This window comes from Chryseobacterium sp. ISL-6 (genome assembly GCF_018613715.1).
GTDB classification, from domain to species: domain Bacteria; phylum Bacteroidota; class Bacteroidia; order Flavobacteriales; family Weeksellaceae; genus Chryseobacterium; species Chryseobacterium paludis.
In genome coordinates, this window is sequence record NZ_JAGGPT010000001.1 from 1,094,336 (window position 1) to 1,139,259 (window position 44,924).

General features: G+C 34.3%; 42 protein-coding genes (1 of these 42 cut by a window edge). 10 read left to right on the top strand and 32 right to left on the bottom strand.

What is annotated here, in order from left to right; translation table 11 throughout:
• Positions 1 to 1,147, top strand: the 3' portion of a protein-coding gene (locus J7E44_RS04790) for an NUMOD4 domain-containing protein (protein ID WP_214826092.1). The gene continues 32 nt to the left of window position 1, outside the view; the window shows 1,147 of its 1,179 coding nt (coding positions 33-1,179); the start codon falls outside the window, past its left edge; it ends in the stop codon at positions 1,145 to 1,147.
• 37 nt (positions 1,148 to 1,184) lie between these two features.
• On the opposite strand, the gene J7E44_RS24180 is transcribed toward J7E44_RS04790, so the two are convergent.
• From J7E44_RS24180 to J7E44_RS04830, 9 genes are all read right to left on the bottom strand, one after another.
• Positions 1,185 to 1,394 (bottom strand): GNAT family protein, encoded by a 210-nt coding sequence (locus J7E44_RS24180; RefSeq protein WP_214826094.1) that lies wholly within the window; start codon positions 1,392 to 1,394, stop codon positions 1,185 to 1,187.
• Positions 1,376 to 1,597 (bottom strand): hypothetical protein, encoded by a 222-nt coding sequence (locus J7E44_RS04800; RefSeq protein WP_214826096.1) that lies wholly within the window; start codon positions 1,595 to 1,597, stop codon positions 1,376 to 1,378. The genes J7E44_RS24180 and J7E44_RS04800 overlap by 19 nt, the downstream gene beginning before the upstream one ends.
• Positions 1,598 to 1,729: 132 nt before the next feature.
• Positions 1,730 to 2,497, bottom strand: a complete 768-nt coding sequence (locus J7E44_RS04805; protein WP_214826098.1) for a 4-hydroxy-tetrahydrodipicolinate reductase — start codon at positions 2,495 to 2,497, stop codon at positions 1,730 to 1,732.
• A gap of 255 nt (positions 2,498 to 2,752) precedes the next feature.
• Entirely contained in the window at positions 2,753 to 3,931 is a 1,179-nt protein-coding gene (locus J7E44_RS04810) for a serine hydrolase domain-containing protein (protein WP_214826099.1), read from the bottom strand.
• Positions 3,932 to 4,178: 247 nt separating this feature from the next.
• The gene (locus J7E44_RS04815; protein WP_214826100.1) at positions 4,179 to 4,856 is read right to left on the bottom strand and encodes a CPBP family intramembrane glutamic endopeptidase; all 678 of its coding nucleotides are present in this window, start codon (positions 4,854 to 4,856) and stop codon (positions 4,179 to 4,181) included.
• 339 nt (positions 4,857 to 5,195) lie between these two features.
• Positions 5,196 to 5,375 carry a T9SS type A sorting domain-containing protein gene (locus J7E44_RS24185; protein ID WP_353050444.1) on the bottom strand — a complete coding sequence of 60 codons (180 nt, stop codon included), beginning with the start codon at positions 5,373 to 5,375 and terminating at the stop codon, positions 5,196 to 5,198.
• 407 nt (positions 5,376 to 5,782) lie between these two features.
• Complete coding sequence (locus tag J7E44_RS04820) at positions 5,783 to 6,235, bottom strand: hypothetical protein (protein WP_214826101.1); 453 nt, start codon at positions 6,233 to 6,235, stop codon at positions 5,783 to 5,785.
• A 9-nt stretch (positions 6,236 to 6,244) separates the two neighbouring features.
• On the bottom strand, positions 6,245 to 12,769 hold the full coding sequence (locus tag J7E44_RS04825) for an RHS repeat-associated core domain-containing protein (protein WP_214826102.1): 6,525 nt from the start codon (positions 12,767 to 12,769) through the stop codon (positions 6,245 to 6,247).
• Between the two features lie 6 nt (positions 12,770 to 12,775).
• Positions 12,776 to 13,243, bottom strand: coding sequence for a T9SS type A sorting domain-containing protein (locus tag J7E44_RS04830; protein ID WP_214826103.1), 468 nt, complete (start codon positions 13,241 to 13,243; stop codon positions 12,776 to 12,778).
• A gap of 921 nt (positions 13,244 to 14,164) precedes the next feature.
• On the opposite strand from J7E44_RS04830, the gene J7E44_RS04835 reads away from it, so the two are divergent.
• From J7E44_RS04835 to J7E44_RS04850, 5 genes are all read left to right on the top strand, one after another.
• Positions 14,165 to 15,409 (top strand): NAD(P)/FAD-dependent oxidoreductase, encoded by a 1,245-nt coding sequence (locus tag J7E44_RS04835; RefSeq protein WP_214826104.1) that lies wholly within the window; start codon positions 14,165 to 14,167, stop codon positions 15,407 to 15,409.
• 2 nt (positions 15,410 to 15,411) lie between these two features.
• On the top strand, positions 15,412 to 15,687 hold the full coding sequence (locus J7E44_RS04840; protein ID WP_214826106.1) for a UBP-type zinc finger domain-containing protein: 276 nt from the start codon (positions 15,412 to 15,414) through the stop codon (positions 15,685 to 15,687).
• Positions 15,688 to 16,655: 968 nt separating this feature from the next.
• Positions 16,656 to 17,612 carry an NAD(P)/FAD-dependent oxidoreductase gene (locus tag J7E44_RS04845; RefSeq protein ID WP_353050442.1) on the top strand — a complete coding sequence of 319 codons (957 nt, stop codon included), beginning with the start codon at positions 16,656 to 16,658 and terminating at the stop codon, positions 17,610 to 17,612.
• Positions 17,613 to 17,704: 92 nt separating this feature from the next.
• Positions 17,705 to 17,923: a hypothetical protein gene (locus J7E44_RS24190; protein ID WP_353050443.1), complete on the top strand. Its 219-nt coding sequence runs from the start codon at positions 17,705 to 17,707 to the stop codon at positions 17,921 to 17,923.
• Positions 17,924 to 17,948: 25 nt separating this feature from the next.
• The gene (locus J7E44_RS04850; protein WP_214826109.1) at positions 17,949 to 18,410 is read left to right on the top strand and encodes a PA2169 family four-helix-bundle protein; all 462 of its coding nucleotides are present in this window, start codon (positions 17,949 to 17,951) and stop codon (positions 18,408 to 18,410) included.
• A 173-nt stretch (positions 18,411 to 18,583) separates the two neighbouring features.
• Here J7E44_RS04850 and J7E44_RS04855 read toward each other — a convergent pair whose 3' ends face one another.
• The 16 genes from J7E44_RS04855 to J7E44_RS04925 form a co-directional block, all read right to left on the bottom strand.
• Complete coding sequence (locus J7E44_RS04855; protein WP_214826111.1) at positions 18,584 to 20,053, bottom strand: alpha-amylase; 1,470 nt, start codon at positions 20,051 to 20,053, stop codon at positions 18,584 to 18,586.
• A 36-nt stretch (positions 20,054 to 20,089) separates the two neighbouring features.
• Positions 20,090 to 20,509: a low affinity iron permease family protein gene (locus J7E44_RS04860; protein WP_214826112.1), complete on the bottom strand. Its 420-nt coding sequence runs from the start codon at positions 20,507 to 20,509 to the stop codon at positions 20,090 to 20,092.
• 68 nt (positions 20,510 to 20,577) lie between these two features.
• Positions 20,578 to 21,237, bottom strand: coding sequence for a DUF6766 family protein (locus tag J7E44_RS04865; RefSeq protein ID WP_214826115.1), 660 nt, complete (start codon positions 21,235 to 21,237; stop codon positions 20,578 to 20,580).
• Between the two features lie 11 nt (positions 21,238 to 21,248).
• Positions 21,249 to 22,760, bottom strand: a complete 1,512-nt coding sequence (locus tag J7E44_RS04870) for an FAD-dependent oxidoreductase (RefSeq protein WP_214826117.1) — start codon at positions 22,758 to 22,760, stop codon at positions 21,249 to 21,251.
• A 2-nt stretch (positions 22,761 to 22,762) separates the two neighbouring features.
• Positions 22,763 to 22,894, bottom strand: coding sequence for a hypothetical protein (locus J7E44_RS24065; RefSeq protein WP_285439698.1), 132 nt, complete (start codon positions 22,892 to 22,894; stop codon positions 22,763 to 22,765).
• 23 nt (positions 22,895 to 22,917) lie between these two features.
• Positions 22,918 to 23,670, bottom strand: coding sequence for an SDR family oxidoreductase (locus J7E44_RS04875; RefSeq protein WP_214826119.1), 753 nt, complete (start codon positions 23,668 to 23,670; stop codon positions 22,918 to 22,920).
• A 9-nt stretch (positions 23,671 to 23,679) separates the two neighbouring features.
• Entirely contained in the window at positions 23,680 to 24,477 is a 798-nt protein-coding gene (locus J7E44_RS04880) for an SDR family NAD(P)-dependent oxidoreductase (protein ID WP_214826121.1), read from the bottom strand.
• Between the two features lie 5 nt (positions 24,478 to 24,482).
• Positions 24,483 to 24,983 carry a CinA family protein gene (locus J7E44_RS04885; protein ID WP_214826123.1) on the bottom strand — a complete coding sequence of 167 codons (501 nt, stop codon included), beginning with the start codon at positions 24,981 to 24,983 and terminating at the stop codon, positions 24,483 to 24,485.
• 38 nt (positions 24,984 to 25,021) lie between these two features.
• Positions 25,022 to 26,191, bottom strand: a complete 1,170-nt coding sequence (locus tag J7E44_RS04890) for a zinc-dependent alcohol dehydrogenase (protein ID WP_214826125.1) — start codon at positions 26,189 to 26,191, stop codon at positions 25,022 to 25,024.
• Between the two features lie 47 nt (positions 26,192 to 26,238).
• A complete protein-coding gene (locus tag J7E44_RS04895; protein ID WP_214826127.1) occupies positions 26,239 to 28,374 on the bottom strand; it encodes a catalase in 2,136 nt (711 codons plus the stop codon).
• Between the two features lie 37 nt (positions 28,375 to 28,411).
• Complete coding sequence (locus J7E44_RS04900) at positions 28,412 to 28,798, bottom strand: hypothetical protein (protein ID WP_214826129.1); 387 nt, start codon at positions 28,796 to 28,798, stop codon at positions 28,412 to 28,414.
• A complete protein-coding gene (locus J7E44_RS04905; protein WP_214826131.1) occupies positions 28,795 to 29,097 on the bottom strand; it encodes a hypothetical protein in 303 nt (100 codons plus the stop codon). The genes J7E44_RS04900 and J7E44_RS04905 overlap by 4 nt, the downstream gene beginning before the upstream one ends.
• A gap of 80 nt (positions 29,098 to 29,177) precedes the next feature.
• The gene (locus J7E44_RS04910; protein WP_214826133.1) at positions 29,178 to 29,783 is read right to left on the bottom strand and encodes a YciE/YciF ferroxidase family protein; all 606 of its coding nucleotides are present in this window, start codon (positions 29,781 to 29,783) and stop codon (positions 29,178 to 29,180) included.
• 69 nt (positions 29,784 to 29,852) lie between these two features.
• Positions 29,853 to 30,698, bottom strand: a complete 846-nt coding sequence (locus J7E44_RS04915) for a KGG domain-containing protein (RefSeq protein WP_214826135.1) — start codon at positions 30,696 to 30,698, stop codon at positions 29,853 to 29,855.
• A 253-nt stretch (positions 30,699 to 30,951) separates the two neighbouring features.
• Positions 30,952 to 31,548, bottom strand: coding sequence for a Crp/Fnr family transcriptional regulator (locus J7E44_RS04920; protein WP_214826137.1), 597 nt, complete (start codon positions 31,546 to 31,548; stop codon positions 30,952 to 30,954).
• A 664-nt stretch (positions 31,549 to 32,212) separates the two neighbouring features.
• A complete protein-coding gene (locus tag J7E44_RS04925) occupies positions 32,213 to 32,809 on the bottom strand; it encodes a Crp/Fnr family transcriptional regulator (RefSeq protein WP_214826139.1) in 597 nt (198 codons plus the stop codon).
• 506 nt (positions 32,810 to 33,315) lie between these two features.
• Here J7E44_RS04925 and J7E44_RS04930 point away from each other — a divergent pair.
• A complete protein-coding gene (locus tag J7E44_RS04930) occupies positions 33,316 to 34,107 on the top strand; it encodes a cyanophycinase (protein ID WP_214826141.1) in 792 nt (263 codons plus the stop codon).
• Between the two features lie 57 nt (positions 34,108 to 34,164).
• Positions 34,165 to 35,001 (top strand): cyanophycinase, encoded by an 837-nt coding sequence (locus J7E44_RS04935; protein ID WP_214826143.1) that lies wholly within the window; start codon positions 34,165 to 34,167, stop codon positions 34,999 to 35,001.
• A gap of 176 nt (positions 35,002 to 35,177) precedes the next feature.
• On the opposite strand, the gene J7E44_RS04940 is transcribed toward J7E44_RS04935, so the two are convergent.
• Positions 35,178 to 35,777, bottom strand: coding sequence for a Crp/Fnr family transcriptional regulator (locus J7E44_RS04940; RefSeq protein ID WP_214826145.1), 600 nt, complete (start codon positions 35,775 to 35,777; stop codon positions 35,178 to 35,180).
• A gap of 174 nt (positions 35,778 to 35,951) precedes the next feature.
• On the opposite strand from J7E44_RS04940, the gene J7E44_RS04945 reads away from it, so the two are divergent.
• Entirely contained in the window at positions 35,952 to 36,533 is a 582-nt protein-coding gene (locus J7E44_RS04945) for a YciE/YciF ferroxidase family protein (RefSeq protein WP_214826147.1), read from the top strand.
• Positions 36,534 to 37,471: 938 nt separating this feature from the next.
• On the opposite strand, the gene J7E44_RS04950 is transcribed toward J7E44_RS04945, so the two are convergent.
• Together J7E44_RS04950 and J7E44_RS04955 are read right to left on the bottom strand one after the other, a co-directional pair.
• Positions 37,472 to 38,626, bottom strand: coding sequence for a cation:proton antiporter domain-containing protein (locus J7E44_RS04950; protein WP_214826149.1), 1,155 nt, complete (start codon positions 38,624 to 38,626; stop codon positions 37,472 to 37,474).
• A 182-nt stretch (positions 38,627 to 38,808) separates the two neighbouring features.
• The gene (locus tag J7E44_RS04955) at positions 38,809 to 39,258 is read right to left on the bottom strand and encodes an Hsp20/alpha crystallin family protein (RefSeq protein WP_214826151.1); all 450 of its coding nucleotides are present in this window, start codon (positions 39,256 to 39,258) and stop codon (positions 38,809 to 38,811) included.
• Between the two features lie 966 nt (positions 39,259 to 40,224).
• Here J7E44_RS04955 and chrA point away from each other — a divergent pair.
• On the top strand, positions 40,225 to 41,568 hold the full coding sequence (chrA, locus tag J7E44_RS04960) for a chromate efflux transporter (protein WP_214826153.1): 1,344 nt from the start codon (positions 40,225 to 40,227) through the stop codon (positions 41,566 to 41,568).
• Between the two features lie 123 nt (positions 41,569 to 41,691).
• Here chrA and J7E44_RS04965 read toward each other — a convergent pair whose 3' ends face one another.
• From J7E44_RS04965 to J7E44_RS04975, 4 genes are all read right to left on the bottom strand, one after another.
• Entirely contained in the window at positions 41,692 to 42,327 is a 636-nt protein-coding gene (locus J7E44_RS04965; RefSeq protein WP_214826155.1) for a DUF4142 domain-containing protein, read from the bottom strand.
• Positions 42,328 to 42,550: 223 nt separating this feature from the next.
• Positions 42,551 to 42,682, bottom strand: coding sequence for a hypothetical protein (locus J7E44_RS24070; protein ID WP_285439700.1), 132 nt, complete (start codon positions 42,680 to 42,682; stop codon positions 42,551 to 42,553).
• 817 nt (positions 42,683 to 43,499) lie between these two features.
• Positions 43,500 to 43,787 carry a helix-turn-helix domain-containing protein gene (locus tag J7E44_RS04970; protein WP_214826157.1) on the bottom strand — a complete coding sequence of 96 codons (288 nt, stop codon included), beginning with the start codon at positions 43,785 to 43,787 and terminating at the stop codon, positions 43,500 to 43,502.
• A 160-nt stretch (positions 43,788 to 43,947) separates the two neighbouring features.
• Positions 43,948 to 44,778, bottom strand: coding sequence for an RteC domain-containing protein (locus J7E44_RS04975; RefSeq protein ID WP_214826159.1), 831 nt, complete (start codon positions 44,776 to 44,778; stop codon positions 43,948 to 43,950).
• Between the last annotated feature and the right edge of the window lie 146 nt (positions 44,779 to 44,924).

Here is a 44,924-nt window from a genome sequence, read left to right on the forward strand (position 1 = left end):
CATAAAAGAAGTTATTTACAATACTTCTTTAGAAAACCTTCCAGGAGAGGAATGGAAGTCGATTGAAAATTTTGAGAACTATGCGGTTTCCAGCTATGGGCGGGTGAAAAGTCTTGAGCATTGGATTACATCACTAAACGGTAGGAAATGGAAAGCACCTGAACGTATGATGAAGTTACAATTCATGAAATTTTTCAATAAATATCCTGATGATCAGTTTTATAATGTCATCTGTGTATTATCATCAAAAGGGAAAAAAAACAGAAAGTCCGTCCCCCGGTTGGTTTATTATTATTTTGTTGAAAAATTTGATCTAAATGACAGTCACTTTATTATTTCATTTAAAGACGATAATAGATTTAATTTAAACGCTAAGAATTTAGAGAAGCTCTCCTTTAATAAGACGCGTTTTAAAGAATCCCACAAGGACAGCGCTAAAAACAGTAAAACCTATTATAAGAGACCTGTGAACCAGTACACAACAGAAGGTGATCTGGTAACTACATTTGAAAACATTGACGCAGCAAGCAATACCCTTGGTATTGGTCGCAGAAATATTCAAGCAGTAGTAAACAAAGAGCGCCTGACTGCAGGAGGATTCCGATGGTTCTTTAAAGATTTTAGCCCTAAAAAAGAAGATTTTAAAATTTCTAAAGAAAATAAATCAATTACAAGTAAAGTGTTTAACAAGCCTCTTTGGGAAAAGCTGGGCAAACCTCCAATTGATGAGAACGACCCTCCCGCATGCATGAACCTGTCACTTGATAACCTCCCTGATGAACATTGGAAACCGATACCTGGCCTTGAAAACGGGTATGTCATTTCAAACAAAGGAAGGGTAAAACGACTTAGTGGCTGGACGACAAGCAAAAATAAAAGTTTTTGGAAAGAACAAATTATGTCTCTTAATATAAGAATTAAGGCTGGTAGAAATAAACCTTATTTTTATATTCGTGTAAATCACAAAGAGCATATGACAATGCTAATGATTTCAAGGTTACTTTATTACTGTTTTGTTGAAAAATTTGACATGAATGATAAAAACCTCATCATGGTTAATCAAAGTGAACCGTTGTGGAATCTCGATATCACGAAACTTAGATTACGCCCGAGAATTTCAGGGTCAAAAGAAAAAGAAAACATATAATACAAAAGCCTTCTGAAAGATCAAATACCAGGACGAATTAAACTGGGTAATATTTTCTATATTCTACTATATTAAGAAATGATGAAGCGCTTTTGTTTTTCTGATATTTTTTATAAGGAACAAAACCTAATTTTTCTGGTATTTTTTTACTGGCTATATTTTCTTCATCAACTGGATAAAATATATATTTGAAAGTAAAATTATTCTCTAAAAATTCAATAAGGTTTATTATAATTTCTGTACCCAACCCAATAGCTGCATACCTTGTTTTATCCAGAGACCAAGTTCTATAGATTCTGCGGTTATATTATGAATCCCACAACAACCTACAAACTGATTATTTGAGCCCAGAGCGACCATTACTAAGTCAGTATTTTTTTCTAATCCCTTTTTTGATTCTTGCACGAAAGAAAGAATGTCATTTCGATCTCCCGTCGGATTAAAAGGCATATAATGGCTGATTAGTTTTTAGTTCAATTTATATGAAAATAGGACCCAATACAATGTATTCAGTTGAATAATTGAGTATACCTGGCTTCAGAAAAGGTTAATAAAAAAAATTACATTCCTTAACCCAAGTAATTAAGACAGGAAGTTGGCCTGATTGAAAAAGTAAGGACGCAGAATGTCCTCAAAATTATAAAAGCCCTTGGCTTTGTTTTTAATATTTTCCGCAACAAAGAGTGCTCCACTTCCAAATGCTTCCCTGGAAATAGATTCATGAACCAGTCTTACCGTCTGATAAGGGAAACCGAAAATGACTTCATGCTTTCCTACAATACCTCCTGCTCTGACGGAGTTGATACTTTCTGTGTCAAGTTCAAGAGTTTCGGCAATCTTGACCGCAGTTCCGGAAACACCTGATTTGGCTTTAAAGTGCTCTTCTATGACCTCAATATCTACATTTGGTGCAATATTTTTCAATAATGATGCTGCAAACAAAAGATAATTGACCCCCAAAGTAATGTTCGGAGACCAAAATACAGTTGTTGTTTTTGCAAGATCTTTTAACACTGTAATTTCTTCATTGTCATAATGAGATATGGCAGAAATTATTTTAATTCCTTTTTCAGCCGCTTCTTTTCCATATTGATGAATACTTCCTGAATCTGAAAAATCAATGATAATATCCACAGGATGCTTTTCTAGCAAATCATTAATATCTGTATTTTCTGCTGAGTAAATCAAGCTGAGATCATCAGTATCGACTCCTAGAAATTCTTTGGCAGAGGATTTCTCCATAGCTTTACTGCTTCTTAAAACCCATTCAAGAGAAAAAACCGTGTTGAGTAGTATTACATTAGCTACCGCTTTTCCAGCTTTTCCAAATCCTATTAGACCAATTTTCATAAGGTATTTCTTTGAAGTTAGAATAATGAGAGAAATTAAAAAATAAGAAGGAGAACCCTCTTTATTTCTCTAAAGTTTGAATGATAAATTATTATCTGAATGAAAGATACAAAAAAAATAAGAAATTGAGTTTTCCAAAGAAATATGGGATTATCAAAAAAAAGGAATAAAATGCATTACAATATATGCTGCCGAGACCCAAAAAAAAATCTTATAATTTTAAAATTAGTCCTACCTTATTATTTCTAAATCAATCTATTTTTGCATTCCCTTCATCCTTTTGGCCCAGCTCTGGTAGATAGGAAACCAAACTTGATCTCCATTAGAACCATTGCAAAGTATGACAATACCGTTCTTTGTTGGTAAATCTAAAAACATGCCCGCGCTCCAGCCTTCATTTTCTCCTGTATGTCCAATTGTTCTTAGTCCTTCATAATTCATAAAACGGTACCCCAGACCACTTTCGCCCTGATCAGATAAAGGTAAAACAGGTTGCTCCATTAATGCCAAAGTTTCTGGTTTCAAAACCTTATTTAATTGCCGTGGATCGGCCATAAGGGATAATTCAGCAAAATGAGCCAAGTCCACAACTGTTGTCTGTAACCCTGCTGCGGCCTGTTCTGTAAAAATACGGTTCTTTATTGGTCTCCCTGAAGTATCATAGGCGGTTGCAGAAGTTTGTGTCATTTTTTCGGTCCATTCAAAATCTGTATGTTTCAAGCCTAAAGGCTGGAAGACATTCTTTTTCATATAATCTGCAAACTTTTCTTTTGTCTTTTCTTCAAGAAGTAACTGTGCCAGGGTGTAACCACCACCTGAATATTCCCATTTCGTTCCGGGTTCACTTATTAGAGTGACCCATTCACCATTCCTTTTTGTTTTTCCTGAAAGGGATTCTTCTAAGCTCAGGAGTTGGGTTCCTTGTTCCGCACCTCCGTAGCCATGTACCGAAAGACCTGCTGTATGACTAAGCATACGTCGTAATGTAACTTTTGACACATCGTACTGGGATTCAGGCAATTTCCATCGGGTTAGATATTGATCAACAGGCTCATCCAATTTTATATATCCTTTTTCGGTTAGCTGTAGGAATCCCCATGCAGAAAATACTTTTGAAATTGAACCGATATTAAAAATAGTTTCCTTAGTAACAGGTTTTCTACTCTTCACCTCAGCAAATCCCATACATTGTATCCATTTGACTCTTCCGTTTTCAATAACTGCGACTGCTACACCAGGTACATTGTTCTTTTTCATGGCCTCCAATCCCAGCTTCTGAATTTCAGTATATAGCGAATCTCCTTGGTTAGTTACCCTTAATTCCTTAGAACATCCTATACCATATTTCATGGTGGTGCAGGAAAAAAGAAACAGTGGAATCACAATTAATAAAAACCTAAAGTTTTTGTCGCTAATTTTTGTATTGTTATTCATTGATCTTTTTTAATATTTTGTTGATTTATAAATCTCACGTTGTTTGGAACTAAAATGTCACTAATCTCCATTTCCTTTCTTGCTTTCGAAAAGTTGTCAAACGACTCGGATTTAGATATCCTCTTCCGTTCATGTCTGTAGGCATAGCAGCAGTAAAACCCCCATTACCCTCCAGTGTCTGAGCATATTTATAAAATTAAGTAATAAACCTTTTGTTTACTACTTAATTTTCATAATTTATTCATTTTTATTCTTTAGCAAACCTTTTTACATACCAGTATGTCAATAGTGGTAATGCGAAAATTTGAAAAAGGAATGTACATAAAGATATTAATCCCTCCAGATGGTTATCGTTAGCTTTAATCATTAACTGTGGACCAATTGGCCCATTCGAAAACACTAAGATATTCACGAGATTCCAGCCAAGATGGATCGCTATTGGTAAATAAAGAGATCTTGTCGTCTTAAAAGCAAATGCGAGAGCCCATCCAAAACTACCAGTCATAACCAGGATGATAAGCATTTGAATCGGGTTTCCAAAACTACCATATGAAAACCAATGGTAAACACCAAATGCAATTGCTGATAATATACATGCCCATTTAGTCCCAAGCCTATTTATTGCAATATAGAGTAATGCTCCTCTAAAAATCAATTCCTCAAAAAGAACTGACTTTAATATCCACCATAGACTGTTAAGAATCATCTGTGTGGATATTTTCTGGTTGCAAATCCAAAAATTATTGGCCCAATACACGTTTATGATATGATAAACTGAGCAAACCAAACTGGCCATCACAAGTCCTATAAAGAAATCTTTCAGCCTTTTCTTTGTTAACTCTAGTCCTAGGACTGTAAGCTGTTTTTTTTCCATTAACCATAGCAAAAGCCACGATAAGAACAATATGATAATAATGCCAATCATAGTAAAAGCTTTTTTCTTTTTTCAAATATTAAATATAACTCAAGTATCTGAAAATAAAAAGTGTATATAATTATCAATGGATTGCATAAATAAGTCAAAAATTGAAATTCCTTTTATTTTTTGTTTTCAATGTTTTCCTCAAAACAATAAATTATTTATTTTAAAGCCTGAGCAAAAAAAAATGATTCTTTAATTACAAAATATATGTTTCTTGAACCTATAAATTAAACATGGCTATTTTTTGATGATCTTAAATGTTTCAATTGCCCCTTCGCTTAAGACAACACTGCCCAGATATACGCCAGTGGACAGTATGGATAAATCGATTTTGAAATCTTTCTAGTCAATTGATGTTTTACTGATTATTAATTTTCCACTGATATCGTATATTAATAATGATTTTATTATTTTTTCGCTAGATATGGTAAAATTATCCTGTACTGGATTTGGATAAAAATTAAAACTATTAGTTTTAGTTTTATTACTCGTGGCAGGAATTAAATTATTCAATTCAACCACCCATCCTGCAGCGAATATTGGAGGGGTGGTGTTGTCAAACCCACAAATATACTTATCATCATCTGATATGCCCATTCCTGTACCAGAGAAATAAAGATGATAGCCATAACCCTTATTTTTACATCCTGTTAAACCGTAAAGGTCAAAAGATCTTATTATCGATATCCCGACTACCTTATTGCTCTTTTGTAAAAGAATTTGACATGAATGATAAAATATTGGTCACAGTTAATGAAAATGAACCACTATGGAATCTCGATGTATATAAGCTTAAATTAAAAGCCAGAATTTCTTTATTTAAAGAAAAAGACAAATGAAAAAACCCTCTTGAATTTTAATCAAGAGGGTTTCATTAATTTATTTTGATAAATCTGCCTTATTTTAAAGAAGATGACACTCAAGTACTTCTAGTTTTGATAATAAAGCCAATCTGTTTTATAATCGCTACACCCACTAAATAAATAGGTGTCAAAGGCTAATTTAAATCTATACTTTTTCTTTTCTTTGAAAGCCTTTGAAATTCTTCCGGGAACAATTGGAATTCGGTATTCCTTAGACTCTGCACTTTTAAGACATGTCATTTTCCCTAAACATTTCTCAATGTTTAAACAGTTCGCTCCATCAAAACTATATTTTGTATCCAGATATTGTTTTGATTCATCATTGTAAACCTGTATATCTGTGGGTCTGGCCCATATAGCAGAATATTGCTTGGGAACTTTTATTTTTTTGCCTTCTATGTTTTTGATGACAAACACTATTTCTCCATTTTCCGAAAGTGAGTTGTTAGAAAATGAGAGTTTACAAGCCTGCTGCGCAGATACAAAACTTACAAAAAGAACCAAAATAAACTTATACATAATAAATTTTTATTTAAAAAAACGTGAATTTGCAAAATCATTGTACTGAGATTGGTACGCTCTAATAAGTGCTGGATTTGCTGTCATATAATTATAGAATTGCTTGGCTTTATTCCAATATCCTTCCATATTAGAAAATGATGCCTTCGGTAGTTTATCATTAAATAAGGTATCATGATATGCAAGAAACTCTCTAACTTCATAAATACTTAAATTTCCTGCAAGGCCCATTACCCCTCGTTGGTAAACATGAATAAATTCGTGATGAACAACTCTTATAAAAACGGCCACAGAACTTTTAAAAACGTGGGTAGCAATGGTTACTTCCTGGGTCTCAAATGCCTCTCCCCCCGTTAGTCCCGAGAACTCATCACTTTTTACATACTCCATGGTATATTTACCTTTAATATTAGCATCCAGGTTATATTTAGAGTTCACTAAATCAAATGCACCTTGGTAATTCTTCGCTTTTACTAACTGCCTGAATTCTTTTCTTGTTTGCTTATCAATCAACAAATTATCAGAAATTTTATGCATTGTATGATTGAATAAAGCCACGATACCGCCAATCTTAACGCCATCCCAGAAATTCCCTCCTGAAAGAGCAGAACCTACACCTCCTGAAAGCATTCCAAATGCCACCGTACCTGCACCGCTATAGGCAGCATCTCCAGCCACTTTTCCATATCCGTAAGATACAAAACTTGCCAAAAATGCACTTGCAGCAGCTGAGAAAAAGTTACCTCCCTGCATAAAACTCAGTGTTCCCTGTACACCCGCGTGGACGAGCCCTTTTAGGGCTTCATTTCCTACACTCGCCGTAGCGGTTGAAAAAACATCCCCGATAACAGTTGTTATCCCGGCACTTATCAAACTCATCACAATGGTAGAATACAAGTTCAGAATATTAAATTTTGCACCGGTTATCAAAGTAATGGCTGTATAGGAAACAACAGCAAAAACAAGTGCTTTCACAATAGGGATCGCTAAAAACTGCCAGAATTCCCCACTCGTATCATTAAACATCAGTGGATTATTGAGAACATATCCGTATTTATTATAATTCTGGGTATTGGTAGGATCCTGAATGTGTTCATCTGCATTTAAGAATCTTCGGAGCAATGGATCATACAACCTGCCATTCATGTGGATGATTCCAATATCCATGAAATGCTCGTGGCTTGTATAACCACGATCGATTAAGCCGAATTTTTCCATGGCTCCCTGTATTCCTGATTTTTGGGTAATTATAGTTCCAGTACCTATCTGTAAATGGGTAAAGTTACCCCAAGCATCAAAATGTCTTTGTTCCAGTTTTTTACCTTCTGCATCGCTTATTGCAAGAATACTTCCTAAATAATCCTTATGCAAAAATTTGTAAGAACCAGATGTTTCTTTATAATTCTTCAAATAAACAATATTGCTCTCGTAGGGTGTTCCACCAATATAAAGAGTATGTCTTTCGAATTTTGTACTATTATCAATCGTTACTTCAAAACTTCCATCCTCACTATATAATTTTATGAATTTACCCTTATTGGATACAAAATTACCTCCATAAGAAACTTTCTGGCGCATTGATGTTAGTCCATACTCAAAATCAACATCTCCCCTCAGCCCATCAATGAATATAGGATCATTATTTTCATTATAGGTAACGAACTGGATCAGATCATTGTTATAATTCTGGGTTCCGGCTGCATTTAAAGTCATACCTGTTGGCTGGTAAATCTTTGATGAATTTTCAAATTTGATCACTCCCACCTGGTCGTTTTCTGTAATCCTTCCTTTGACATCATAGATATTCCGGTTAGCAGATGGCTTAACTCCCGTTACGGGATCTGTCCAGTTGACCAAACGATTATTATCATCGTAATCAAATGACTCATTAATATTAAAATCACCTCCTGTGCTTCTGCTTTTTAACTCATTCTTTATAGCATCAAATGCATATGATATTTGAAGAATATTGGGTTTAATAGCAGAGGAATGGCTGATGTTGGTTAAGAATCCGTTACTGTCATAAGAATTAGTAATAGTGGCAGCGCCTAATTTAGAGGTTAGAGTCTGCCCTTTGGCATTGGTACTCTGAAGTTCCCAAAGAACTAGACCCGTCTTTTTATCCATTAACTGATACAGATCACCGTTCCAGGCATTATACTTATGTATAATCGTTACAGCAGTAACAATACCCGCAGAAGATAAACTTTTAGTATAAGATATAACCCTTGACTTATCATCATAGAAAAATCCGCTTTGAGCGTAAACCCGCCCATTACTGTTTTCAATGTTAGATTTCATTCTACCATATGTGTCAAATTCAACACTCGAACTATAAGATTTTCCGTTTGATGTTCCTGACTTTAAAATATTCCTGCCAAAACTATCATATGTAAAAGTGATATTTTTAATGGTAGAAACCCCGTCCGATGATAATTCTACCTGATTAATGAGCTGCCCTAGATTATTGTACGTATACTCTTTTGTTCCTTTTGGACTAATAATTTTCTTCGGTTGTCCGAGTCCATCATATTCGTATTTATATACTCCGTTGGATGGATCATTAAATTCAGATTTTCTTCCCCAAACATCATATTTGGTGGTAACAATATTTTCTGCATACTGAGCTTTGATCTGCTGTCCAGCTGCATTGTAGGAGAATTGTATTGTTCCTCCTTTATCAGTTGTAGTCACTACATTGCCTAAAGCATCAACAGTTTTAGAGGTAATTCTTCCATAATCCGCCGGGTTAGATTCCTTAACAGTAGTTGTCAATCCTGAAGCAATAGTCTCGATCTGTTTACCATTAAATGCAGTAGCTGTTACCTTCATGATAGGGAATACAGAATCATCATAAGCAATGGTATTCCATTGGGAAGGGCTCTGCCCTTCAAAATAAGTCTCGGATTCTGTGATCTTCCTTCCCAGTACATCATATTGAATATCTTTCGATACGAATTGTCCCTGCCCAAATGCTTTTGTGGAAACTTTGTATTCTTGTCCCAACCTGTTGGTATACTTTTTAGAAACATTACCGTCAGGGTCGTACTGAGTAATAGTAATATTAGAATTGTTATCTTTATCGTACTGGTAGGTGATTGTACCTTTAAGATTGGTTGCAGCAGTCAATAATTTACCCCAGCCATCATAAGTATTAATAAGCATATTACCTAAGGCATCGGTATGCTTTTTTATCTGCCCCCAATCATTGTACTCTATATTTGATTCTAATCCTAAATTATCTGTCTTTTTCTCAACAAATCTACCTTTTGGTTCATACAGGCTTGTCTCTGTTTGGGTTTGAGAATCTGTGCTATTGCTGACCGTTTTTCCAATGATATTGCCAAAACCATCATAATTATAGGTTTCCAGCACATATGCAGTATTGTCCTTATTCCATGTTTTTAAGGTTTTCGGTAGATTATTCTCATAGGTGTATTCTTCTTTGGAAGATTTGCTGTCGCCATATGCCTGTACGATATCGGTTTTAGATTGGGGACGGCCCACAAAGTAATCTGCTCCAGTGCCTGACAAGTTATGAATATATTCAAAATTGGAAGTGGTTGTAGCATAACCGTTATTAACACTCGTAACACTTTGGCTAGGAAGATAATAATCTCCATAGTCAATTAAGGTATTCATTAGTGTATTATTTAGGAAATCCTTTATCTTTGTGCCCTTTACAACAGTAGCTGTCACCACCTTTGGCTTATCGGTATCGGAAATCGGTATGGTCGCTAATTGCCCGTTCAGCAATTTATAAGATTCATATAAGGTAGACTTGAAGCTCATTAACTGCGTATTGGTCTCAGAAATATCTACCGGGAAAATGCTGTTTTCATTGTTAGTTCTAATGCTCCATTCTTTTACAGGGACTCCATCAAAAAGTGGATCAATTTCAACACCAGACCATACCTTGGTATTTTCAAACCCATCAGCATACCAGGAGGACCGAACAACCTGATGATATCCCATCATACCTTTTCCCTGCATATGCCCTGTCATTCCCCTGTATCGAAAATCCTGTTTTCTTCCTTCCTGTCTAAGCTGAGATACAGCATAGGACTCGTCTACTCTGTCTAAAGAGAAGTAAGGGTAATATTCTTTTCTAACCTTCTGATAAAAATTTGGATTAGTGCTATTATTCGGAATTGCTTCTAAATAATCTACCGACGTAATGACACCTCCCTGAGCAATAGATTGTACTTGTGCTAATCTACTGACAGATGAAGGAGATTTGAGTTTATGTAGCCTTTGTTTCCAGAATAAGAGCACATCATAATAATTATTATTAATTTTCACCTGTGAGGTGATCGGAGAGAATAAAGTAAATTCACCGACATCAAAAGTTACATAATTAGTTCCTCCATAATTACCACTGGTTACAAAATCCGGACTTCCACTTGTTAGAGTCCCATTCGCACTATAGGTGGCAATATTATAGCCAAAGTATCTTGAAAGTATGACGCCGCTTGAATTAACTTGACCAGCTTTGTTAAAAGAGTTTATATGTACAATATCTGATTTACCGTCCTTATTGATATCTGATGCAGAATAAAAATTCCTGTAAATATTAAAAGTGGGGTAACTACTGTTTTGATAATCATTAGGTTTTCTATATTTCAAAAAATTTGTTTTTAAGAAATTAGAAAAGCTTTTTTCAGTACCCATATAAAATCTCCAGTTATCTTTTTCTTGTGTATCGGTGGTTGGTATTGCAAAATCGAGATTTCTGTCACCGTTGAAATCTCCGAATAATACCGGAGAATCGGATGCTTTTGTTTCAGCCAAATTCCCAGTGAATTTTATTTTCTTGAGATAATGATTGGGAGCAGTTTTAACAAACTCAAATACAGTATAGGCTGTGTTGGATACATTAATAATATCCACTTTCCCATCACCATCCACATCCAGATACTGTTGTTGATAATACGAACTTTCATTGATTCCTGAATCAACGGTGTAGTTCGATAAGGGATTGCTTGGATTTTTTAAATCAACGATATAATTTCCCACCAAATAGGTATAACAGTTTAGTTCGTGGCATGGAGGAGGTTTGTTGGCATCATCACCTGTTAGTTCTGAGGTAGACTTTAAATTATCGCATCCTGGAATGGGTTCAAACTGACATTCTTCTTTATTGATCGTCACAAATACATCCGATATACCATCGCCGTTGATATCACCTTCATTAAACGATGCTTTTTCCACTCGGCATCCTACACCCCCGCCCTGATAAGTACAGTCCGGATCAACATAAACGACTTTTTCAAAAACTTTAACAAAATTATTATTTCTGAAAATGTAACCTACTACTTTTCCGCTTTCGTATTGGACAATTCCATTTCCGTTATAGACTTGCCCCTCTTCATCTAATAAAGTATGTACAATTTTAGCTTCGGTATTAAAAAATTTGCCCGTAGAAACATCGGTAAAGGTGTCATTGAGCCCTCCCAGCTTCACAATGCCATTATTAAGAATGAAATCCAAATAAGAGTCTCCATTAAAATCACCGGTCAGTTTTACGTTATCAAAACTATCTACATTGTTATTTGAAAATTCTAAAATCGGCTGTGTTGGGTTAGGATAAGTAAAATTTACCGGATTGGCTGCTATATTATCAGTATTGTATTCTGTTATTTTATCAACTACCTGGTAATTCGTTCCGTTTTTAATATAATTAACAATGTATTTTTTAAATTGGTTTCCATTTGAAGCTACCTTAATTTCTGTTAATATTTTCTTTTGGGTAAAATCTTTCCCACCTACATAAGATTGTTCAACCAGGTCTCTGGTAGCATAGGTAAGAATGATTTCATTAAAATTAGGCTTGTTAAGAAGTTCATTACCACCCCAGGAAATTGAGCTTAATACAGTTACATTGCTTTCCTGTTCATAATTGTAGTTGATAACATTCCCCTGTGCATCTATCCATTTTACAATATTATATTCGATAGGTGTTCTGGCTGCGTAATCAAATGCAGGCGCTCCTTCCCATGTCCCATACCAAGCTCGTGAGCCATCTTCAAATGTTACTTCAAAATATGCAGGACTATTCAAAGGTTCTAATATATAGTAAGCTTGTCCTACCGACTTAATTTTCACACTTGAATATTTCTCAGTAACATATTCTGCTCCATCCTTACCATATTCTCCTGATTTGAGAATAAGTCTTTGCCCATTAAAGCTATAATAATCGGAATAATCTAATTGTACCCCTGTAGCTTCACCATCTTTTTCGACCGTTTTTCCAACTCTTGAAATAGCTGTTAGACCTGACAGGTTCCAACTATATCCAGCAATTCCATTGTTAGAGCCACTTGTGTAAATTAGGTTAACCTGTGGAGCAACAGATTTTACTCCCGGAGGTAGGGCAACAGGCAAAGTAAACTGCAATTGTCCAGCTCCGTTAACATCAATATTTCCCTTAGTGTCATGGAAACTTTGCCCTGAAAGCAACTGTGAAAATCCTAATATAATTATACAGGATATAATGGATGAGAACACATTCATCCTTCTTGCGTAAAGTTTCATGGCAAATTAACGTTTTGTAATGTTTTTACTAAAAATCCTTCCATCCTTCAATGTAAAACGTAAGATATACACCCCCCAGTCATAACCCGACATATTGATTTTCAGCTGGTGGTTTAGACTTGGGATGTTCTGCTGTTGAAACTTCCAGTGTACTGTACTGTGTTGAAACAATGAAATATTTTCTATCAATCCATCCGTCTCTTCCGTCCAATCAATTGTAAGCAGGTCATTAACCGGAACAGGATATAAGCGTATCTGTTTCCAAAATGTTTTCTCATCCATGACTTGCGCCGCGGCTAAAGAAATTGTTTTAGATTCAGTTTTTGATAAAATTTCAGATGTCTGTTTTGCATTTGCATCAGGACCCCGATAGCGTTGATTGCCAGCCTCATCATATTTGAAGAAGACTTCAGTTTGGGAAAATCCAAAGAACCCTATTAATAAGGAAAGTAAGGAAGTTAGTTTTTTTTTCATAGGTTAAAGTTTTTGATAGCATATTTTGTTCTAGTTTTTTGTCATTATGTCGAAAACACCATATTCAGATGCGACATTATGATGACTTTTTCAAGGCCAAAATTATAGACTCGTATTTGATATAGAGGAACAACACCTAGACTCTGCTTTCTTAGCGATCGAGGTAATGGCTTTAGTAAACCGATTTTGGACTCCGGCGAACCAGTTGGTTACTTTGCCAGGAGAGTTTAATATAAATTTTTTCTCATCGTTACAGGTGTTTTAAAGTTAATTTTGGTTTTACAATATATTTTATTCTTGATAGTCAGACATCCATATTTACATGGGAAAACTGAATGGATTATCTGACTACTATTTATTGTCAATTTATTGAAAGCGAAATTAAACTGCCACAACGCTAAATTCTGTTACATAATAATAAAATAGCACGGTGCAACACTGATGTACTTTGGGGTCAACACAACAAATACAGTACCAGGCATATCGAACAGAGGTATTGCTAATATATAAATATTTTTACAAACAAGAAATATTATAACTTAAAAACAATAGCGGAAAAGTAAACATACAAAGAGTAGAAGCAACCGGGTCGGTTTATAATTTCTTAAAAACATTATATCACCTATATCTTTCCGATATTTAAAATATCAGTATTTAGATAAATCGAATGATTGAAATTAAATATGTTAAATCATCTATATTTTTAAATATCAATAATATCTCCCTGATTTGTTTAGATAAAGAGTGTGCCGCTAGATTACGATAGAATATATCTAAGGCAAGGTATCTTTAAATAAATATTAATAAAGGATAACACCTATATCTGAATTTAACTTATTTCTTCCCTCTTACCTTGGATATATTTTTTAATTTAGTTAATCAATAACGGGGAAACACCAAAGTTCCTAATAAAACTTATTTATGAAGAAACTAAAACTATACGGAAGAGCTGATTCATCTGATATTTATCTGATAAGGGATTTCCTGAAGCGGAGTGTTGTAGATTTTAAATGGTTTGATATTACCCATGATGAACTTAACCAAAGACAAAGAAACGACCTTCCTCCTAATCCTGACAAATACCCCATTATCGAGTTTCCAGATGGGAAAGTTATTATAAACCCTACACTTGAGCAGATTGCATGTAATCTCGGTTGGATTACCAAACCGAAATATGAAGAATATGATCTTTCCATATATGGTGCAGGTCCTGCAGGTCTAAGTGCTGCTGTGTATGCCGCTTCCGAGGGACTTAAGACGATCTTGATAGAGCGGGAAGCCATAGGCGGTCAAGCAGGCACAAGTTCAATGATCGAAAATTACTTAGGGTTTCCGGCAGGGATTTCCGGGGGCAATTTAGCGGAACGTGCTAGGCAGCAGGCACTAAAGTTTGGCGTGGAAATCCTACTCCTAAAAGAAGGAATCAAAGGAACATTCTATAACAATAAGATTCACGTCGATTTTGCCTCGGGCGAAAAGCTGGTAGCCAAAACCAATATATGTGCTACAGGTGTAGAGTATGCCAGGTTGAACCTCCCAGATGAAGCCCTATTTTTCCATAAAGGAGTATACTATGGCGCAGGTGCAAGCGAAGCCTCTTTCTGTCAGGACAAAGATCTTTACATAGTGGGAGGTGGAAATTCTGCTGGACAAGCCGCCGTCTACTTCTCTGGTTTTGCCAAACGTGTATTTATGGTCATAAGAAAAGGCAGTCTGGCAGATACTCTTTCTGAATACCTTATACGAAGAATAAAGAACATTAAGAATATTTATGTTCTATACAATTCGCAGGTAACGGCATTGAGCGGTGATGATTTCTTACAAAGGATCAAAATCTTAAACACCAATGACGGAACGGAGCAATGGCATGATACTTCCAAACTTTTTATCTGTATAGGAGGTAGTCCAAATACAGAATGGGCGGCCGAAACACCAATCTGTAGAGATAAGAACGGATATCTTTATACCGGAAGTGACATGATTGGTCTTGACCAGTTTAAATCCTGCTGGGAGCTTGACAGGCCACCTTACCATTTAGAAACCAGTGTTCCAGGTTCGTTCGCCGCCGGCGAAGTGAGGTTTAATTCCGTAAAAAGGGTAGCTTCCGCTGTGGGTGAAGGCGCAATGGCAGTAACACAGGTTCATCAATATTTATCAAAACTATAATTATGGAAAACAATAATGTATGCAGCCACATTAAGGCTATAAAGACGCTAAAAACCGCAAAAGAAGATGCTTGCGAAGAATGTGAAAAAATAGGTTCACAATGGGTACATCTCCGTACCTGCCAGACTTGCGGCCTCACATTGTGCTGTGATTCCTCTCCCATGCAGCACATGTCACACCACTGCAAAAAAGAATCACATCCAGTAATCATATCATCAGAACCTGGTGAACAATGGATGTATTGCTATGTAGATGATACTGTGGCAGAATATAAGTAGCTGAGTATTTGTTTGGAAGGGGTCAATTATATAAAATTAAAAAAGTTAAAAGTCCACTTAATCAACCTTCAGGCGGGAATCGTCAGTTTTTCTTTATTAGTGCAAAAACGAGCATCTTCTAGTACTCTTCTTAAGGTTATAAATATTATGAGACATGTGGAAAACCAATTCTGTAAAATTATTTTCCCACTTCTATCTTGCGTAATTTAAAATCGATGTAGTTCTTTGCCAATTCCACATCTAATAGCTCATCCTAAGCTCTCCTGAATTCGTAAATAGCAGTAGAAAATTCATAAAATAATTCTGATTTTTGTACATTCAATATCTAAAACAATAATTATGAATTTCGGCTTTAATAATTATGGGAATGGTGTCGGAATAGAAAATGAAATGTATGTTCTTGCATTTGAACAATACTAATTCTGTTATTTATATCATTTTAAAGTATGGAAATACCAGAACGTTTGTTCAGGTATTTCCATTCAACATTCTTTTAACTTTAAACGTTTCAGTTTTTTTAGATTACTGTTTTTTGAGACTTGTAAATCATAAGCAAAAAGTGTATTACTTGAATTTTAAACTGACTCCGTCGAATCTTCGATTCTAGATTGTAATTTTTTCTGAGCTTTTTCAACCGTTTAAAGTTAAGAGTATAAGAATCGTGTCCTAACAAAGTTAGCAACTCCAAAAATATTTGTATATTTTTTTAATACAAAATGACCTTCGGAGGAATAGTTTCTAAAGTTTCATCTTTATATTGCCCATCTAATTGTCTGTCGTAAAATATCAATTTGTATAAATATACAATATGAATAAACTTTCTTTTTATTGTAAATGTGATTAATAACATTTATCTCATTATGATTCAAATTATAAATTAATCATTAACAAATAGATAATTTTATAAAATATTATTTAGATAGATAAAAAATGATAAAAAGATAACAGTGTATACTAAATCAGTCAGTATGGAAAAGCATATTTTAATAGTTGGAGGTGGGTTTGCAGGTATAAATCTTATAAAATATTTAAAAAATGACAAGAGATTTCTTATAACGCTTGTTGATAAGAATAATTACCATTTTTTCCCACCTCTTATTTATCAGGTGGCTACTTCCTTTATACAGGCATCCAATATCAGTTATCCTTTTAGGAGACTCTTTTCAAAATATAATAATGTGAATTTTCACATGGGAAGCCTTTTAAGGATTAATCCTGAAAAAAAAAACATTGAAACGGATACGGGAGAATTAATTTATGATTATTTGGTTCTTGCTTTGGGTACAGAATCTAATTTTTTCGGGATGGAAAATGTGCAAAGATGTGCCCTGCCAATGAAAAATATTGAGGAGGCTCTATACTTAAGAAATCATATGTTGCTTACTTTGGAAGAAGCCGCAAGAAATAAAAACCTGAAAATAGCCGCAAGACTACAAAATATAGTAATAGCAGGTGGTGGACCTACTGGTGTAGAATTGGCAGGAATGCTTGCTGAAATGGGAAAATTCATTGCTGAAAAAGAATATCCTGAAGTAAAACTTAGCCTTTCTAATTTATATTTAATTGATGCATTACCATCTTTACTTTCTCCTATGAGTAAGACAGCACAAAAGACCTCATATAGGACGTTGGAAAAGCTTGGTGTAAAAATTCTGCTTAACGTTTCAGTTAAAGACTATATTGACAATCAGGTAATTTTGTCAGACGGAACATCTATCGATACAGAAACTTTAATCTGGACATCAGGTGTTATAGGACGGGAGGTTCCCGGAATTCCTAAAGAAAAGATTGGAAAAGGAAGAAGAATTATAGTAGATGAAAACAATAAAGTTGAAGAAATCGACAATGTATATGCGCTGGGAGATATCTCCCTGCAATTCACAGATAAAGAATTCCCTAAAGGCCATCCACAATTGGCCAGGTAGCAATACAGCAATCCAAAAATCTAGCAAAGAATTTAATAAACTTACAGGAGAATAAGCCACTTACTCCTTTTAAGTACAATGATAAAGGAAGTATGGCAATTATTTCCAAGTTCAACGCTGTGGTTGATCTTCCAGAATTTTCTTTCAAAGGTTTTTTAGCATGGCTCACATGGTTATTCATCCATATTATACCACTGATAAGTTTCAGAAGCAAAATGCGGTTAGCACTAGATTGGTTCCGGTTATTCATTACCAATAATCCTTCTATCCGGTTAATTCTTTATCCAAAAAGAAATACAACCAAACAGTAAAAATTATCACAAAAACAAATTTATTATGGAACCAGAACAGAATATAACAGCACTCAATGATCTCCTTCAGATTACAAACGACAGAATGGAGGGATTTGAAAAGGTTGAGGGAAAAGTCTGGGAAATGTACCCCGATATAAAGGATGAATATGATCGCATGATCTTTCAGTCAAAAATTATGAGAAATGAACTAATCAATCTCATCACCGAAAAGGGTGGAAAACCACATGACTCATCTTCTGTTGTCGGCGCTTTGCACAGAACCTGGATTGACATTAAAAATTCATTTACAGTAAGTAATCTTGAAGAATCAACATTACAAAATGTCGTATTTGGTGAAAAGGCTGCTATAGAAGCTTATCAAAAAGCTTTGGATAGTAATAACCTTTGCGAAAAAAGTAGGGAAATTGTATCTGAACAACTAAACAGTTTGACAATTTCCTACAATCAATTTAAAAAAATTGAAGAATACAAGAAGAAAGATTAATCAAACAACTAATATTACGCTCAATATTAAATCTTAAAATGCAAATGTTTAATTGTTTAGAGTTACGGTCAGCCAAAGGGATTGAAAACCCTTAATACTATTAAACAATACTTTTAAGCCACTTTACAGTGGCTTTTGTATGAGCTCTATTATAGTGGCACCAAGATTTTAACTTATAATTTTATCCATATGCTAACAGATCTGGAATTCACTTCAAATCTACCTTTTCCATTTTCATCCGTTACAATTTCGTTTTGTTTTAATCCTGTAAAATCCATATATCTTGTATGTGCATTTTCTTTACCCAATTCAATTACTTTATAACCCTGTCCACTGTTGGAAATGATCACAATGCAACCATCATGTTCATAATTTCCTTTTCTTATCCATGCTATACAATTGGGATGATCAAAATAGTTGATTTGCTCCCCATAAGCAAACTGTTGCCTTGCCTTTAGCAATTTAGGCAAAATTTCAATTTTTGGTATAATGATTTCTATTTTTTGCTTATCTTTTACATCCGAATATTCAGCTCCAAAAAGATCAGGATAGAATACACATGGATAGGCATTTTCAGACAACAATATAATAGCATAAGCTATCGGCTTAAACCAGTCTTGGACTGTTGATTCCAATGCTTGTAGTTGCTGTGTATCATGGTTTTCAACAAATGACACAGAAAAAATAGGTTTTTCTTTCAGAAAACTGCCTTTTAAAATCTGACTAAGATCATAATCTTTTCCTTGATTTGACGCAGTAAAAAAATTGTAATGTAATGGTACATCAAAACAAGAAAGCATATCTTCAATTTTATCCGAAAAATCAGTTATTTTCCCCGCTTCTTCTTTCCAATATTCACCCAGTATATAACAGTCCGGCTTTAGTTCCTTTTTTATGTAGGTAATCCATTCTTTTAAGAAATCAACAGGAATATGTTTTAAAGCATCTAAACGCAAACCGTCAACATGGGTAGTATCTAAATACCATTTAATCCAGTTTTTCATTTCTCTGACAACGTAAGGATTGCGATATTCAATATCTGCACCCATCAAATAATCATAATTTCCCAACTGGTGGCTTACTGACTGATTCCATTCTGTCCCATATTCATTATGAATTTTAAAAATACCTTTTATATTTTCGTTGTCTTTTATAACGTTATCAATTCCACTAAAACAATTAAAGTCCCAAATGAAATTGGAATATTTGCCCTTTCGTTCATAAAAATTAAATTTTGTATAGGCATTTGCTATAAAAGAGCCACTAATTTTCTCATTTCGGCTTTCATCATTAACTTGATGAATAGTAATTATTTCACTGTCATCGCCCCCCATTCTATGGTTGAGTACAATATCGGCATATACCGACATATCGTACTTGTGAGCTTTATCAATAGCCTGAAGATATTCATCTTTAGTTCCATACCTGGTATGAATACTTCCTTTTTGATTAAACTCTCCCAAATCATAGGGATCATAAACATCATATCCTCTGCCATCTATTCCGGAAGCGCATTTCACTGCTGGAGGAAACCAGACAGCAGTAAATCCCATATCCTTCAAATATTCACATTTTCCCATAAATTCATTCCAAAGGTTACCTGTATGGTACCAATGGAAAAATTGGATTATTATCCCATTCATATTATTTAATCAAGTTCCGTTAGTTAGAAGTTTCTATTATTTATAGCGAAAATTATCAGACGGATCTACAGAGTCAGATTCCTTTTTTTTCTGTTTTGACTGAAAGCTACCTTTTTTTTCATAGAATTCATGAAGCTTATCGAGCTCCTCCTCTGTTAAATCTTCTATATCCACAATGCGGTTATTTGCTTTGTCATGGGTCGCTATAAGCTCATTCAACTTAATTTGGATGGCTTTTGAATCTTTATTCTGTGCTTTTTGAATTAAAAAGACCATTAAAAAAGTTATAATGGTCGTTCCGGTATTGATAACCATTTGCCAGGTTTCTGAAAATTTAAATAAAGGCCCTGTTGCTGCCCATACAATTACCAGGATACTGGCTGAAATAAAAGCGGCTGCACTTCCAGTAAAATAAACAGCCTTATCTGCAAATTTGTCAAAAAAATTGTTTTTCATAATAATAAATTATAATATTAATAGCCGAACATTATATCAAAATCAACTAATGATTAATAACCTCTTACCTAAGGTGTTTCATCATGAGCCATGTCTACAGGTTTTGATTCCGGGGATCCTTTCTCTCTGAACCATATTGACAGAATAACTATTGCAGCAACAGATAAGAATTCACTCTGCCAGTTCTGAAAGGATTCAAACCAAAATCTCGACTCCGTCAAATATTCCTGAGCCGAAGAAAAAGGCTCATTTTTTAAAACCTGCTCTCTATTGTAATCTTTCAGGCTTCCGTAAAAATGAAGCATAAAGCTCAGTAAAAACAATATGGCAAAAGCCAGTGATAAAGAATGCTTATATATAGCAAGCCAGACTCCCCTTTTTTTTACCGGCCATGGAGCCTTGGAATGAGCGCGTGGCTCCCTATCAACATCTTCTTGTTTTTCCAGTGATTTTGATTCGCTGGACCCCTTTTGTCTTAATGATATGGTAAGCAGGACATATAAAGTCATTTGTAAAAATTCACTCTCCCAGTTTTCAAAAGTAGCCTGAATAAAATGCCCGCTATGAATGTAATCACCCAAAGCAAGCAAAGGCCCTCCTTCATCTGCCAATTCTTTGTTTTCCGTGGCCCAACCTGCGAAAAACTGACCAATAAGACATATAAGCATCAAGGAAAGAAAAACAATGCTTAAACTATTGCGATAGAAAAAACTATTTTTTTTTGACATACCATTTCAGTTTAGATTTTAATTCTATGTAAATCTTTTACAGTAGGACCCGTAAGCATTTTTCCATTAACGTTAAATCTGGAGCCATGACACGGGCAGTCCCAACTTATCTCAGCGCTATTCCACCTGACTTCACATTTTGCATGTGGACAAGTACTTTTGAGAAGATGAATTTTGCCATTGGTCTCTTTATATACAGCATATGATTCACCATCAAATTTCACCACCTTTGCTTCCCCATTATTGAGCTCAGTCAAAGAATTTATTTTTTCAACAAATAATTTATCTTTCACAAAATCAAAAACAACACTTGTCTGCTCTTTTATAAAATTTGTGAAACCAGCTATTGGCTTTATCCTTGCCGGATCAAACAGCCTCTCGTATTTATTAGAACCTTTTATGATCAAGTCACATAAAATCTGTGATGTAATGGTTCCAAACATCATCCCATTCCCCCTGAAGCCTGTAGCAGTATAAATTTTCCCTTTACTGCCGGGCAATATTCCAATATAGGGTAATCCATCAGCAGGTTCATAATATTGACTTGACCAACTGTAAACAGCGGCTCCTACATCAAAATACTCCCTTACATAATTTTCCAGTTTGGAAAAACATTCCCCCGTATCATCTGCATGTCCTGTCTTATGGTCTTCCCCACCTGCAATAAGTAGGTTCTCACCATTGATTTCCTGAACTCTATAGTAGTGGTAAGGATCGGTAAGGTCATACCCTAAGTCTTTTGAATATTCATTTCCGTTTAATCTAAAAGCAATAACATAACTGCGATAGGGAGCATTCATAAAATGAAGGCTATTGATACCCGGCGGGATATGGGTGGCATAGATAACATGCTGGGCATTAATATTCCCTTTTGATGATTTTAAAATGATCATATTTTCCTGCTCGTCATGACTTTCACAAAGACAATCCTCTACTAACACTCCACCTGCATTAATAAATGCTTCTGCTAGAGCTTTAATATATTTTATGGGATGAAACTGCCCCTGATCCGGAATTACAACAGCTTTTTTAAATGGAATTGGAAAGGGAATTTCATCTGTAAATCCTATCTGATATCCTACCTGTGAGGCAGCTTTGACAATTTCCTCTAACTTTTTTTCCTGTTTCTCATCTAGGGCAAAGAGATATCCGGTCTTCCTTTCAAAATCACAAGAAATATTAAACTCCCTGATATTATTCTTTATAATATTTTTCGCCTCTATACCCACATACTTAAGCAGTTTTGCATTGTTTAAACCAAAATCCTTAATTGCTTGGGCATAGGTTGTATCAAAAAAATCGTTTAAATGTGCAGTAGTTCCTCCTGTTGTTCCAAAACCAATATTAGCAGCATCCAGAACAATACACTTTTTGCCTTCTTTCTGTAATCTGATTGCCGTAGAAATTCCTGTAATACCAGCACCAACGATTGCAATATCGTACTGTTTTTCAATAGCCTTATCTAAAGAAAATTTTTTAATCTCTTCTTGCCATATACTTTTTCTTGCTCCGTCCCTATTCATAATTATTTACTTTTTACAGTACCACTCTCAATTTTCTTATCATACCTATTCTTAGTTTCATCTTCTTCCTGATCACATCGGGTAGAGGCTGTAAAGTTCAGTAAGTATAATGTTAATAAAATGGCTGTTTTCATGATATTTTTTTAGTACTACCTATTTATCCATTAACAATCATCCCTCCATTGGGGTGCATCACCTGGCCAGTTATTTGTACGGAATCCTCGCTTGCCAGAAATAAAAAACTGGCTGCCACCTCTTCCGGCGTTGCATTTCGTTCAAAAGGCGGCTTATTTGGGTCTTCTTTCTGTTCTCCAAAAGTCTCTTTTGTAAGAGGTGTGGCAACAGGTCCTGGAGCTACTCCATTAACGCGGATTCCCTTTGATTTTGATTGTAGTGCCAAAGAGCGTGTGAAGGAAACTATAGCTCCTTTTGTTGCTGAATAATCCAAAAGTTCTTCATGTCCCTGGTAGGCAACTGCCGAAGTTGTATTGATAACACTACCACCCTCTTTTAAATAAGGAAAAACAACTTTTGTCAATAAAATCATCCCGATAATGTTGGAATCAAAAGTTTTTCTGATATTATCCTCTTCCAGGTCCTCAATGTTGTCTGAAGGAAATTGTACTCCCGCGTTGTTGACAAGAATATCAATACCGTCAAATTCCGTAACTACTTCTTTTACTGTTCTTTCACAGAATTCATAATCATTAATATCACCACGGAAAATGACTGACTTTCTGCCTAAAGTCATAATTTCATTTTTGGTCCTTTCCGCATCCTCATCATCGGTATGATAAATAATGGCAATGTTTGCTCCTTCCTTGGCAAATAACAAGGCAACAGCTTTGCCAATTCCACTGTCAGCTCCTGTAATAAGAACTGATTTATTATTTAATCTTAATCTTCCCATGGTTATTTATTATTTTTCTCCTATAGGTTCCTGCATTTCTCCCATTCTCTGTGCTGCCATACTATCACTTGAAAGATTAGTCATGGCAACAGTAACCTTGTTTTGTAATCCTGAAACTACTTTATCATTACCATTCATTAAACCATTATACCCATCAAAGGCAACTTCTTCAGGTGAAGCCAAATTATCTTTATTAGCTAAAACTTTACTGTCAGTCATGTCCGCCTTGTTAAAAAAATCTGTATCAGTCGGTCCTGGTAAAAGAGCAGTCACAGTTATTCCCGAATCTTTCAGTTCTTCGCGGATCGCTTCTGACCATGATAAAATAAAGGATTTTGTTCCATGATAGACGGAATGCCACGGACCTGGTGCCTTACTGGCTACGGATGCTAGATTAAGAATTTTTCCCGATCCTTGAGGAACGCGGTCTTTTAAAAATAGTTTAGTCAGGATAAGGACAGAAATTATATTAAGCTTGATAATATCAATCTCCCTATGTATATCAGTATCATGAAATTGACCATAAGCGCCTTGTCCCGCATCGTTGATTAAGATAGATGGGCTAATTCCATTTAATTTTAAATCAGCATAAAGAGAATAGGCTTCTTCTTCAAGAAATAAATTTTTAGAAATGGATATAACGTTAACTCCAAATTTCTTAAACTCTTCTGCCTTTACCTCTAATTCTTCATGATTTCGTGCAACGATCACAAGATCATAACCGTTTTTAGCAAATAGTTTTGCAAGTTCATAACCTATCCCGCTTGTTGCTCCGGTAATGAGCACATATTGATTTTTACGTTCCATAAAGTTTACTTTAAGATTAATACCTGATTAATTTCGCTTTTAAAACATCCTAAAATGAATTCTGTATAATACAGTTGAGCATCAAGAGCTTGAGTTCTATGATCTAATTCCAGTCTTTTAGTTAAGATAATCTCTCCTTTATATGAAAAGGAGAAGTACGAGAAAATCTTATAAGAAGAGCTTCTGACTGGTGTACAGTACCCTGTCGTAGCAATAGACCAATCCGTTTTAAATAACTTTGCCACATGTAATGCCATGGTTTCCACTATATTTTCAGAAACGCAATCGCAACTTTCTGCCTCTTTTCTATCTACCTTCAGAAATGAAACTTTTTGTGGAAGCGTATAAGCTGTAATCCCACCATTATAAAATAAAGAAGCATTAGGCATCTGGGAAAAAGCAAGCTGTAACAATCCTGAAGTCACACTTTCAGCAACGGATATAGTTTCACCCGTGGTCACAAAAGACTGACTTATATATTCAAGTAAATTTTGTTGAAATTCCATAGCTTAATATTTAAGTGATTAAAAGGTGTCATAATAAATTAAACTTTCCAGGGATCTAAAACTACTTTTACGCAGCCATCTTCTTTTTTATCAAAGATTTCGTATCCCTTGGCTACTTCATCCAATGAAAGGCGATGTGTAATGATATCATCCAGAATGACTTCACCATGTTCCACATGCTTCATCAACTTATCAATAATAGGATGTACGGGGGCCTGGCCAGCTTTTAAAGTAATTCCTTTATCGAATATCTGTCCTAATTTAAAATTGTCATAGTTAACAGGATAAACACCAAGAATTGAAACTGTTCCTCCCCGTCTGACGGCGCTCATACAAGCTTCTAATACTTTTATAGATCCTTTTTCAAAGTTCAGAACAGCCTTAGCCCTGTCCAGCAAATCTCTTTCCGGCTCAAAACCAACTGCATCAATACACAGATCAGCCCCTCTTCCATCAGTCATATTCCTGATCTGTTCAACCGTATTTTTAGCATCTTCCCATAAAACGGTTTCACATCCCGTCAATTTTTTAATCTGATCCAGTCTATATTGCAGAGTATCTATCACAATAACTTTTTTTGCATTGTGGAGAATCGCACTTTTTACCGACATTGAGCCAACTGGCCCCGCACCGAAAACAGCTACTGTTTCACCTCCTTTGAGTTCCCCCCACATTACTCCAGTATATCCTGTCGGAAAAATATCTGTCAGAAATAAAACCTGTTCGTCGGTAAGATGATCTGATACTCTTCTGGGACCAAAATGAGCATAAGGAACCCGTACATATTGTGCCTGTCCGCCGTCATATCCTCCATAAAGATCGGTGTATCCAAATAAGGCACCTCCTTTTTCAGTAAGTATTCCTCCTTCCGGACCGTAATGATCCGGATTGCTGTTTTCACAAGCTCCCGGTAAATCATGTTGACAAAAGAAGCAACCTCCACAGGCAACAGGAAATGGCACCACTACCCGGTCTCCTACATTGAGATGAGTGATGCCTTTACCTACTTCTTCTACAATTCCCATAAATTCATGCCCCATAACCATGGGACGAATCTGCGGCAATCCTCCGGAATACATATGAAGGTCACTCCCACAGATTGCCGTCGAAGTGACTTTTAAAATAATATCATTTGAATCCTGAATAATAGGATCATCTACTGTATCACAGCTAATGTTACCAGGTGAGTGAAAAACTGCGGCTTTCATAATTTTATATTTTAGTGTGTGTGAGGTGAGTGATTTTAATTTGAGTACTAACTGTTTCTTTCTACTTCAAGATTCCAGACCCTATGCTTGGCAATTGCATTAATAAATGCGTCCTCTGACTGACCATCTGACTCCTTTATTATAGCTGGATCTTCATGCTTTTTATTACCAACATTTGAACTGGCATAGAGGTTATCTGTATCCAAACCAAAATAAATAGCTTTACAATGCTTATAAGCTTCATTGATAAAGTTTAAGACAAGATGCTTATTTTCTGGATTGAGAAGTTCTTTTTCAGATTTTTCTCCAGGGCAAAGCAACAATGCGTCAAAACATACACTTTTCGTACTTGTTAAAGAGTGTCTTGGAATAAAAAGAGTACCATCAGCAGCCTTTACCGATGCGACACTAGGACCTATGATTTGTACTTGTGCGCCTTCTTTTTCAAGTTTAACTTTTAATTTTGTTGTCATATCGGCATCTACGCCATCGGCCATAATAAAACCAATTACCCTACTCTTAATGGTATCTTTAACTGTATTTTCCATACTTAAGGCATCTGAAAATTTAGTTTGTGGCTCCCTTTCTTCGCTTTGTAATTCCGTAGGATCAGCATCTGCGGGTATACTTTGATTAGGTTCTTTCAATTTTGTTACTTTAACCCCTAATTTAGCCGCAACTGTAGTTGCTAAATCCATATCAATAAAAGCCAGTTGTCCGACCAGCCTTTCTCTTATTACCGGAACTGTCACTTTTGATAATTCAAAAATCAAAGCATTTTGAAGATGTCTTTTCTCAGGAGCAGACTGACTGTTATAGAATAATTTTGCCTGAGAATAATGATCTACGAAACTCTGGCTTCTTGCTCTGATTTTCGTTCCCGAAATCTTTTCCTGATGGGAAGTAAATCCGCCATCTTTCATCATTGCCTGAAAAGGACAACCATTACCAATGGAATTAGGTTCGTAGCTCACCTTTCCTTTTACAATTTGCTGTCTCATATGTCCGTCACGTTGATTATTATGAACAGTATTCACTGATCTGTTGATAGGGATCTCATGGAAATTTGGTGATCCTAATCTTGATAGTTGAGTATCTGTATAAGAGAATAACCTTCCCTGCAATAAAGGGTCATTACTAAAATCAATCCCAGGAACAAGATGTCCAGGGTGAAAAGCAACCTGTTCGGTTTCTGCAAAGAAGTTGTCGGGGTTTTTATTTAAGGTAAGTGTTCCGAAAATTTCTACAGGAATTACTTCTTCAGGTATTATTTTAGTGGGATCCAATAAGTCAAAATCAAATTTATGCTCATCTTCCTCCGGAACGAGTTGTACTCCAAAATCCCATTCAGGGAAACTCCCTGTTTCTATGGCTTCCCATAAATCTCTACGGTGAAAATCAGGATCTGCTCCGGAAATTTTCTGCGCTTCGTCCCAGGCTACAGAATGCACTCCCAATCTAGGCTTAAAGTGAAATTTCACAAAATGAGATTTTCCTTCTTCATTGATAAATTTAAATGAATGCACTCCAAATCCTTCCATCATTCTCAGACTTCGTGGAATTGCCCTATCACTCATCAGCCACATGATCATGTGCATACTCTCAGGCATTAGGGAAATAAAATCCCAAAAAGTATTATGCGCAGACGCGGCCTGTGGCATTTCATTGTCAGGTTCAGGTTTTACAGCATGAACGAGATCAGGAAATTTAATAGCATCCTGTATAAAAAAGACAGGCATATTATTAGCAACCAAATCATAATTACCTTCCTCTGTATAAAATTTAATTGCAAAACCTCTTACATCCCTTGCCAGATCAGTACTTCCACGGCTACCCGCTACTGTTGAAAACCTGGCAAAAACAGGAGTTTCCGCTCCTACTTCATTTAAAAATTTAGCTTTTGTATAACGGGAAAGGCTTTTTGTCAATTTAAAAATACCATGAGCTCCAGATCCTCTGGCATGAACAATTCTTTCAGGAATCCTCTCATGATCAAAGTGTGTTATTTTTTCCCGTAGAATAAAATCTTCCAATAATGTAGGTCCCCTCTCCCCGTCTTTTAAGGAGTTTTGATTATCATTGACTTTAAGCCCCTGATTTGTGGTAAGCATTTCATTTTCGTTAGAAGTGCTTAAAGACTCCAGCTGATTAAGCTTTGGATTATTTCCCTGTTCTTTTTTCATAGTGGTATATTTTGGATTGATGACTGATTGTAAAAAATTATTCTGTGTGATTTTTTTCTACCTCCAGAGTTTCTATTAATTTGTTTAAATATTCCTGCTCTTTCAATACTTTATAATAGGCTGTTTTGGCATATAATGTAAAATTCAGATCAATGGCTGGATTTTCTGAAGTTGTTTTCTCCATCTTTTCAGAACTTTCGTGAAGATATTCGGTGATAAAAAAAAGATACTCTTTGGTGTGAAAATCCAAAGTCTTTTTTATTCCTTCATTGATGGCATTATCTTTTATCTTCTCCAAAGATTTCATCAAAAGAGCTGAAACTCCATAAGAATTAATTATACTTGGAAACAAAGACTCATTTTCAAGAACATTGTTTTTATTATATAAGCTTGAAAATTTTAAAGTATCGTTCTCGAATATCATTTCTGTAAAGGTGTTAAGGGTTGAAAGTCTTTAAAGTATTTTTCCAAATAATGAAGGTCTTCATTTTCTTTAATTGAAAGATGAAACATGATTTGCGATGGCTCTTTACTACCTATACTCGTAAAACTGTCAAAACATGCGATAAATGCCCTCATACTTTCTGCTTCTACATTTTTTATGATAATAAACAATAAGAAAATATGGTCTCCTATTTCTTTTGCATAAACCGTTTCACCGTCTCCAAACAATTTGCTTGGGCTTTTTACTTTAGTAAATTGGTCCGATTCTAATAATATCATTATTTTCTGATAGTCCATATCAAGCCATTCTTGATTATAAAGCCATACGGACCAAAATCCATATGGCTTAGTTATTTTAATTAATCTTCATGTTCTGCATCAAAATTGATAAAGGTTTCAGCAATTTCAGTCAGATTATAATCAGTATCTTCTTCTTCCTGTAAAGTCTTTTCAAGAAGATCTGCAACTTTATCATGTCCCATGGTAATAGCAAGTTGTGCAAGTCCGCCATATGTTGCTATCTCGTAGTGCTCTACCTTCTGCGCCGCAATGATCAAGGCCGCATCTCTGGTCATAGAACCTACTTTTGTTGATTTCATGATTTCTTCACCTTCCTTAATAATACCCTTTATCGCTTCACACTCTTTCTTTTCCGGGGTTTCATCTATCAGTTTGAAGACTTTTTCCAAACGGCTGACATGCTTTTTGGTCTGCAATTGATGATCTTCAAATGCCTCTTTCAATTCTTCCGTAGTAGCGGCTGCCTCCATTTTTCCCAAGGCATCAATGATTGCATTTTCTGCAAAATAGATATCCTTAAGGGCACTTACGAAGAATTGGTGCAAAGCAGAATTTTTCATTTCTTTTTCATTGACAGAAGCATTGCCTACTGTTATTTTTTTTCCTGAAGCCCCCTTTGTCGCCGTAGTTTCAGGAATGGTATTTTCTGTTATTTTAGTTGTCATAATGTAATTTGGTATTTTGAAATTTGAAAAGATTACCCCTTTTTATTAAAGAGGTAATCAAATAATAAATTATGAATTACGTCTGCCTCCGAATCCTGATCTGCCAGAACCGGAATTAGAACCTGAACCTGATCTTCCGCCACCATGAGAAGCTTCACCTCCCATTCTGGCTATTCTTGTACGTTCAGACTTACTCATTGAAGCAAAGCCTCTTTTTGATGTTCCGTTTCCTGAGTTTGAACCTCTACTGTTTCCTCCCGAACTCGAATTTGAACTACGACCTCTTCCTGAGCCGCTATTTCCGCCAGAACCAGAATTTGAGCTTCTGGAACCGTTATTATTTCCCGATCTTTTGCCGGAACCAGATCTTCCTGAAGAGTTTCCACCCCCATGAGAAGCCTCACCTCCCATACGGGCAATTCTAGTACGTTCTTCCTTACTCATAGAAGCAAAGCCTCTCTTTGACGTACTGTTTCCTGACGATGATCTTCTTCTTCCATCAGATCCAGAACCTGACCGTGATCGGGAACCTGAACCAGAACTTGGGTTATTTCTAGAGCCCGAACTCCTTCCTCTTCCAGAGGTAAACCGGCCTTCGCTATCTCTTTGCTGACTCCCGTTTCCTGATCTTCCACGGCCTCTATTATCATCATTGTCATCGTCATCTTCATCGTCATTATCGTCGTCATCTTCATAATCGTCGTCATCATCATAATCTTCATCATCATCGTTTTCATTATACTCGTCATCATAATAATCCGAGAAATCCGAGAAATCGTCATCATAATCTTCTTCTTCAGATGCATCGTTATAACCATGGTCATAACCTAATTGATAAACCTCTTCAAGGGTTGATTTTTCTTCATTTGAAGAATTGCTTCTTGAGCTGCGGTTGTTTGAATTTCTAGTGTTCATAACTCTAAATTTTGTAATTAATATTAAGTAATGGTATTAATTATTGGACGTGACTAGTATTGAACAACAATTAATATTTGATGTTTTGGTTTAATTTTTTGAAAAGAGGTAAATAATAGTAATTGTAAATTGATATTTCAAAGGTAGATGATGAAAACCCTAATACTTATGACCTGAATCATGTCAGCTACATAAAAATCAGTTTATTTCCTTTTTTTAATTTTGCTTTAATCCAAATTATATGAAACATTTTTTAGTACAAAATTTTTCTATTTTTAATTTGTACGATATGTTCCTTTTCCATTCTTTTAAAAGATCTTATCACGGTTTCTACACATAAGCCTGTAAGATTAGCCATCTGTTGTCTAGTTAACGGGATGGAAAAAGAGAATTGATCCTTATTACTATGAAAACTTTTAAGATAATCCATTAACCCTGTAAGTCTAACAATAGGATTAAGAGAAGATATGTTCTGCATCATTATGTATTTATAATAAAGCCGATGCGATAAAAAGCTGTTTATTTCTATATATAAGTCAGGAGATTTTTTCAATAAATTAAAAAAAAGGGTTTTAGGAAGTCTTATTACACTACATTGTGTCAGTGCTTCCGCATTCATGGGATAAGGCTTATCAATAAAAAGAATGGACTCTCCACAACATTGTCCATCAGAAAGAATATTTTGAATGAACTCTCTTCCTTCTTCATTATAATTATTAAGTTTTACGTCTCCTTCTATAATTTGAAAATAAAACTGAGGTAAGTCCCCTTCACTAAATATAAATTCAGAAGGACCATACTGCCTTATCTCCGCTCCTATATTGTATAATATACTTTCGCTAATTACCATAATGATAGTTTTTAATGTTTAATGTCAAACAAAAAATCACAAAAGATCTTAGGAAAAATATTGGTTTTTAATAGGTGCAATAATTACACCGCCTTTAGTGAATAAAATGTTAAACTTAGTTAATTAACAATCTGAATTACAATAAATTGCACCTTTATTATAAACAAAAAAAAGAGTATTCGCCATTTGTCGCAAATACTCTTTTTATCAGAAACAACTTATAAACTGAAAGTTAAACTACTTGTTTTTATAGAATCTTTTTTTGAAGATATTGTAGGTGTAGCAGTTGCACCCGTTGTAGTACCGGCACTATTCCTTGGGGAATTACAGTGGCCATGTTATATGATTTCATAGGAGCTTTTCCTATAGTATCTGATGTAACAACAGTATCTACACTATTATTCATTTAATTTTTCTTTTTCCAACTAATGAAGAGTAAGCCAGAAAAGGTATAGTGTTAGAACGATTTTCATAATATTTTATTTGATGATACATAGTTCATGAAATACTAAAATAATACAATCATATTATTATATTAATGAATATTTCATATCTATATTTCAAAATTATAGAGAAAAAAATCAAAATTTCATGATTTGAGTCATAAATATTCTCCTTTTAAAGAGTAACTTTATAAAGCATCGTTTATTCCATTAGGCATAAATCAGTAGAATATTTTTCTATTTTTAATTAATAAGATATTGTTCTTTTCCATACGCTTAATTGTTCTTATTGTAGTTTCAACCCTAAGCCCGGTAAGAGAAGCTAACTGCTGTCTTGTTAATGGTACTTCAAAAGAAAAATCATATTGCTTTTCTTGAAAACTCTTAAGATAATCCATCACGCCCTTTAATCTTTCCTCAGGATTTTCTGAAGAATTTTTTTGAAGCATAATATATTTATAATAAAGCCTATCAGATAATCCTTTACACAACGCGAGATATAAATCGGGGTTCTGTTCAAGCATACCAAAAAAATCACTCCTTTTCAATCTTAAAATACTTAATGGAGATACAGCAATGGCATTCATTGGACACAACTTATCTCCAAAAAGCAATGATTCCCCAACGCTCTGTCCTTGAGATAAAATATTTTGAATGAATTCTTTTCCATCCATGTTATAATTATTCAGTTTAACTTCTCCCTTTACTATTTGATAATAATAGAGGGGTTTATCATCTTCAAAAAAAACACTTTCACCAACGTTGTATTTCCTTAACTCCGCACCTGCTGAGTACAAATAATTCTCTTCAATAACCATAATATTTTTCTTAGTGTTTAATAAGTTTTAATAATCATCTTAACAAAAAATTTATAGCTGGATAAAATATGCACTCCAATCCCTGACCATTAGGTCAAGCTAATAATACTATTAATAGATTTAATTTTGATGTATGGTCCAAAGGTATATCCTAATATTTCAGTTCTTTATGATCCACATCATAATGGGAGAACGAATAGAATTCTATAAAGATTTAGAATTTCAGGCCTTTACCATAAATTTAAACATGAAAATGATACAATTATATATATTGTGATTTGCATCATAAAAATTCATTGTTTTATAATTTATGTTTGATATAGCTTAATAACCTTATCGTAAATGATCATTTGTTACTTCAATCTTTTATTACTGTTATAAACATCAGAAAATACAGAAGGTTGGTCATAAGAATACTGAATCTTCATTTTTATTTAAATAGATCTGATACTTTCAGTTTAATAAAACAGGGTTATAAAGTTTACATAACAATAAACAACATGATTATGGTTCCCCAAGGCAGATTACTTATTATTGGAGATAGACAGTTTAACCACAGTAGCGATAAAATTGACAACAAAAATTACAATTTCCCCTCCCGGGAAATTCTAGATTTGCTGTCAAAAATTAAAACTGACCGTATTGAAATTATCACCCCTGTATGTTTCCCTGAAAGCTTCATAGAAGATTGTAGCAATATCTTATATGAAATGGGCTATACTAATTTTGATTTTTTACCTATTAATAATGGATTAACAGATGAAAAATATTTACAAAGATTTTCAGATGCCCAAACCATATTCTTTATTGGGGACCAAACCAAAACCTATAATATCCTGAAGAGTTCTGGAATTATCAAGGTATTATATAGAAAATATATTTTTGAAGACACTTTTACTGTTGCCGGAATGAGTTTAGGTGCTATGTGCATTCCTGGAATTATGATCCATGAAAACATAAATAATAATTTTGAATTGATTCCTGGGTTGGGTTTCCTTAATAATTGTATCGTTGATACGCAATTTGTCCACAAAACAAGATTCAAAAAACTGGTCCACACCATAATTCAAAATAGGGATTTTTTAGGTTTGGGCTTAGGTGAAAATACTGCATTAATGATTGAGAAAGGATGCTTGGCATCTTGCAGAGGCACTGGTACAGTAATGATGATCAATGCCAAAAATGTAATACCTGATTCCAATTTAAGCAATGACAAATCAATTTTTCTAAAGAATCTTAAAGGTCGTATTCTAGTTGAGGGATGTACTATTAATTTAAATAGTGGTGAGGTAGCATAGTCAAACATTTAATATTAACCATATCTTCTATTAAGAAGATCAAAAAAACATTCAGTTATGATTCCAAAAGGAAAATTATTAATTATAGGAGGTCAAGAGGATAGAAATGGTACGGAAGTTAAAATGAAGGATACTAACCGGGAATTTTCACCTCATGAAATTTTAAAACTTTTAGTTCAATCTAAAGAAGACCGTATTGAGGTCGTTACAACCGCAAGTTCTGAACCGGAAGACATGAGGAAAATATATCAAAAAACATTTGATGAAATAGGTTATACTAATTTTGATTTCTTACATATATGTGATGAACAATTACATACTGATTATCATTTAAAACGGATTTCAGATGCAAAAACGGTTTTCTTTACCGGTGGAGACCAGAATAGAATATGTGAAGAACTAAAAAATTCCGCACTAAATGATCTGTTAATAGACAGATATCACGATGACGAAAATTTTATGATTGCAGGAACAAGTGCAGGTGCTATGTGTATGCCGGAAATCATCATATCAGATGCTGAAAATGGTGAGGCTATGGTAGATCATGATATCCAGCTAGGTTCAGGCTTAGGATTTATCAATAATTGTATTATTGATACCCATTTTGTGCATAGGGGAAGATTCGGCAGACTAGCCCACGCCGCCATATTGCATCAGCATCATTGGGGAATCGGATTAGGTGAAGATACAGCTTTACTTATTGAAAATGGAAGCAAAGCGACATGCAAAGGCTCAGGAATGGTGGTTATCATCAGTGCAAAAAACATACTCCAGACCAATATTGACTTTGTGCAAAAAGGAGATCCTGTATATGCTGAAAACTTAAAAGTTCATTTGTTAACTGATAATTGCTGTATAAACTTAAATGATGGTAAAATAAAAAGGGTTAAATAATTTGTCTTAATAAAAAATAAAGAAAGCAATTGAATTTAACAGCTATCTTGTATAATTCCCATCTTTAGAGATGGGAATATTTCCTTTAGAAACAGCCCAACGTTCAAACAATAAAGGCCTGATGCTCCCTAGCACAATGCCACTAACAGGAGTATATCACTATAAGCCGAATCGTTTTAATAAAAAATTTTACCTTTAATTATCTTAAGAATCCCTTCTTTTTCCAAGTGCTTAACATTTCTGACCACCGTTTCAACCCTTAAGCCAGTTAAAGAGGCAATTTGTTGTCTGGTATAAGGTACTTCACATGAATATTGTTGTTGTTGTTGTTGTTGTTGTTGTTCTTTCAAATCATTCAATACAGTTAATATTCTACCAGTAGGATTATTAAATATCAGATTATTCATTTTATATCTGTATCGCATCTTTTCAGCTGTATATTGATAAAGTTGAAATAAAATATCAGGATGGGTTTTTAGTAACTTATGAAATGCAGTACGCTCTAATTCGAAAACTATAGAATCTTCCACTACCATTGCATTAACTAAATAGGGGTATTCAGAAAATAAAAACGTTTCACCTATACTATCACCTTTTGAAAGTAAGTTATGAATAAACTCCCGACCTTCTTTGTGATGGTTTATTAATTTAACACTACCATTTTTGATTTGAAAATAATAAAGGGGTATCGTATTTTCTGTAAATAGAACTTCATTCTTTTTATATTTTACTTTTTTCGCTCCAAACTTTATGAGCATATCTTCTTTGATGAGCATAATTTATTTTTTACTGCCAGCACAGAAAGCAACACTGACAAATTAATGCTAAGAATAAAATGACACTATATTCAAAATTAGGATAAAAGTTCCTTCTCTGTTATGATTGTAATCATATGTAAACATACTGAGCTTTATTATTTTTAATCATTAACAAATCATTAAAATAAAATTATGGCAACTACAACAAAAAAACCGACTAAGCCGACAGCGACAAAAAGTAAAACAACAGTAGCTTTCGCAAAAAAGGTTCCTGCAAAAAAAGATGCGGCAAAGGAATTAAAAGATTTATTTGAAGATGGGCTGAAAGACATTTACTGGGCTGAAAAGGCATTAACCAAAGCATTACCTAAAATGCAAAAGAATGCTACTGATACTAAATTAAAAGCAGCAATAGGAGCTCACTTAGCTGAAACCATAAATCATGTAAAAAGATTGGAAGATTGCTTTGCCGCTTTAGGCAAAAAGGCACAAGCTAAAAAATGTGATGCAATGCAGGGATTACTTGATGAGGGTAAAAGTATTATGGAGGAAACCAAACCGGGTCCGGTTCGTGACGCTGGTATTATTGCAGCTTCCCAAAAAGTGGAACATTATGAAATAGCAACGTATGGTACATTAGCTGCGTTTGCTAAAGTTCTAAATCAAAACAAATGCCTTAAAGAGCTATTAAAAACTCTGCAAGAAGAAAAAAATTGTGATGAGCTTCTTACCAGTATCGCAGATACTGCTCTGAATACCAAAGCAATGAATTAAAAACAATAAAACTCCCCAATACATAATTGAGGGAATTTTATATTGTTCTTGTAAAAAAAACAAAAGCCCGTGTGCTTAAAGCTTTATTTAGCAAGTAATCATTCTAAGATTAACATTTAATTATAATTGATAAAATATTATAATAAGTTTTCAATAAAAAAAACAGCTAAAATGAAACAAAAAACATTATATATTAGTTAAAGACATTCCTTAGGTTTCCTCAAAATTTAATAATATGTTACATTTAATTAATAAATAATGAATTATATGTCATTTAATTAAATATAACACTCAATAGTGAAAATATTTCATTAAAAAAACATTTCAAACTGAGAATTTTATCTCAACAAAGAAACTCGGCATACGTATGCCGAGCTTCTCTAATCAAATCGGTATGAAAACTTTAATCATTGCACGTGATTTTGCAGTAGCTGTTAATAATAAATATTTTATTTTTGGAACTATTTTAAGAAATATCAGATAATTGTAAAGATTAAAGATCACTTATTAAAAGAATCGTTACTCAGCGGATGGATATGCCTGAAAAGCCTTCGGGAAAAAATAAAACTCATTTTTGATTGAGTCTCATGGTTATAGTTTGATCCCCGGCTTTGGCCGGGGATTTTTCATAAGAAAGAAGCCCTTCTAACCAGAAAGACTCGGAGAGATAATAACATAGTTTTTATAAATTCTCAAGTAAAGTTTTCCAAACAACAGGAAGCGATAGACTAATAAACTAATGAAAAATACTGGAGCAAAGTTTATAATCCAAATTTATAAAATAAAATCTATTGTTTCCTATTTAAAATCCACCAAGAAAGCTCTGGAAATAACGAATTCTTCGATTCAAAAGGCTGATAATCCCTTAGCAATGCAACACTATTCATTTGTCAGTTAAGCTTTTAATATATTCTGTATATACTTTATCACTGTTACATTTAAAAATGATTTATGTATAATTTTTTAAGTATCCCAATCCATATTGTAGAAAATAAAAGTGTCATGCAGGTGATTCCTAGACCAGCTTTATAAAGCTCAAAGCCAATAATACCACCCTTATAAGCAATTGTCAGAGCCAAAATGCCAAACTCCCCAGTTTGTGATAATAAAGCACCACCATACCAACTGCTTTTCCAATCAAATTTTAAAAGGCGGAAAATGATAGCAGATATGAGACTGTTGCTTAACAAAACAAAGATTGTTCCTAGAAAAATAATCTGGAAATGTTCGAAGAAATAAGCTAAATCGAGCTGTAGACCAATGGAAACAAAAAATAATGTTACAAAAAATACCTTAAAATAAGTAAGAGAATGTTCAAGCCAATTAAATATTTTAAATCTCCCTACAATTATACCAGCTACAAAACTACCCAATGCGCTGCTTAGACCTACAACTTCAGCTAACAAACCAAATCCCAAGCAGATAAGCAGTCCCATAAAAAGCTGCAAATCATGATCATTTTCTACGATTTTAAAAAGCTTTGGAAGCCTTATCTCCTGTACATTTCTAATCCTTTTTAAAAGAAAATAAATGGAAATACACATTACTATAGGTAAGATAAAGTTCAACAAAGTAAATTGTTCACCACTCCAGACTCTTAATAATGTTAAAACCGGAGCAAGAAGAATATCCTGCAATAACAATACATTAAATATTGTACTCCCAAAAGTAGTATTTAGAATATCATGTTTCCTAAGTAGTTCACTGACCACTGCTGTACTATTGAAGAAGAACAGTATACTTATTAAAGCAATGCTTCTGAAATTCAGATCAAGCAAATATCCTGTTAGTAAAGCAAAGCCACAGCCTAAAAGTATTTTCATACTTTGAGCTATAACGGGCTTAACGATCATATAACGTTTATTAGGGATCTTAATCTCCAAACCCAAAAAAAACATTAAAAATAGGATACCTAGGTGTCCGATAATCTCAATTTCTTTGGTTTTAGAGAAAATACCTGTGACGTACGGCCCCAATATTACACCAGCAATAATGTACGCAATCAAATAGGGTTGATGAAACCTTTTAAGTATAAACCCTAGAATTAATATAGTAAGACATAAAATACAAATAGACCATAACAGCTCATTCATATCCCTGAATAAAAATATAGTTTAACTAATGAATCAATATCACAGAACCCTCAACCTAGAATAATTCTTAAATCCAGATAGTCAGGGCAGTTTTTTTCTTATAAAGTAAAATACAGAAAGATTATAAAAAGAAGACCATTTTTGATGGTCTTCTTTTAACTCTTGTGAAAATCCAAATAATCTTAAGATATCTGAATCAATTTGGGTGGTTTTTGCTTAGCTTCTTCTTTTTTAGGAATCGTAAGCAAAAGTAGTCCGTTTTCATATTTTGCATTGATATTATCCTGGTCAACAACATCCTTTGGAAGCTCAAAACTTCTTTGGAATGATAAATAACTAAACTCCCTACGGGTAAAGCTATCGTCCTGCATTTCGCTGCTATTCTGCTTAGAAGAAGAGATTGTCAAGAGATTACCATCTAACATTACTTCAAAATCATTCTTTTCCATACCAGGTGCAGCGACTTGCACCTCGTAGGCATCTCCGTTTTCCCTGATATTAACTGAAGGAACTGTGGTACTTGTTGATGAATAATTGTTGTTTCCCCAGTTAAAAAGTTCACGATTAAAAAAATCATCGAAAAGACTTGGAAGGGCTGAATAGCCATTCAAATTTTTTTTAATAAGATTCATAATAATGTTTTTTAAAGTTAAACAATCATTTTATAATAATCAGCCGGCCGACTGCCTTTAAAAACCAACAAAAAAAATACCACGTCAAACAAACTGTAATTATTGCAGAAAAACTGTCAAAATTTCAGCTTTTCTAACCTATTATTAAAAAAAATATTTAAAAAGTAATATTTACTTCATCATCAGAGAAATTTTCGTAATTCAAATAAAAGAATATCTTCTGAAGAATCATTCGTCAAAGCTTTGTATAAATCGTCAATAATTTGAATAATTTTGGTACTAACATTCTTAGTTTGAACAGTACGCAAATAATACTGAAACTTTCAGAAATTGTGAAATTTTGGCAGTCCGATTTTAAGTTTAGGCCGGGAAATTTCAATGCTTAACTCTACTATTCTTCCATCAAAAGACATAGTGAATAGCAGAAATAAAAGGAAGAGTGTTTAAATCAAAAGCATCCCAGACAACAGGGAAGCTAAATAAAAAACTTGGAAACCGATGAAATATGCTGATAATCATTACTAACAAATTTAATATTGAGAATTTAAAAATATTTATGATTCGAATCATATTTATAATCTTCCTTATTTTAATTCTATGCAATTTTTTACATCATTTGTGTTTTCAGTCTTCCATCAAAGAAGGTTTCTATTTTACATTCTTGGATTTTTTCCTCAATCTTTATTTTGATGAAAAAAACCAATCTATTTACTATTTTATTGCCACGATCTGACACTGATTAATATAAAATGTTTATTATCGTTAATGGTGAAAAAACAAAAAATCCGGTCATGAAAACATTAGATATATTGAGTTCATAAATCTTGCTTAAAACCACTTTAACTCATCTAAAATGCATATATTTGGGTTTATTATTCTTGATATTTCCATAAGAATTTACCGAATAAACTATGTAAAGCAACATCGAGCTTATAATTAGCTGGAGCGTTCCTAAATATAAAATTAATGCAACAAATCATAGACGAAAAACAAGTCCCGATACCCTCTTTTTCTGAAGCAGTAAAATTTTGGTTCATCCTGGGATGGATAAGCTTTGGGGGGACAACCGGCCATATTACGATAATGCATTCATTTTTAGTGGATAAAAAAAAATGGATCAGCAATAGCAAATTCTATCACGCGCTTAATGCCTGCATGATCCTACCAGGGCCGGAAGCTCATCAGCTAGCCATTTACATAGGCTGGAAACTCCATGGTATAAAAGGCGGTATTATAGCCAGCTTATTTTTCATACTGCCGTCCATGTTCATACTGCTTGGACTGAGTTTAACATATGCGCTTTACGGAAATACACCCTTGCTGGCTGCAGTCTTCAAAGGATTAAAGCCTGCTGTTCTGGCTATAATTTTGTTTGCTCCCTGGAAAGTAAGCCAGAAATCACTGTTAACAACTTTCCATTTCTTTATTGCCGCAATGGCTTTTTTACTGTCTTATTTCGCTCATGTTCCAATGCCCTTTCTCTTAGTGGGGATTATTATCTTAGGCATTGTGGTTTACCTTATTTTTCCAAAGTTCTTGATTCCAAATTCACGAAATAAAGAAAACAATAAGCTGGATGTGGAAAACGAATATTTTATAAATTCTAATCAAGCTACCCAAAAAATATCTGCAAAGAGAATCACTAAGCAGCTGTTGGTTTTTACAGTCTTATGGCTAATCCCTTTTTTATATGTTTCTAATTTTCTGATTGATCCGACGTTTTGGCAAGACTCATCTCTTTTATTTACAAAAGCGGCTTTCTTAACCATTGGCGGATCCTATACCGTGATACCCTATGTTGCTAACCTGGTAACAAATAAATTGATGTGGATGAGTAAAGCCCAGATGATAGATGGTTTTGCCTTAGCTGAAACGACACCAGGGCCGTTGGTCATAGTATTATCCTACATTGGATTCATGACTGGCTATAATCATTTTGGGGGCTCTTTGGTGATGGGGTCAATAGGATTATTCATCGCCTCTTATTTTACTTTTTTACCCAACTTTATTCTAATCTTTATTGGAGCGCCTTTGATAGAAAAAACGCAGGAAAATAAAATGATCAAAAGCGTATTATCTTTAATTACGGCAGCAGTGGTCGGTGTTATCCTCAACTTAGCTTTTTATCTGGGTGAAGAAATTTTATTTAACGGCCATGCGACTGGTTTAACCACCTTAAATTGGACGTCATTTCTTTGGGTCATTATCTCATTGGTCCTGCTGCACAAACTAAAACTCAATATGATTTACTTAGTGCTGATCAGTTTATTGTTTGGTTTATTCACAGTAAATAGCTTTTGGAATTTTTAAGGCCATATAAAAAGCCACTGCAAAAGCAATGGCTTTATAACCTGAATGAGTATGAGCTTAATAGCTAAATGAGATTTCTATTTGAATTTATTATTCATAAATCTACCACCTCTTAGTACTATATTATTTTTTCACCGCTGCCCTTGCCTTTTCAGACTCCATTAAATGGTGTTCCAAAGTGGGCAGGGTTTTGCTCGCAAATGATTTCAAGGAAGCCTCTTTTCCGTCAGAAGATTCTTTTTTGAATTCTGCTATATCTTTTTTATGATCCTCAACCATAAGATCACTATACGCTTGGTCAAATTCAACTCCCTTTTTTGCTTTCAGATCGTCATATTTCTTCTGTTTTTCAGTATCCAATGCGGTAGGCAGGTTGTACCCTTTTGCTGATGCCCATTTCGTGAGTTCCTCATTGACACTCCTGTGATCTTTGACCATCATTTCTCCTAATGATTTAATACTTTTATTAGATGCATTAGTAGATGCAAGCTCTCCCATCATAACTTCCATCAGCCCGCCCCGTGCTGCTCCATCTGCAAATTTCTTGTCCTGGTCACTTAGAGAATTTGCTGCACTGTTGGCACTCGATACTGCAGTAGAATCACTACTTATTAATGCAGAATCCCCATCAGTTTTTGCAGAATCAACAGGAAATGCAGTAGCAGTACTGTCAGTGGAATAGTTATCAGTCTTTGTTTCTTGTTTTTTGCATGCCGCTATTGCAATGGTTGCCAAAAGGGCTAAAATTGAATTTTTCATAATATAATGTAAATGGTTTAATGTAAAATTGAGATCAGGATAAAATACACAAGAGCATATTAAACGAAGATTAATGAGCCCCATTATAAAATCCTAATGTTAGATATAGGACAAATAAGAACGATAAAAGCAAATGATCAGAAATGACAGAATGGCTGTCAAATTGAATTCTCCAGCAGTTTTTTATAACTCACATCTTGTCATCCTAAGCTTTAGTTAATTATTATTCGACTTTTAAAGTATCACTTTTTATTTTGAAATCATTCTTTTTTTTAGCCTCATCCTCCTGTAAATCACAAGGCATACATGAGCTAAAACTCAATAAGCATAATGCTAATAAAACTGTTGTTTTCATACTAATATATTTATGGGTTACTTTTGTCCAATCAACTAAATATTGGCCTTACCATCTTTAACCGACATAAGAAGACCTAAAATAATTAACTCATTAATCTTATATATTCGCTTTCAAAAACAGTCTATATTTTAAATCTTTAGACTGTACTATTAGTTCGATTTAAAATTATCCATTTGTTTTACATAACTTTTATGATCCCAATCATAAAAAAAACACAAACGTCTTTTCTACATTTGGAATATAAACTTTGCCCAACATTTTTCATTAGTTTATTAGTCTATCGCTTCCCATTCCTGGGAAGCTTTATGTGAAGAACTTTTTAGACATTATACATTTTACAGTTCCAGGAGCCTTTCGATTTTGAAAGGCTCCTTATTATATTCGGAGTTCTATGTGACTCACCATCTTTTAAATATCATTGGTTTCAGATAATGACCTAAAAATATCAATTAATATGACTATAATCATAAAAGCATTAAAAACACCATTATTAAATTTGAACCGAAAAATTTGTCCACATTATTTCATCTGATTATTAATTTATTTGCTTCCTTTTCAAGGAAGCTTTTGTTTGAAAATTCTTATAATTCTTATTATTATCTCCAGGAGTCTTTCACGATTGAAAGGCTCCTTTATTATTATAAACAACAATGCGATACAGAGGTACTGGCTTTACCTGACTTGTGACAGTATATTAAAACAGACGAAATTCATCACGGTTCAACTACATGGATACCAACATACCAGCAGTTAATAGTATGGATATTTCTGAGTGATTATAAGCACTCCTGCTACAAGGATGATCCTATAAATTTTAGTACGATTTACTAAAACTATCTCTAATCAATTGATGCACATCAGAAAGCTTGTAATATAACTTTCCACTTATCGTATAATATGGTAATTTTTTATCCGATCGGTAACGCTGTAGTGATCTGGAACTAATTTTCAATAGCTGTAAAACATCCTGATTGTCGAGTAGCTGCTCTCCATCAATACTGTTTAAATCGTTTTTATTTTCTTTTATTTTCTCACTGAGCAGATCAAACCTTGTCATAATCCTCTCCATCCATGCAATAAATTCTATTTTATCAATATTCATGATATTTGGTTTTTAATAACTCTGACAAAGTTTAAAAAACACCGTGAAACTTTTTCGGTAGCTCATCGGTAGTACCGAACGATTATTACAGATTTTCTTTTAATGTTAAATTAAAAAGGCAACTTATAAGACCATAAAAAAATAATGAAAATCCATCCTCTCACTCTTCAATGAATGCTTTATTAAGGTTCTCTGTAAGAAGCTGTAAAAATTTGGTCGTGTTATATTTTCTGCTCTTAATTTCGCCAACAGTCTTGTAGAAATTTCCTAAATCAATATCAAATGCTTTTTCAGCCCATCTTACCATTTCACTAAAGTCGATATTCCCACCGTTAAGGCATTGGGTTAAGTGCAGCGCATACATCAGTTCTATTAATGAAACCTTAGAAGAGGTCCAGGATATCTTGAATTTCTTATCAGCGATAGGGGGATTGCTGATACCATTAATAGCTTCCAAGAGGTAAGCTTCCAAAATTTCATAGCCCAGTAATACCGAGACTTTATGATCATGAGAAGTCGTGAAATCTTCATCAAAATCGTAAAGACTTGTGGGCAGATTCATTTTCAGATCAAATGATTTTCTTGTAAAATATTTATGATCCAGATATGTAGCGTTTCTGCGATAGTAGTTATAAAGCTCACTGTTCTCAGCATAGTATCGTTTTAGTCTGTGAAGTTCGCCTGTATAATACTTCTTAAGAACTTTTTCACTCCCTGAGGGTTTCAGGCTTTCGATTCTGATTTGATTGGAGTAGAAAATATACCTGGAGATAAAAAATGGCTTTACATCTTTAAAAAAGTATACCTCATCGGCAATACTCTCAAATGTAGTACCTTTAACCAACTTTTTAACACTCCTGATGGCCTCATCAATTTTCAAAAGAGCCGTCTCTCCGGAACTGATAAGATCACCCGTATTTTCAGGAATCAATTCCAGTTCCTTCTCTAAATCTTCCTGTAGTTTTGCAATTTTTCTAAAAAATGTTTTCATTGCCATGTCCTTTTTCTAGAAAATTACGAAGATTTGAATTTATGGAACTCAAAGACAATATCTATAAAATGTCAAATTCTAACCTTAAATTTCAGCTTGCCTATTTACTTTCCCCCATATTCTCAATGTAAATCGTCAGCAAAAAG

Excerpts from the sequence above, each read along its gene's own strand:
- J7E44_RS04800 (WP_214826096.1), bottom strand. The coding sequence starts at position 1,597 with ATGCCTTTTAATCCGACGGGAGATCGAAATGACATTCTTTCTTTCGTG.
- J7E44_RS04840 (WP_214826106.1), top strand. The coding sequence starts at position 15,412 with ATGGAAAACAATAATGTATGCAGCCACATTAAGGCTATAAAGACGCTA.
- J7E44_RS04875 (WP_214826119.1), bottom strand. The coding sequence starts at position 23,670 with ATGGGAAGATTAAGATTAAATAATAAATCAGTTCTTATTACAGGAGCT.
- J7E44_RS04965 (WP_214826155.1), bottom strand. The coding sequence starts at position 42,327 with ATGAAAAATTCAATTTTAGCCCTTTTGGCAACCATTGCAATAGCGGCA.
- J7E44_RS04910 (WP_214826133.1), bottom strand. The coding sequence starts at position 29,783 with ATGACAACTAAAATAACAGAAAATACCATTCCTGAAACTACGGCGACA.
- J7E44_RS04890 (WP_214826125.1), bottom strand. The coding sequence starts at position 26,191 with ATGAAAGCCGCAGTTTTTCACTCACCTGGTAACATTAGCTGTGATACA.
- J7E44_RS04970 (WP_214826157.1), bottom strand. The coding sequence starts at position 43,787 with ATGAATATTGATAAAATAGAATTTATTGCATGGATGGAGAGGATTATG.
- J7E44_RS04860 (WP_214826112.1), bottom strand. The coding sequence starts at position 20,509 with ATGAAAAACAATTTTTTTGACAAATTTGCAGATAAGGCTGTTTATTTT.
- J7E44_RS04830 (WP_214826103.1), bottom strand. The coding sequence starts at position 13,243 with ATGAAAAAAAAACTAACTTCCTTACTTTCCTTATTAATAGGGTTCTTT.
- chrA (WP_214826153.1), top strand. The coding sequence starts at position 40,225 with ATGCAACAAATCATAGACGAAAAACAAGTCCCGATACCCTCTTTTTCT.
- J7E44_RS24070 (WP_285439700.1), bottom strand. The coding sequence starts at position 42,682 with ATGAAAACAACAGTTTTATTAGCATTATGCTTATTGAGTTTTAGCTCA.
- J7E44_RS24065 (WP_285439698.1), bottom strand. The coding sequence starts at position 22,894 with ATGAAAACAGCCATTTTATTAACATTATACTTACTGAACTTTACAGCC.
- J7E44_RS04895 (WP_214826127.1), bottom strand. The coding sequence starts at position 28,374 with ATGAAAAAAGAACAGGGAAATAATCCAAAGCTTAATCAGCTGGAGTCT.
- J7E44_RS04945 (WP_214826147.1), top strand. The coding sequence starts at position 35,952 with ATGGCAACTACAACAAAAAAACCGACTAAGCCGACAGCGACAAAAAGT.
- J7E44_RS04870 (WP_214826117.1), bottom strand. The coding sequence starts at position 22,760 with ATGAATAGGGACGGAGCAAGAAAAAGTATATGGCAAGAAGAGATTAAA.
- J7E44_RS04815 (WP_214826100.1), bottom strand. The coding sequence starts at position 4,856 with ATGATTGGCATTATTATCATATTGTTCTTATCGTGGCTTTTGCTATGG.
- J7E44_RS04905 (WP_214826131.1), bottom strand. The coding sequence starts at position 29,097 with ATGATATTATTAGAATCGGACCAATTTACTAAAGTAAAAAGCCCAAGC.
- J7E44_RS04825 (WP_214826102.1), bottom strand. The coding sequence starts at position 12,769 with ATGAAACTTTACGCAAGAAGGATGAATGTGTTCTCATCCATTATATCC.
- J7E44_RS04925 (WP_214826139.1), bottom strand. The coding sequence starts at position 32,809 with ATGGTTATTGAAGAGAATTATTTGTACTCAGCAGGTGCGGAGTTAAGG.
- J7E44_RS04950 (WP_214826149.1), bottom strand. The coding sequence starts at position 38,626 with ATGAATGAGCTGTTATGGTCTATTTGTATTTTATGTCTTACTATATTA.
- J7E44_RS04975 (WP_214826159.1), bottom strand. The coding sequence starts at position 44,778 with ATGAAAACATTTTTTAGAAAAATTGCAAAACTACAGGAAGATTTAGAG.
- J7E44_RS04810 (WP_214826099.1), bottom strand. The coding sequence starts at position 3,931 with ATGAATAACAATACAAAAATTAGCGACAAAAACTTTAGGTTTTTATTA.
- J7E44_RS24190 (WP_353050443.1), top strand. The coding sequence starts at position 17,705 with ATGGCAATTATTTCCAAGTTCAACGCTGTGGTTGATCTTCCAGAATTT.
- J7E44_RS04845 (WP_353050442.1), top strand. The coding sequence starts at position 16,656 with ATGGAAAAGCATATTTTAATAGTTGGAGGTGGGTTTGCAGGTATAAAT.
- J7E44_RS04850 (WP_214826109.1), top strand. The coding sequence starts at position 17,949 with ATGGAACCAGAACAGAATATAACAGCACTCAATGATCTCCTTCAGATT.
- J7E44_RS04805 (WP_214826098.1), bottom strand. The coding sequence starts at position 2,497 with ATGAAAATTGGTCTAATAGGATTTGGAAAAGCTGGAAAAGCGGTAGCT.
- J7E44_RS04915 (WP_214826135.1), bottom strand. The coding sequence starts at position 30,698 with ATGAACACTAGAAATTCAAACAACCGCAGCTCAAGAAGCAATTCTTCA.
- J7E44_RS04820 (WP_214826101.1), bottom strand. The coding sequence starts at position 6,235 with ATGTATAAGTTTATTTTGGTTCTTTTTGTAAGTTTTGTATCTGCGCAG.
- J7E44_RS04920 (WP_214826137.1), bottom strand. The coding sequence starts at position 31,548 with ATGGTAATTAGCGAAAGTATATTATACAATATAGGAGCGGAGATAAGG.
- J7E44_RS04880 (WP_214826121.1), bottom strand. The coding sequence starts at position 24,477 with ATGGAACGTAAAAATCAATATGTGCTCATTACCGGAGCAACAAGCGGG.
- J7E44_RS04900 (WP_214826129.1), bottom strand. The coding sequence starts at position 28,798 with ATGATATTCGAGAACGATACTTTAAAATTTTCAAGCTTATATAATAAA.
- J7E44_RS04885 (WP_214826123.1), bottom strand. The coding sequence starts at position 24,983 with ATGGAATTTCAACAAAATTTACTTGAATATATAAGTCAGTCTTTTGTG.
- J7E44_RS04835 (WP_214826104.1), top strand. The coding sequence starts at position 14,165 with ATGAAGAAACTAAAACTATACGGAAGAGCTGATTCATCTGATATTTAT.
- J7E44_RS04955 (WP_214826151.1), bottom strand. The coding sequence starts at position 39,258 with ATGAATCTTATTAAAAAAAATTTGAATGGCTATTCAGCCCTTCCAAGT.
- J7E44_RS04935 (WP_214826143.1), top strand. The coding sequence starts at position 34,165 with ATGATTCCAAAAGGAAAATTATTAATTATAGGAGGTCAAGAGGATAGA.
- J7E44_RS04930 (WP_214826141.1), top strand. The coding sequence starts at position 33,316 with ATGGTTCCCCAAGGCAGATTACTTATTATTGGAGATAGACAGTTTAAC.
- J7E44_RS04940 (WP_214826145.1), bottom strand. The coding sequence starts at position 35,777 with ATGCTCATCAAAGAAGATATGCTCATAAAGTTTGGAGCGAAAAAAGTA.
- J7E44_RS04865 (WP_214826115.1), bottom strand. The coding sequence starts at position 21,237 with ATGTCAAAAAAAAATAGTTTTTTCTATCGCAATAGTTTAAGCATTGTT.
- J7E44_RS04855 (WP_214826111.1), bottom strand. The coding sequence starts at position 20,053 with ATGAATGGGATAATAATCCAATTTTTCCATTGGTACCATACAGGTAAC.